At 70.5% G+C, this 57,671-nt stretch carries 44 protein-coding genes and 2 pseudogenes (2 of these 46 running past the window's edge); 22 read left to right on the top strand and 24 right to left on the bottom strand.

Annotated elements, in window-relative coordinates; translation table 11 throughout:
- Positions 1–157: the 3' portion of a 30S ribosomal protein S20 gene (rpsT, locus tag WME89_RS50890; RefSeq protein ID WP_437656014.1), read on the top strand. It extends 131 nt beyond the left edge of the window; 157 of the gene's 288 nt are visible here — the last part of the coding sequence; the start codon falls outside the window, past its left edge; the stop codon is at positions 155–157.
- 283 nt (positions 158–440) lie between these two features.
- Here rpsT and polA read toward each other — a convergent pair whose 3' ends face one another.
- From polA to WME89_RS50855, 7 genes are all read right to left on the bottom strand, one after another.
- A complete protein-coding gene (gene polA, locus WME89_RS50885) occupies positions 441–3,143 on the bottom strand; it encodes a DNA polymerase I (RefSeq protein ID WP_438006724.1) in 2,703 nt (900 codons plus the stop codon).
- A 32-nt stretch (positions 3,144–3,175) separates the two neighbouring features.
- On the bottom strand, positions 3,176–4,501 hold the full coding sequence (locus WME89_RS50880) for a carboxypeptidase regulatory-like domain-containing protein (RefSeq protein WP_438006723.1): 1,326 nt from the start codon (positions 4,499–4,501) through the stop codon (positions 3,176–3,178).
- Positions 4,502–4,517: 16 nt separating this feature from the next.
- A complete protein-coding gene (locus tag WME89_RS50875; RefSeq protein WP_438006722.1) occupies positions 4,518–4,712 on the bottom strand; it encodes a hypothetical protein in 195 nt (64 codons plus the stop codon).
- An 87-nt stretch (positions 4,713–4,799) separates the two neighbouring features.
- Entirely contained in the window at positions 4,800–6,734 is a 1,935-nt protein-coding gene (locus WME89_RS50870) for a S8 family peptidase (RefSeq protein ID WP_438006721.1), read from the bottom strand.
- 438 nt (positions 6,735–7,172) lie between these two features.
- Positions 7,173–8,708 (bottom strand): aminopeptidase P family protein, encoded by a 1,536-nt coding sequence (locus tag WME89_RS50865; protein WP_438006720.1) that lies wholly within the window; start codon positions 8,706–8,708, stop codon positions 7,173–7,175.
- A gap of 94 nt (positions 8,709–8,802) precedes the next feature.
- On the bottom strand, positions 8,803–9,543 hold the full coding sequence (locus WME89_RS50860) for an SDR family oxidoreductase (RefSeq protein WP_438006719.1): 741 nt from the start codon (positions 9,541–9,543) through the stop codon (positions 8,803–8,805).
- Between the two features lie 170 nt (positions 9,544–9,713).
- A complete protein-coding gene (locus tag WME89_RS50855; RefSeq protein WP_438012073.1) occupies positions 9,714–10,454 on the bottom strand; it encodes an HdeD family acid-resistance protein in 741 nt (246 codons plus the stop codon).
- A gap of 344 nt (positions 10,455–10,798) precedes the next feature.
- Between WME89_RS50855 and WME89_RS50850 the strand changes: the two genes are divergently transcribed.
- A complete protein-coding gene (locus WME89_RS50850; RefSeq protein ID WP_438006718.1) occupies positions 10,799–11,659 on the top strand; it encodes a hypothetical protein in 861 nt (286 codons plus the stop codon).
- Positions 11,660–11,684: 25 nt separating this feature from the next.
- On the opposite strand, the gene WME89_RS50845 is transcribed toward WME89_RS50850, so the two are convergent.
- Positions 11,685–12,230: an HdeD family acid-resistance protein gene (locus WME89_RS50845; protein ID WP_438006717.1), complete on the bottom strand. Its 546-nt coding sequence runs from the start codon at positions 12,228–12,230 to the stop codon at positions 11,685–11,687.
- A 565-nt stretch (positions 12,231–12,795) separates the two neighbouring features.
- On the opposite strand from WME89_RS50845, the gene trpS reads away from it, so the two are divergent.
- The gene (trpS, locus tag WME89_RS50840) at positions 12,796–13,848 is read left to right on the top strand and encodes a tryptophan--tRNA ligase (RefSeq protein ID WP_438006716.1); all 1,053 of its coding nucleotides are present in this window, start codon (positions 12,796–12,798) and stop codon (positions 13,846–13,848) included.
- 91 nt (positions 13,849–13,939) lie between these two features.
- On the opposite strand, the gene WME89_RS50835 is transcribed toward trpS, so the two are convergent.
- Entirely contained in the window at positions 13,940–15,280 is a 1,341-nt protein-coding gene (locus WME89_RS50835; protein WP_438006715.1) for an FG-GAP repeat domain-containing protein, read from the bottom strand.
- Between the two features lie 661 nt (positions 15,281–15,941).
- On the opposite strand from WME89_RS50835, the gene WME89_RS50830 reads away from it, so the two are divergent.
- A complete protein-coding gene (locus WME89_RS50830; protein ID WP_438006714.1) occupies positions 15,942–16,616 on the top strand; it encodes a glutathione S-transferase family protein in 675 nt (224 codons plus the stop codon).
- Positions 16,617–16,830: 214 nt separating this feature from the next.
- On the opposite strand, the gene WME89_RS50825 is transcribed toward WME89_RS50830, so the two are convergent.
- From WME89_RS50825 to WME89_RS50815, 3 genes are all read right to left on the bottom strand, one after another.
- Positions 16,831–17,118, bottom strand: coding sequence for a hypothetical protein (locus WME89_RS50825; RefSeq protein WP_438006713.1), 288 nt, complete (start codon positions 17,116–17,118; stop codon positions 16,831–16,833).
- Between the two features lie 237 nt (positions 17,119–17,355).
- On the bottom strand, positions 17,356–18,705 hold the full coding sequence (locus WME89_RS50820; protein WP_438006712.1) for a DUF1552 domain-containing protein: 1,350 nt from the start codon (positions 18,703–18,705) through the stop codon (positions 17,356–17,358).
- Between the two features lie 43 nt (positions 18,706–18,748).
- Entirely contained in the window at positions 18,749–20,431 is a 1,683-nt protein-coding gene (locus WME89_RS50815) for a DUF1592 domain-containing protein (RefSeq protein ID WP_438006711.1), read from the bottom strand.
- A gap of 782 nt (positions 20,432–21,213) precedes the next feature.
- On the opposite strand from WME89_RS50815, the gene WME89_RS50810 reads away from it, so the two are divergent.
- The 5 genes from WME89_RS50810 (at position 21,214) to WME89_RS50790 (ending at position 26,720) form a co-directional block, all read left to right on the top strand.
- Positions 21,214–24,705, top strand: a complete 3,492-nt coding sequence (locus tag WME89_RS50810) for a Kelch repeat-containing protein (protein ID WP_438006710.1) — start codon at positions 21,214–21,216, stop codon at positions 24,703–24,705.
- 41 nt (positions 24,706–24,746) lie between these two features.
- Positions 24,747–25,103: a hypothetical protein gene (locus WME89_RS50805; RefSeq protein ID WP_438006709.1), complete on the top strand. Its 357-nt coding sequence runs from the start codon at positions 24,747–24,749 to the stop codon at positions 25,101–25,103.
- A 241-nt stretch (positions 25,104–25,344) separates the two neighbouring features.
- A complete protein-coding gene (locus WME89_RS50800; protein WP_437628172.1) occupies positions 25,345–25,509 on the top strand; it encodes a ribbon-helix-helix protein, CopG family in 165 nt (54 codons plus the stop codon).
- A complete protein-coding gene (locus WME89_RS50795) occupies positions 25,499–25,870 on the top strand; it encodes a VOC family protein (RefSeq protein WP_438006708.1) in 372 nt (123 codons plus the stop codon). The genes WME89_RS50800 and WME89_RS50795 overlap by 11 nt, the downstream gene beginning before the upstream one ends.
- Positions 25,863–26,720, top strand: coding sequence for a class I SAM-dependent methyltransferase (locus tag WME89_RS50790; RefSeq protein WP_438006707.1), 858 nt, complete (start codon positions 25,863–25,865; stop codon positions 26,718–26,720). The genes WME89_RS50795 and WME89_RS50790 overlap by 8 nt, the downstream gene beginning before the upstream one ends.
- 288 nt (positions 26,721–27,008) lie before the next feature.
- On the opposite strand, the gene WME89_RS50785 is transcribed toward WME89_RS50790, so the two are convergent.
- The 3 genes from WME89_RS50785 to WME89_RS50775 form a co-directional block, all read right to left on the bottom strand.
- A complete protein-coding gene (locus WME89_RS50785; protein WP_438006706.1) occupies positions 27,009–27,491 on the bottom strand; it encodes a DUF6896 domain-containing protein in 483 nt (160 codons plus the stop codon).
- Between the two features lie 657 nt (positions 27,492–28,148).
- Entirely contained in the window at positions 28,149–28,301 is a 153-nt protein-coding gene (locus tag WME89_RS50780) for a hypothetical protein (protein ID WP_438006705.1), read from the bottom strand.
- 76 nt (positions 28,302–28,377) lie between these two features.
- Complete coding sequence (locus tag WME89_RS50775) at positions 28,378–28,812, bottom strand: hypothetical protein (RefSeq protein WP_438006704.1); 435 nt, start codon at positions 28,810–28,812, stop codon at positions 28,378–28,380.
- 61 nt (positions 28,813–28,873) lie between these two features.
- Between WME89_RS50775 and WME89_RS50770 the strand changes: the two are divergent.
- A pseudogene (locus WME89_RS50770) lies at positions 28,874–29,410 on the top strand (transposase); the annotation flags it as partial.
- Between the two features lie 148 nt (positions 29,411–29,558).
- On the opposite strand, the gene WME89_RS50765 reads toward WME89_RS50770, so the two are convergent.
- Together WME89_RS50765 and istA are read right to left on the bottom strand one after the other, a co-directional pair.
- Entirely contained in the window at positions 29,559–30,320 is a 762-nt protein-coding gene (locus tag WME89_RS50765) for an ATP-binding protein (RefSeq protein WP_438003039.1), read from the bottom strand.
- The gene (istA, locus tag WME89_RS50760) at positions 30,317–31,804 is read right to left on the bottom strand and encodes an IS21 family transposase (protein WP_438003040.1); all 1,488 of its coding nucleotides are present in this window, start codon (positions 31,802–31,804) and stop codon (positions 30,317–30,319) included. Before istA ends, WME89_RS50765 begins: the two co-directional genes overlap by 4 nt.
- 51 nt (positions 31,805–31,855) lie before the next feature.
- On the opposite strand from istA, the gene WME89_RS50755 reads away from it, so the two are divergent.
- Together WME89_RS50755 and WME89_RS50750 are read left to right on the top strand one after the other, a co-directional pair.
- A complete protein-coding gene (locus WME89_RS50755; RefSeq protein WP_438003041.1) occupies positions 31,856–32,320 on the top strand; it encodes a hypothetical protein in 465 nt (154 codons plus the stop codon).
- A gap of 206 nt (positions 32,321–32,526) precedes the next feature.
- Positions 32,527–32,694 (top strand): annotated as a pseudogene (locus WME89_RS50750) (IS1380 family transposase); the annotation flags it as partial.
- A gap of 211 nt (positions 32,695–32,905) precedes the next feature.
- On the opposite strand, the gene WME89_RS50745 reads toward WME89_RS50750, so the two are convergent.
- The 5 genes from WME89_RS50745 to WME89_RS50725 form a co-directional block, all read right to left on the bottom strand.
- Entirely contained in the window at positions 32,906–33,295 is a 390-nt protein-coding gene (locus WME89_RS50745) for a DUF5958 family protein (protein ID WP_438006703.1), read from the bottom strand.
- A 19-nt stretch (positions 33,296–33,314) separates the two neighbouring features.
- Positions 33,315–34,616, bottom strand: a complete 1,302-nt coding sequence (locus WME89_RS50740; protein ID WP_438006702.1) for an RHS repeat-associated core domain-containing protein — start codon at positions 34,614–34,616, stop codon at positions 33,315–33,317.
- A gap of 73 nt (positions 34,617–34,689) precedes the next feature.
- Positions 34,690–35,097 carry a hypothetical protein gene (locus tag WME89_RS50735; protein ID WP_438006701.1) on the bottom strand — a complete coding sequence of 136 codons (408 nt, stop codon included), beginning with the start codon at positions 35,095–35,097 and terminating at the stop codon, positions 34,690–34,692.
- 13 nt (positions 35,098–35,110) lie between these two features.
- A complete protein-coding gene (locus WME89_RS50730) occupies positions 35,111–41,551 on the bottom strand; it encodes an FG-GAP-like repeat-containing protein (protein WP_438006700.1) in 6,441 nt (2,146 codons plus the stop codon).
- Positions 41,552–42,138: 587 nt separating this feature from the next.
- Positions 42,139–42,576, bottom strand: coding sequence for a hypothetical protein (locus tag WME89_RS50725; RefSeq protein ID WP_438006699.1), 438 nt, complete (start codon positions 42,574–42,576; stop codon positions 42,139–42,141).
- 89 nt (positions 42,577–42,665) lie between these two features.
- On the opposite strand from WME89_RS50725, the gene WME89_RS50720 reads away from it, so the two are divergent.
- The 6 genes from WME89_RS50720 (at position 42,666) to WME89_RS50695 (ending at position 48,891) form a co-directional block, all read left to right on the top strand.
- Entirely contained in the window at positions 42,666–43,349 is a 684-nt protein-coding gene (locus WME89_RS50720) for a hypothetical protein (RefSeq protein ID WP_438006698.1), read from the top strand.
- A 413-nt stretch (positions 43,350–43,762) separates the two neighbouring features.
- Positions 43,763–44,797 (top strand): ABC transporter ATP-binding protein, encoded by a 1,035-nt coding sequence (locus tag WME89_RS50715; protein WP_438012072.1) that lies wholly within the window; start codon positions 43,763–43,765, stop codon positions 44,795–44,797.
- On the top strand, positions 44,794–45,855 hold the full coding sequence (locus WME89_RS50710; protein WP_438006697.1) for an ABC transporter ATP-binding protein: 1,062 nt from the start codon (positions 44,794–44,796) through the stop codon (positions 45,853–45,855). The genes WME89_RS50715 and WME89_RS50710 overlap by 4 nt, the downstream gene beginning before the upstream one ends.
- Positions 45,856–46,073: 218 nt before the next feature.
- The gene (locus WME89_RS50705; protein ID WP_438006696.1) at positions 46,074–46,838 is read left to right on the top strand and encodes a hypothetical protein; all 765 of its coding nucleotides are present in this window, start codon (positions 46,074–46,076) and stop codon (positions 46,836–46,838) included.
- A gap of 348 nt (positions 46,839–47,186) precedes the next feature.
- Positions 47,187–47,813 (top strand): hypothetical protein, encoded by a 627-nt coding sequence (locus WME89_RS50700; RefSeq protein ID WP_438006695.1) that lies wholly within the window; start codon positions 47,187–47,189, stop codon positions 47,811–47,813.
- 100 nt (positions 47,814–47,913) lie between these two features.
- Entirely contained in the window at positions 47,914–48,891 is a 978-nt protein-coding gene (locus tag WME89_RS50695) for an NADPH:quinone oxidoreductase family protein (protein WP_438006694.1), read from the top strand.
- 57 nt (positions 48,892–48,948) lie between these two features.
- Here the strand turns inward: WME89_RS50695 and WME89_RS50690 are convergent, their stop codons facing one another.
- Positions 48,949–51,150, bottom strand: coding sequence for a glycoside hydrolase family 3 protein (locus tag WME89_RS50690; RefSeq protein ID WP_438006693.1), 2,202 nt, complete (start codon positions 51,148–51,150; stop codon positions 48,949–48,951).
- Positions 51,151–52,012: 862 nt separating this feature from the next.
- Between WME89_RS50690 and WME89_RS50685 the strand changes: the two genes are divergently transcribed.
- From WME89_RS50685 to WME89_RS50670, 4 genes are all read left to right on the top strand, one after another.
- The gene (locus tag WME89_RS50685) at positions 52,013–52,753 is read left to right on the top strand and encodes an OBAP family protein (RefSeq protein WP_437667704.1); all 741 of its coding nucleotides are present in this window, start codon (positions 52,013–52,015) and stop codon (positions 52,751–52,753) included.
- 182 nt (positions 52,754–52,935) lie between these two features.
- Positions 52,936–54,243 carry a hypothetical protein gene (locus WME89_RS50680; protein ID WP_438006692.1) on the top strand — a complete coding sequence of 436 codons (1,308 nt, stop codon included), beginning with the start codon at positions 52,936–52,938 and terminating at the stop codon, positions 54,241–54,243.
- A 295-nt stretch (positions 54,244–54,538) separates the two neighbouring features.
- Positions 54,539–55,840: a sensor histidine kinase gene (locus WME89_RS50675; protein WP_438006691.1), complete on the top strand. Its 1,302-nt coding sequence runs from the start codon at positions 54,539–54,541 to the stop codon at positions 55,838–55,840.
- The gene (locus WME89_RS50670) at positions 55,812–56,165 is read left to right on the top strand and encodes a response regulator (protein WP_437306247.1); all 354 of its coding nucleotides are present in this window, start codon (positions 55,812–55,814) and stop codon (positions 56,163–56,165) included. The genes WME89_RS50675 and WME89_RS50670 overlap by 29 nt, the downstream gene beginning before the upstream one ends.
- A gap of 57 nt (positions 56,166–56,222) precedes the next feature.
- Here the strand turns inward: WME89_RS50670 and WME89_RS50665 are convergent, their stop codons facing one another.
- A protein-coding gene (locus WME89_RS50665) for an acylase (protein WP_438006690.1) crosses the window boundary here: on the bottom strand, positions 56,223–57,671 show its 3' portion. Its footprint extends 975 nt past the window's final position; the window shows 1,449 of its 2,424 coding nt (coding positions 976–2,424); its start codon lies off the right edge, out of view; its stop codon occupies positions 56,223–56,225.

Here is a 57,671-nt window from a genome sequence, read left to right as displayed (position 1 = left end):
GGAGTCCACGGGCCTGGTCACCACCGCGGTGAGCGCGCTCGACCGCGCCGCGTCGAAGGGGACGATCCCCGCCAAGCGCGCGTCGCGTGTGAAGAGCCGCCTGGCCCTCGCCCTTCACAAGGCGAGCGTCGCCGCCAAGACCGCCGCCGCGAGCTGAGCAACATCTTTCCGCACGTACGTCCCGCTCACCGCAAGGTGAAGCGGGCGTCGTCGTTTTGTCTCCTCGCAACACCGTGGGCCCCGTTGCCGCAGACCCCCACTGCCGTTCCGTCGCGGCCACGGAGAGCGTGGCTCGGCCCCTCTCCAACCTACGACGCCAGCGGCGGGCACCCGCACAGGAGACGGGTCCAGATCGGCGTTTTCGGCGCGGAGGCGTGCTCCAGCACGCCGAGCACCGAAAACACCGAGATGGGCCCGTCTCCGAAGCGGGTGTCCGCCCCTCAGTGGGCGTCGGCCCAGGTCGGTCCGTGGCCGATGTCGACGACGAGCGGCACGTCGAGCGGGAAGACCGACTCCATGGCCTGCCGTACCTTGGCCTTCGCCTCGTCCACCGCGCCGGCCGGCACCTCGAACGCGAGCTCGTCGTGCACCGTGAGCACCATGCGCGCGCCGGGGACGACGGGGCGCGGGACGCGGACCATCGCGAGCTTCAGGAGGTCCGCCGCGGTCCCCTGGATCGGGGTGTTCTGCGCGATGCGCTCGGCCTGGGCGCGGCGCATGCGGTCGCTGCTGCGCAGATCCGGGAGCAGGCGGCGCCGGCCGAGCAGCGTGCGCACCGACTCGGAGCGCTTCGCGTCGGCCATCGTCTGCTCCATGAACTCGTGCACGCCGCGGTAGCGCGCGAAATAGGCGTCGATGAAGCGCGCCGCCTCCGCGCGCGAGATGTCGAGGCGCTTGGCCAGCGCCGACTCGCCCATCCCGTAGATCACGCCGAAGTTGATGGTCTTGCTCCGGCGGCGCATCTCGTCGGTGACCCCCGCCTCGTCCACCCCGAAGATCTCCATGGCCGTGCGCACGTGCACGTCCTGCCCGGTGCGGAAGGCGTCGACGAGCACCGGGTCCTTCGACAGGTGCGCGAGCACGCGCAGCTCGATCTGGGAGTAGTCGGCGCTCACGATCACGCTCCCGGGCGGCGCGACGAACGCGCGCCGGATCATCCGGCCGAGCTCCGTGCGGATCGGGATGTTCTGCAGGTTCGGGTCCTGGGACGAGAGCCTCCCGGTCGCGGCCACGGCCTGGCCCCAGCGCGTGTGGATGCGGCCCGTGCCCGGATGCACGAGGCGCGGCAGCGCGTCGACGTACGTGCCCTTGAGCTTGGCGATCATGCGGTGCTCGAGCACGACGCCAGGGAACGGGTGGTCCTCCGAGAGCGTCTCGAGCACGTCGGCGTCGGTCGAGCGGCCGGTCTTGGTCTTGCGCTGCGAGCGCAGCCCGAGCTCGTCGAACAGCACCGCCTCGAGCTGCTTCGGCGACGCGAGGTTGATGTCGTGCCCCACCAGCTCGCGCGCCTTCTCCTCCAGCGCCGCGAGCTCGGTCGTCATCTGGGCGCCGAGCTGCCCGAGCGCCTGCGGGTCGACCAGGACGCCCGTGAGCTCCATCTCGGCGAGCACCGCGGAGAGGGGCAGCTCGATCTGCACGAGCAGGTCCTCGAGCCGCTCGGCGCGGAGCCGCGGGCGCAGCCGGTCGGTCAGCGAGAGCGCGACGTCGGCGAACGCCGCCCCGAAGCTCGAGGCCTCGCCGAGCTCGATCTCGTCGAGCGCGCGCTGCGCCTGGCCGCGGCGCTTCGGGGCCACCTCCTCGATGGTCTGCATCTTGGCACCGAGCTCGCGCTCGGCGAGCTCGTGGAGCTGGTTCTTCGCCTCGGGATCGAGCAGGTAGCTCGCGAGCATCGTGTCGAAGGCGACGCCCACGATCCCGATGCGGTGCCGCAGGAGGATCACCTCGCAGAACTTGACGTCGTGGCCGACCTTCGGGAGCTCGGGGTCGGCGAGCAGCGGGCCGAGCACCGCGTCGACGTCGCTCATCGAGAGCTGCGCCGGCGCTCCGAGGTAGCGGTGGCCGAGCGGGACGTAGACGGCCTGCCCCGGCTCGCAGGCGAGCGCGATGCCGCAGACGTGGGCGCTCATGGGTTCGCGGGTCGTCGCGTGCACGTCGAATGCGAGGCGCCCGGCCGCGCGCGCCGACCTGGCGAAGGCCTCGAGCTCCTCGCGCGTCGCGATGACCCGGTAGGTCGCCGCGCGCGCGGCGGGCTCCGGCGCGCGGACGGCCTTCAGGAAGCGCGAGAAGCCGAGCTCCGTGAAGAGCTCCCGGAGCCTGCCCGTGTCCGCGCCGCCGTAGCGCAGCGTCTCCAGGTCGAGCGAGACAGGCGCGCTGCCGTCGAGCGTCACGAGCTTCTGCGACAGGAGCGCGTCGGCCTCGTGCTGCTTGAGCGACTCTCGGATGCGCTGCTTCTTCACCTCGTCGAGGCGGGCGTAGAGCGACGCGAGCGAGCCGAACTGCGCGAGCAGCTCGGCGGCCGTCTTCAGGCCGACGCCGGGCACGCCGGGGACGTTGTCCGAGCTGTCGCCGACGAGCGCGAGCAGGTCGCGCACCTGCTCCGGCGGCACGCCGAACTTCGCGACCACCTCGGGGTGCCCGTAGACCTTGTCGCGCATCGCGTCCCAGAGCATCACCCGGTCGTTGTCGACGAGCTGCATGAGATCCTTGTCGCTCGACGCGATGACGACGCGCAGCCCCCGCTCCTTGGCCCGCTCGACGGCGACGGCGATGAGATCGTCCGCCTCTAGCCCTTCGTGGATGAAGATCGGGATGCGGTACGCCTCGACGATCTCCCGGCACCGGTTCATCTGCACCCCGAGGTCGGGCGGCGGCGGCGGCCGGTGCGCCTTGTAGCGCGGGTCGAGATCGTCGCGGAACGTCTTGCCCGCGGAGTCCATCGCCACGCCGAGGTACGCGGGCTTCCGCTCGTCCACGAGCTTCGTGAGCATCGCAACGGTGCCGAACGTCGCATGAGTCGGCTCGCCGCTCGGGCTCGAGAGCGGGCTGATCGCGTGGTAGGCGCGGAAGACGTAGCCCGAGAGATCGATCAAGTAGAGGACGTCCGGAGCTCCGGCCGGGGGAAGCGCGGTGGGGCGCGTCGACATGACGGACCTCTAGCACCTCGGCGCGCGGCCGGTCAGTGAACCACGACGTCGCGCCGCATTGTCACCTCGAGGACGCGGCCCCCCCGGTCGACGCCGACGGAGACGCGCGTCCCCGCCGGGCCGCGGAGCCGCTGGATGCAGTCGGCGAGCGGGAGATCCGTGGCCGTCTCGCCGTCGATCCGGACGATGACGTCGCCCTGCGCGAGCCCGGCGAGCGCCGCGGGCCCGCCCTCGATGACGTCCGCGATCGTCACGCCGCTCGACGAGACCGCGAGCATCGCGCCGATGCCCGTGAGCTCCTCGCGCGAGCCGCCGTCGCCGAGCAGGCGGAGCTCGATGTCGGCGCGCACGGAGCCCGCGCCGCGCGCGTCGAGGCCGGGCACGATCTTGCTCATGTACTGGTCGTGCCGCACGCGCACCGAGAACGGGCCGCTCGCCGGCACCCCCTGGAGCTGGTAGTCGCCGTTCGAGTCGGTGAGCGCGAGCGAGATCGCGTTCGCGCCGGACGAGGTCGCGGAGTCGAGCTCGACCTGGGCCTCGACGACCGGCGCGCGCGACTCGGCGTCGACGACCCTGCCTCGCAGGGTCGCGCCCTGCGGCAGCACGATGCGCACGCGGCGGGCAGCGCTGCCCGCCTCGACGTCGACGGGCGCGCTCCGCGTGGGCGGGCGGCCGGGCGCGCTCACCGTCAGCACGTAGCGCCCCGGCGCGAGGTCGTTCCATTGAAACGCGCCGCTCGGGTCCGACACCCTGCGCGCGCGGCCGTTCACGCTCCCGTGCGCGCCGGAGCCGGACGGCAGGAACGACTCGATCGCCAGGAGGTACTCCTCGACGGGCCTGCCCGACTGATCCACGACCTCGCCCACGATCGAGCCCCCGGCGATGAGGTGGAGGATGTTGTCGCGGCCGGCGGCGACGCGCGCGGGCTCGGTGTCGCCGAACGGAGGGTGCGTCGCGACCGCGGTGCAGCCGTCGGCCTCGGGCGGCAGCTCGAAGCGCCCCTCGGCGTCGGCGACCGCCGACAGGCTCGGCTCATCGGTGCACCTGACCGTCGCGCCGGCGCCGGGGCGGCCCTCTGGATCGAAGACCACGCCGCGGACCGGCCCCGCGCGCGCGGCCGTGGTCTCGCGCGGCGGCGGGGGCGCCGGCGGCTCAACCTCGACCTCGCGCGGGGCCGTGTTCTCGGGCTGAGGCGGGGCGAGCCGCGCCGGGGCGGGCTCCTGCCGCGCCGGCATCACGGGGGCGGGGCGCGGCAGGAGGAGCCAGAAGAGGAGCGGCACGACCAGGAGCGCCACGGAGAGCAGGGCCGCCGAGAGCCAGGCCCTTCGTTGCGCGCCTGCCGTCCGGCCCTCCGCCATGCCGTCCTCCGCCGGCTCAGCGGCCGGCGTCCGCCTGGTCTGCCGAGCCCTCAGGGGTCGCGCTCGTGTCTGCCGGCCCGCCAGGCGACGCCTCGTCGGTGGGGCCGAGCGCGGGGCCCTGGGGCTCCGCGGGCCACGGCGTCTCGCTGGAGGAGCCGCCGCAGGCCCCGAGGAGCAGCGTGAAGGGTAGAAGCAAGGTGCCGGGCCGCATGACCGGCATCCTAGCTCGTTTTGGAGGGGAGGTCTCGAGGACCGGGCTCGTCGCCCGGTCGCGGAGCGATCGCGGGAGCGCGCCGGATCAGCGCGTGGAGAGGTTCGTCCGGGCGATCCAGAGGCAGGCGGCGGCGTTGACCGCGCACCAGACGACGAGCGCCAGCTGGCCGAGGGGGCCGGCCACCTCGCCGAGCGTGACGACCGACGTGAGGTAGGCCGCGGTGCCGACGGAGAAGCCCGCGATCGCCGGCCGGAGCTTCTTCACCCCGAAGAAGAGCGAGGTGAGGCCGAGCGGGACGAGCGCGTTGGCGAGCGGCAGCCAGCGGTGGACCGACGCGCCGACCAGCAGGTCGAGGTCGGCGATCGGCCGGGCCAGCACGTCGACGGCGAGATCCACGCGCGACAGGAGCCACGGCGCGAAGAAGAACAGCCCCGGCCCGGCCGCGAGAGCCGGGAGGAGGAAGCTCGCCCGCCACGGGCTCGTGGCGGTCGCGTCCTTCTTGCGGGCGCGGCGGCCGACCCAGGTCGCGAGCAGGAGCAGGGCGACCAGCCGCACGATGATGTGGCTCTGCGTCACGCGCGCGACCGAGCTCGCGGCGTCGAGCACGCCCGCCCCGTAGAGGAGCCTGCCGCTGTCGGAGTCGTCGACCACGCGCGCGCCGGCGCGGATCGCGTCCTCGACCGCGCGCGGGTCCGACACGCCTAGGCCCACGAGCAGCGCCGCCGCGCCGGCCACGTGGGGCGCGGCCATCGAGGTGCCGTTGTACGCCGGGTAGGGGGCGTCGCAGTCGCCGCGCCCGCGGTTGCAGATGGTCTGCTGCGTGACGTTCACGCCGGGCGCCGAGACGTCGACGCCCTGGCCGCGCGACGAGAACCTCGCGATCTTGTCGTTCGCGTCGGTGGCGCTCACGCCGATGACGCCGTCGGACGCGCCGGGGAACTGCACGCGCCCGCCGGTGTTGCCGGCCGCCGCGACGACGACCGCGCCGCGCGAGATCGCGTAGTCGATCGCGCTCTGGAGGACCTTGGAGTTGCGCGGGCCGCCGAGGCTCAGGTTGATGACGTGGGCGCCGTGCTCGGCGGCCCACCGGATGCCGTCGGCCACGTCGGCGGTCGTGCCCCAGCCGCTCTCGTTCAGCACCTTCACCGGCATGAGCCGCGCGTGGAAAGCGAGCCCTGCGGCGCCGATGCCGTTGTTGGTCGACTGCGCGATCGTGCCGGCGACGTGCGTGCCGTGGCCCTGGTCGTCGTTCGCGTGGTTCGTCTTGGTGACGAAGTTCCACCCCTCGACGCACTCGGTCGAGGCGAGGTCTGGCGCCTTGACGAAGGGCCCGTGCGTCTCGCACGCGATGCCCGTGTCGACCACGGCGACGGTGACCCCGCGGCCCGTGGCGAAGTCCCATGCCCGCTCGGCGCCGACGCGCGCCATGTGCCACTGGTCCTTCAACAGCGGGTCGTTGGCGACGAAGAACGCGCGCACCCTGGCGAGCGGCTCGGCCGCCTCCACGCGCGGGTCCTGCGCGAGCCGCTGGAGCGTCGCGCTGACCGGGCCGTCCACGGTGGCGATGTGGATCCGGGTCTTGGCGGCGAGCGCGGTCGGCATGAGGTGCAGCGAGAAATCCCGCACGAGCCCCGCGAGCGCGCCGTCGTCGACGTCGTCGCGCGCGTCGACGACGATCTGCCCGGGGATGTCGTAGCTGGACTCTTCGAGCTCGGAGGCCAGGCCATAGAGCGGCTCGCCCGCCGTCGCGACCGGCTCGTTCAGGCCGTCGAAGCTGCCCATCGACGAAGCGATGTCCGCCGGCAGCGCCGGGTTGACGTAGCCAGGAAGGCGAGGCTCGAGCATCCCTGGCGAGCGCGCCGCGAGCGCTCCCCGGGCCTCCTGGGCGTCCGTCCCGTCGGCCCTGGCCGCCCCGGACATGGCGACGACCGCGGCCGCGGCGAGCAACGACGTCGCGAGCGCGCGCCCGGTTGGATGAAAGGCGGTCCCTGACCCACGCTGAAGGCGAGACTTGTGCATAGCGGCTCCTCATCGGCAGAGTAGCGCCGCTGCCCCCAGGCAGCCATCGCTCCGGGCGCCGCCATGACCGCTCGCCGCTCGCGTCCGCGCGCCCGCCGGCCGCGACAGAGCCCGCAGCCCCCCTCAGGCACGCCCCGAGCCGCCGCGTCCCCCGCCCAACCCGACGAGCCCGGCCGTCCTCACCGCCTCCCCGTTGCGCTCCAGGAAAGAGCCGCCGGCGGAGGGGGAGCCGCGCGCGGGGGCGGCGGGGGTGGGCCCCACAAACCCGAGCGCCGGCCCGCATCGCAGCGGGTCGCCCCCAGCCCACCCCACCCGTTCATCAGGCAATAGCCACCAAAAGGCGCGAGTTTGTGGGGGGACCCCCGCCGCCCCCGCGCGCGGCTCCCCCTCCGCCGGCGGCTCTCCCTGCGATCGTGAGCTCCCCGCCCCTGGCTCAGGTCACTGGGGCGCGCCCCAGAGTCCGGCCATCCACGCTTCCACGTCGCTCGCGGTCCGCGGGATATCGTCCGAGAGGTTCCGGTACCCCGTCTCCGTGACGAGGATATCGTCCTCGATGCGCACGCCGATGCCCCGGTAGCGAGCCGGGACCGTCTCGTCGTCGAGCTGGAAGTAGAGCCCGGGCTCGACCGTGAGCACCATGCCCGGCTTGAGCTTGCCGAACTTGTAGACCTGCTGCCGCGCCTGCGCGCAGTCGTGCACGTCGAGGCCCAGCATGTGGCTCACGTTGTGGAGCGAGTACCGGCGGTAGAACTGCTTGTCTTCCTTGAGCGCCTCGTCGGCGGAGACCTGGAGGATGCCGAGCCGCTCGAGCCCCCGGGCGAGCACCCGCATCGCGGCCCGGTTCGGCTCCATGAAGTCGTTCCCCGGCTTCACCTCGGCGATCGCCGCCTCCTGCGCCGCCAGCACGAGCTCGTAGATGTCGCGCTGCTCCGGGGAGAACTTCCCGTTGATCGGCAAGGTCCGGGTGATGTCGGCGGTGTACAGCGCGTTGCCCTCGACGCCCGCGTCGAGCAGGAGCAGCTTGCCCGGCTCGAGCGCTCCGTCGTTCCTCGTCCAGTGCAGGATGCAGGCGTGGTGGCCCGACGCGGCGATGGTGCCATACCCGACGTCATTGCCCTCGACCCGGGCGCGCAGGTTGAAGATGCCCTCGACCTCTCGCTCGCTCCGGCCGCCGGGGAGCGCGCGGATCACGTCCTCGAAGCCGCGCTTCGTCGACGCGACGACCGCCGCGAGCTCCTCGACCTCGAGGGCGTCCTTGAGGAGGCGCATCTCCGAGAGCGCCTCGCCGAGCTGCTTGTCGCGATCGTGCTGGGCGAGGAGCTTGTCGACGCGCTTGGAGATGCCGCGGAGCACCCGGTGGGGGCGCGTCACCGTGCCGACAAGGCCGCTCAGGTACGCGTCGAGCTCGGGGAGCCCGCGGCACTCGTCGACGCCGAAGCGCGCGCGGCTCTGCTCGACGCCGAGGCGGGGGCCGACCCAGAGCTCTCCCTTCGCGCGATCGGTGAAGAACGTCTTGTCGCTGCGGCCGGGGTTCGGCTCGACGAAGAGGATGTCCCGGTGCCCGCCGCCCTCCTGCGGCTGCAGGACGAGCACGCAGTCGGGCTCGAGGTTGCCCGTCAGGTAGAAGAAGTCCGAGCCGGGACGAAAGCGGTAGTGCGTGTCGTTGGACCGCACCTTCTCGTGCCCCGTGGGGATGATGAGCGTCTCCGCCGGGAAGAGCTTCGAGAGGGCGCGGCGGCGGGCGGCGAACACCTCCGCATGCGCGATCGGCTCGGGGAGCTCGCGGGGCGCAGGCGCCCACCGGTCCAGCATGAACGCGACCAGCGCTTCCGGCAGCGTCGAGTCGTGGCTCGCCGGCTTGGCCTCCCCGGCGACCGCAGCCGCGGGCGCCTCGGCCGGGCCGCTGCCGGTGGGCGCGCTGTGGGCGGGGTCGGCCTGGAGGGGGGCGGCGCTGGTCTCGGGCGTGTGGCTCATGGGACTCAAACTATGGGTCGATCGGGCGCGGTCGTTCAAGCCAAAGCGCGCGCCCGACCCGCCGCGCGGAACCCTACGTACGGCGGCCGGCGCGTCACGCGACCGAGGCGCCGCCGTCGATCGCGAGGATCTGGCCGGTGATGAAGTCGTTCTCGGCGAGGAATACCACCGCACGCGCGATGTCCTCGGCCTCGCCGAGGCGCTGGAGCGGGATGCGCTCGCGGAGGCGGGCGAGCGTGGCCTCGTCGTAGGAAGAGGGAGGGAGGACCGTCCCGGGCGCGACGCCGTTGACGCGCACGTCGGGGGCGAGCCCGACGGCGAGGCCTCGAACCAGGTGCGCCAGCGCGGCCTTCGAGACGGAGTAGGGGATGTAGTTCTTCCAGGGGCGCTCGGCGCTCACGCAGACGATCGCGACGACGCTGCCGCGGCACGCGCGAAGCGCCGGAGCGAGCTCGAGCGTGAGCAGGTACGGCGCGGTCGCGTTGAGCTCCATGGCGCGACCCCAGGCGTCGGCGGACAGCTCGGCCGGCGGGACCCGCTCGAAGTTCGCCGCGTTGTGGACCAGCAGGTCGAGCCGGCCAGACGACCACTCGAGCGCCGCGCGGGCAAGGCGGGCGAGCGCCTCGCGGTCGTGCAGATCTGCCTGGAGCGCGACGGCGCGCCGCCCGAGCGAGCGCGCCTCGTCGACGACGGCGACCGCGCCGGCGCCGCTCGTGGCGTAGTGGACGGCCAGGTCGGCGCCGGCGGCCGCGAGCGCGCGGGCAGTCGCGGCGCCGAGGCGGGTGCCGGCGCCGGTCACGAGGGCGACACGGCCGGTCAGGGGAGCGTGGGGCATGGGGGGTTGTGTAGCCGATGCGGGGCCCCGCGCGTCGAGGCGACAGCATCGACACTGGCCAGGGCGGTGATCGGACCGGCCCGAGCGGCGAGGACCACGGCGCGGTCTCCTCGCGAGCTCCGCGTGGGGGGCCTCCCCCGCCCGCCTCGCGGGCTCCCGCGGCTCGGTGCTCAGATGCGCGCGCCCGCCACGGGTCGGGATCGCGCGCCGATCCCGATCAGCAGCATCGACGAGCCGCCGAGGAGGAGGTCGACGCCGACGAGCAACCCGATCGCCCACGCGGCGGTGCTCGGCCAGCCCGACCAGATCAGGACTCCGAGCGCCAGCGAGACGAGCCCATCGAACAGGAGCCAGCCCCACGCCGGCATATCGCGGTGCTGGAGGGCACGAATGGTCCTGAGGAGGCCGTCAGAGACGAAGAACGCCGCGAGGATCAGCGTCAGCGTCGCCTTGCCCGTCACGGGGAAGAGGATGATCAGGGCGCCCGCAGCGATCTGGACCAAGGCGCTCACGAACGACCAGGCGGAGCCGGCCCACCTCCGGTTCAGGGCGGCGTGGACGCCCTGGAAGAGGCCGCTGGCGGCCAGCAGGCATCCGATGACCACCGCCGAGACCAGCGAGGCGATCGCGGGCATGAGCATCGCCATGGCGCCAAGCATCATGAGGGCGATGCCGAGCCCCACGAACGAGCCGCGGTTCTCCTGCACGGTATCCGCGTCGACCAGCGCCAATCCGAAGCTCGTCGTGCGGTGGGAACCCTGCAAATGATCAGCCATGTGCGTACCCTCCTCTGCTGGACCGGAGTCCTCACCGGGACCGGGATAGAGGCCAGCATCTGACCAGCGTGCCTGCTCGCTGCCATGAGCGTCTCGTTCGCTCCCCGGGGAGCGGCGCGGCAGCGGGCGGGCCACGGCGAACAAGGTGCCGCCCTGGAGGGACGTCAAGTTGCTCGCCCCCTCACGCCCACAAGATGGTGAATGCCATGCAACGGGCTGGCGGTTCGAGAGGAACAGCCCAGCGCTGACGGAAACAAGCAAGCAGGGAGAGCCACCGAGGAGCAACCGAGCGCCGCGACGCGACGTCCACGATCGGCTGGCCAGGGAGGCGCGCCTCGACGCGGCCGTGATCGGCGTCCCGGTCCATGACGGCGTCGTCACGCCGAGCAACCGCGTGGAAGCCTGTGCCGAGAAGGGCGCGGCACCGCCGTTTTTTTCTCCAGCGACGCGCGCCGTGGCACGCTGCGCCCGCTTTGCCGATGCCCCCGACACGCCGAAGCTCCGCCCAGGAGCGCTCCAGGGAGCTGACATGGCGCCTGTGCGCCCTCGCCGCCGCGCTGCTGTGCGCTGCGGGATGCAAGGAGAAGCTCGACTCCATCGACCTGCCGGGCCTCGAGCTGCCCGGCCTCGATGGACCTGACACCGGCGCCGCCCCGCGCGCCCTCGCCAGCGCTGCCCCGCGCGCCCTCGCCAGCGCTGCCCCGCGCGCCCTCGCCAGCGCTGCCCCGCGCGCCCTCGCCAGCGCTGCCCCCCGCGCCGCGCCGTCGCTCGAGTGCGACGAGCTGCCGTCAGAGGAGGAGGAGCGGCGCGCGAAGCTGCCGCCCCTGACGGCGCTCGGGAAGGCCGTGCCCGCGGAGCCATGGGAGCCGCCGCCGTACGAGGTGCTGCCCGGCGTGACGCTCCCCGCGAAGATCGCCGCGAAGCTGGAGCAGATCGACCGGGGCTACGCGCGGCGCACGCGCGAGCACCTCGTGATCACGAGCGGGACGCGCGACGCGAACCGCCAGGCGAGGGCCATGTTCACGAAGCTCAGGCTCGGAGAGGATCTCCTCCAGCTCTACCGGCACAAGGCGGCGGTCCAGGAGATCAAGAAGGCTTACCAGGCGAGCTCCAGGAAGCCGCCGGAGCAGGTGGTGGCGGCCATGGAGGCGGTCATCCAGGACCAGATCGACCGCGGGATCTACGTCTCGGCGCACCTGCGCAGGGGCGCCGTGGACGTGCGCAACAGGACCATGTCGTCGAAGGAACGGCGCGCGTTCCTCGAGAGCGCCGCGGAGATCGAGGGCGTCCTGGTCATCGAGGAGACGACGCCGCCGCACTACCACCTTCAGATCGACTGATCGGCGCGCCCCGCTCGGCCACGCCTCAAGGGGCGCGCAGGGGCGCGGCGGCGGCCGACAGGCGCCGGAGGCGCAGCGAGAGCCCGAGGAGCAGGGCGCCCACCGCGATCGCGAGCGCCCCGATGAGCCAGCTCAGCGCCAGCACGCCGGCCGCCGGCAGCGCGACCATGAGGACGCCGAAGAGGACCGAGGTGACGCCGCTCAGCCCGAGGTAGAGCTCATTGGCGATCACGTGCCGGAGCCGCACCGCGCTGACGATCCTGAAGATGCCCATCACGACGGCCCACGCAGCGACGACGCTGTAGAGCGTGAGCGCGGTGAGGATGGGTCGCCAGAACGTCAGCACGGCGATGGCGACGCCGAAGATGCCCTCGACAACGGAATAGACGCCGCCGCGCCCGCCGAGCGCCGACGCGAAGGCGGCGCAGCCGTCGAGCAGCGCCCAGACGCCAAACAGCAGGACGACCGTGGCGAGCGACGGGAGCGGCCACAGGAAGAACAAGGTCCCGAGGACGATCCCGACAAGGCCCCTCACGGCCAGCACCCACCAGTAACGACCCAGCAACTCCATGTCCCCCTCCTTCCGCCGCTCACAGCGAACGGCCGCGCGCCGCCCGAGAACGCCGCGCGTCCCCTGGCGCGGAGCGCTGTGCCGCTCTTGCCCGCACGGCGCCACGGTGCCCGGGCTGGATGCACGTCCCCTGCCCGGACACGGCGGGCGAGCTGCTCAGCGGCTCCGGGCGGGCCCATCGGCGCGTCGGCGACCCGGCGCGTCGGCGACCCGGCGCGTCGGCGACCGAGCGCGGGCCACGCCCGGCACCTGCCTCGTCGATCCGGAGTGGGCGCTCGAGGCGCGCAAGGGCGAGCCGCTCGAGCCGTTCGGCCTGGAGCACATCCACCAGCGCTATTGACTCGCCTCGATTCTCGATCTCCCTGCACGCCGGCGAACGCCTTCGTCCCCCGCCGAGCGCCGGCGCCTTCACGACGGGCCCGCGCGCGGCGCGAAGAGCCCGCGGCTCTCGACGGCGCAGCGCGCGCGGCTCTTGACGGAAACAAGCGCCAGGTCGGCTCGATGGACGGGCTTGTTGCCAGCCGCCGCAGCTCGCCTTATAAACAATCGATCACGGGGCACACGAATGTCAAAGAAAGTCATCTTCTCAGGGATTCAACCTTCAGGGCGCCTCATGCTCGGCAACTACCTTGGTGCCCTGAAGAACTGGGTGAAGCTGCAGGACGACTACGACTGCCTGTATTGCCTGGTCGACATGCACGCGATCACCGTGCCTCAGGACCCGAAGGAGCTGCGCAGCCGCACGTACGAGGGCCTGGCGGTGTACCTCGCGGCCGGGCTCGATCCGACCAAGAACATCATCTTCGCCCAGTCGCACGTGCCGGCTCACGCGGAGCTCGGCTGGCTTTTGACCTGCAACGCGTACATGGGCGAGCTCTCGCGCATGACGCAGTTCAAGGACAAGAGCGCCAAGCAGCAGCAGGTCGGCGTGGGGCTCTTCTCGTACCCCGTGCTCATGGCCGCCGACATCTTGCTCTACCAGGCCGATCTCGTGCCCGTGGGCCAGGACCAGAAGCAGCACCTCGAGCTCACGCGCGACATCGCGATGCGCGTGAACAACACCTATGGCGACGCCGAGACCGCCAAGGACGGGACCGTCACGGTGAAGAACCCGATCTTCCGCGTGCCCGAGCCTTACATTCCGCCTGTCGGCGCCAAGATCATGAGCCTGCAGAACCCGACGGCCAAGATGTCGAAGTCGGACGCCGACCCGAACGCCACCGTCTTCCTCGACGAGAGCGACGATGTGATCCGCAAGAAGATCAAGCGCGCCGTGACCGACTCGGGGAGCGAGATCGTCTTTGCTCCCGAGCGCGAAGAGAAGGCCGGCGTGACGAACCTCATCTCGATCCAGGCCGCCATCACCGGCAAGGACCCGGGCGCGATCGTCGAGAGCTACACGGGCAAGCAGTACGGGCACCTCAAGGTGGAGACGGCCGAGATCGTCGTCGAGCTCCTGCGCCCGCTGCGCGAGAAGTACCAGGCCTTGCTGCAGGACAAGGGCGAGCTCGACCGCATCCTGGCGCGAGGCGCCGAGCGCGCGGCAGCGCGCGCCGAGCCCACGCTCCGGCGGATGTACGAGGCCGTGGGGTTCCTGACGCGGGCCTCCATCCGCTGAACCAGGGCCCGCCGCGCCAGGGGCCAGCTCGCCCCGGGGAGGGCGAGCTCAGGAAGGGTTAGCCAGGGGGGCGCGCTGCGCGCAGGTGCGCTCAGGGCGACGTCGCGCAGCCGCGGCCGCGGAAGACGACGAGGCCGTCGAGCTGGACGCCCACCGCGTCAGGGCACCCGTTGCAGTCGAAGTCGGTGATGCCGAGACCGAACCCGTCGATGTCCTGGAAGGTGCCGGGGAACGGCGCCGGCCGGCCATCGAACGTGCCCTCCTGGGTCTGGACGAACAGCCACATCTCGGCGGTGTTCCGGCTGACCGCGACGAGATCGCTCCGCCCGTCGAGGTTCATGTCGGCGATCTGCAGGCCCCCGGAGACGAAACCCTGGTGGTCCTCGATGGTGAGGAGCAGCTGCGGCGCCGCCAGGCTTCCAAGCCCGTCTTGCAGCAGGATCCACACCCGCATCGGGCCGTCGGTGTACTCGTGCGTGATCGCGGCGACGTCCTGGAGCCCGTCGTTGTTCACGTCGCCCACCGCGAGGGACACGAACGAGACACCGGAGCTCGGCGGCGCTGTCTCGAAGAAGATCTGGGGCCCGCTCGTGTCGAACCCGCGCGTGCCGTCGTGCGGGAAGACGGCGACGCCTGCGACCGCGCCAACCATCGCGATCACCGCGTCGGGGAGCCCGTCCCCTGTCACGTCGGCCGTGGCGACGCCGGACAGGAAAACGCCGGCCGGCAGATCGTGGGTCAGCTCGAAGCCGCCCTGGCCGTCGCCCAGGTAGACGAGCAGCTTGCTGTTGTAGCCGAGCCCCACGATGTCGAGATGGCCGTCGCCGTCGTGGTCCACGGCGCTCGGGGAGAACGTGGCCGGCCCGGCGATGGGCCGGGGGGGCTCGAAGTCGCCGCCGCCCTGGTTGCGGAGGAAGACGAGCCCTTCCTGCTGAGCAACGACGATGTCGAGCGCGCCGTCGCGATCCGCGTCGAGCAGCAGCGAGCCCTCGACGGAGTTGGCGGGGGTGGAAGGAGTGTGGATGACCTGCCCGTTCAGCTCTCGCACCCGGGGATGGGTATGCAGATAGAGCTCCGCGCGGTCGGTGCTCACGAAGTCGAAGCGCCTGTCGCCGTCGATGTCGCCCAGAGAGAGGTGCCCCATGTAGACGCCCGGCGGATCGGCGGGGTACACGATGCCAGGCTTGAGGTAGTAGCCGCTGCCGTCGCTCGGCTCGTCGCCAGCGTACGGGCCCGAGCACCGATCGTCCGCGCCGCTGCCGCTCGACGCGCTGACGACGCTCTGGGTGCCTCCCGGGCGGACGAGGGGCCTGTCCGCCGAGCCGACGCCAGCCGCAGCGTCGTCCCGCGGCGAACCGGCCGGGTCGCCTTGCGCGGCGGGATCAGGAACGACAACCGAGCTATCGCACCCCGAGCCGAGGCCGATAACCAAGCAACAAGCCAGAAGTGACCGTCCGCTGCTGTGTCGCGCGATGTTCATAAGCTACCTCCGAAGGATGAGTGCGGCCCAGGAACCTGAGCGGTCCCGGGACGCGCCCGCCCCGCGCCCTCGGCGGGGGTGGGCCGACGATGAGGTGCAATGAGCGCGCCGCGCATTCATCCCGGAGAACGAGCCGCGGCGCGCCCTCCGGGATGGCGACCGGGACCGCCTCGGGAGGTCGGGATCGAGGTGCCGCTGCCCCGGAGCCGGTCGTGCCGCTCGTGGCCGAAGGAGCGCTGCCGCCGCCGCTGCTGGCACCGCTGCTGGCCTGGCACCGCCGCTGCCGCCGGCACGGTCGGTGGCACCGCCGCCGCTGCTGGCACCACCGCCGCTGCCGCCGGCACGGCGCTCACCGGTGTCCGGTGCGCACGCGCCGTCCCGGCCCACGCCGCTCGCCGAGGGCTGCCCGGGGACATGAGGCCACGCGTTGGCGATGCCCTGATCGTGGCCAGGCGCGACAATCAGACGACCGCCGGCGACCAGCGCGCGGCCGTCGTCGAGATGCGCCGACGCCTGCTCGCGGGCGGTCGCCGTCGCTGGGCAGGCCGGGCCTCGCCCTGGCGCCCACAGCGGATCGCCGATACGGTCCCCCCCGGGGAAGGAGAGAGACGAGATGGCAAGGATCAAGATCACCGCGTTTGGCTGGGTACCCCCTTTTGCCCAGGGGCTGGTGCGCGACGTCCGCGTGCGCTGGGCGCTCGAGGAGGCGGGCCTCGCCTACGAGGCGCTGCTGATCTGGCCCGAGGATCAGGAGTCCGAGCGCTACCGTGACCTTCAGCCTTTCGGGCAGGTGCCCGCCTACGAGGAGGACGGCCTCTTGCTGTTCGAGTCCGGTGCCATCGTGCTGCATATCGCCCAGCGCTCCGACGCGCTCATGCCGTCCGAGCCTGGCGCCCGCGCGCGCGTGACGTCGTGGATGTTCGCGGCGCTGAACTCGGTCGAGCCGTCGATCCAGCAGCTCGCCGCGATCGATCTGTTCTACGCCAAGGAGGAATGGGCGAAGCTGCGCCGGCCGTCGGCGGTCGACGCGGTGAAGGCGCGGCTGGCGAAGCTGTCGAGCTGTCTGGGAGGCCGCGACTACCTCGAGGGCCGCTTCACCGCGGCGGACGTGCTCATGTCAATGGTGCTGCGCATCCTGCGCCATACAGAGCTCGTCGAGGAGATGCCGGTGCTCGCGGCCTACTGCGAGCGGTGCGAGGCGCGGCCCGCCTACCAGAGAGCGATGGCTGATCACATGGCCCCCTTCGCCAGGAGCAAGGGACAGGACGCCCCGACCGACCGGAGGTGAAGCGGCGAGCAGGCTCGCTGGCCGCGTCAGGTCACGGAGGAGGCGGCCGGCATGAAGGAGCCCGACCGGGAGGTCGATATCACCACGGAGACGGGGGACTCGCAGAGATCTCCTGCATTACCCCGGTCTCCGTGCTGCGCGCCCCCTCCGGCGCGGGCTCCTCGCGGCGGGTGCGCGCGACGCACCGTGGGATGTTCAGCGGCGCGGCCCTCGATCAGTTGACGAGGAAACAGCCGATGTTCCGAGCGACGCTGTGACACGACGGCATGGTCACGTCGCCGGGAAGTCCGGTGCGATCGCGGCGGCACTTCCCCCCGGGGAGGATCGTCAGGATCGCGTCGGCCCGCGGCCCCGGCGGGCCCGACATCGTGCAGGATACCGTGTAGACAGGCGTCGCCTCGCCGGGCGACGCGTCGTCCGCGAACACGGGGCCCGCCAGGAAGCCGAGCGCCCCCAGGAACGCGAAGCCGAGGCCAAGGTGGATCTTGCGAAGAGTGCTCATGATGGTACCTCCCCCTTCGAGCGAGGCGCAGCGCGCACGGTGCAGCGATGACGTCCCGTCATCCCGTCGGAGGTGCAAGCGAGATGCCTCGGACACCAGTCCGGCGCTGCACAACCCGCGCCCCCCGGCTCCAGGCGCCAGCTCTGCCAGGGACCTCGGGCGCCGGCCATCTTGCCTGTTCGTCCCGCGGTCAGCCTCTCCGAGGAGTTCCCTGCTTGCGCCGTTCTCCTGGCGACGCTACAGGCCGGCGATGGGCCCGCTCGCGGGATCGCCGTACTTGTCCAGCTCGACGCCGAAGTAGTTGATGATCGAGCAGTGCAGCCCGCCGGTCGGGACGTTGCTCGCCTGGACGACGCGGCCTGTCTCGAACCCCCCCATGTGTCCGGCGAGCATGATGGGCATGTTCTTCCGGCCGTGGGAGTCGCCGTCGCCGTTCTCGGACGTGTAGAGCACGAGCGACTCGTCGAGGAGGTTGCCTGTCGCCGTCGAGGCGGCCTTCATCGCGTTGAGCAGGTAGGCGAAGCGGCGCACCTTGAACCGCGAGGTCTGGACGACGCGGGCGTTGGCGATGCGGCTCGCCTCCGCCTGCGGCAGCCCGTCGAGATCCGTCGCGCGGTCGCGGTCGCCGAGCTTGTGCGAGATGAAGTGATCGCTCCATGTCCCCACGCCGTCCGGCAGATCGTAGCCGGCGAAGTCGAGGCCCCAGCTGTTCGAGTACTGCAGGACGAGCACCCGCGTCAGGTCGCAGGTGAGCGCCAGCAGCCCGAGATCGATCATCTGCTTGAACTTGCCGTGCAGGTCCTGGACCCGCTCGGGCTTGCCGGGCGCGGTGCAGCCCGACGCGGTCGTCGACTGGATCTGCTTCTCCAGCTCGAACACCGACTCGAGGTGCTGCTCCACGCGCGCCCGGTCCGCCGCGCCGAGGCGCTGGTTCAGGCGCCTCGCGTCCTCTGTCACCCAGTCGAGGACGCTGGCGCGGCGCCGCCGGATGCTGTCCATCTCCTCGCTCGGGTTGCCCAGGTTGCTGAAGAGCGTGTCGAACACCTTGGCCGGGTCGCGGAAGGCGTCCTCGACCTCGCCGCCGTCCCGGAACGAGATGAAGCCCTGCGTGACGGCCCCATCGTCGGTGGGCGACAGGTTGAGGCTGCGGTAGGGAGTCCCGGCCGCGATGTGGTCGGCCAGGTACTGGTCGAGCGTGGCCTTCTTCGGCACGGCCTGTCCGCCGCCGTCGGTGTGGGCGCAGAGCGCCATGGCCGGGCTGTGGATGTCCGAGCAGATCACCTGGTGGTCGATGCCCGACACCATCGTGACGTCGCGCCAGATGGCGTCTCCCGCTGGCCACTCGCGCTCGGCGGCGAAGCCCTTCATGTCCACGAGGCACGGCGTCAGCCCGTCGGCCGAGAGCGGCCCCGCCGCGCGCGGGTGCCACGCGCCCGGGTCCGTGCCATTCGGGACGAAGAACGCCACGAAGCGCTTCGGGGCGTCCTCTGGCGCGGCGCTGGCGCGCCTCGGCCGCATCGCGTCGAGGAACGGCAAGGCGACCGCGACGCCGGCCCCGCGGAGCAGAGCTCTTCTCGAGATCTTCACTGGCGACACTCCTCTTCCGTCCGTCGGACGCTGTGCGAGCCCATCACTCTGGCACCCTCCGCAGCCGGAACGCCGGCGATTGCACGATGGCGGTCAGGAAGGAACGGAACCTGTTGCCGCCCTGCGCGAAGCCCTCCGCGGCGGCGTCGATGGCGCAGCGGTCCTCGGCCGCCGGCTCGCGTCCCTGGGTATAGATGAACAGCTTCTCCGCGACGCACGCGGCCAGCTCGGGGCTCTTCCGGAGCTCCGCCGCCAGGCCGGCGAGCGAGTCGAACGACTCGTTGGCTGCGCCCTCGAGGCGCGGCTCCAGCCCGAACTCGTCGATACCGATGCTCCCGTCGTATTTCCCCTGCTTGTCGTACTGGGCGAAGCCGACGCCGATGGGGTCGATGCGCGCGTGGCAGCCGGCGCACCCTTCCTGGGTGTTGCGCTTCTCGATCACCTCGACGTAGCTCAGCCCGGAGAGCTCGCTCTCCAGCTGCTCGAGGAGCCCCGCGGGGATGTAGATCTTCTCGCAGAGGAAGGCCGCGCGGACCCACTGGCCGCGCACGGCGATCAGGTCGCCGTCGTTCTTGGCGCTGATGAGGCTCGCGTGCGTGAGCAGCCCCGTGTTCGCCCGGTGGTGGCCGGCCGGGAACTCCACGCGCGTCACGCCGTCTCCCTGGGCCTCCAGGCCGTAGAACTTCGCGAGCTCCGGGGTGAGGTACGTGTGGTTGGCGGTGAGCGCGTCGAAGAAGTCGACGCCGGGGGTGAAGGCGTGCTCGCCGAGGACGCGCTCGCTCTCGGCGATCATGTCGGCGAGCAGGGCGGGAGTCCACGACGGGTCCGGGTTCACGGGCGGGCGGAGCTGCTCGAAGGTCAGCCACTGCTTGAAGAAGGCGTTGAAGAAGAGCTGCGTCCGCTCGTCTTCCACCATCTCCTGCGCGACAGCGAGCAGGCCCTCGGAGCTATCGAGCTCGCCGGCCTCCGCCCGCGCGAGCAGCTCCTCGCTCGGGGTCCGGCCCCACAGCGTGAACGAGAGCCGCGAGGCGAGCTCGAGCGGCGTGAGGGGCGACGTCTCCTCCCCTCCCGCGCCGACCTCGACCCTGAACAGGAAGCTCGGCGAGGTGAGCAGCGCCTCGATGACGAAGCGGAACGCGTCCTCCTTGTCCTGCGCGACCTCGCTCGCACGCGCGACCATGTCGCTCGCCTCCTCGGCCGACAGCGGGCGCCGATACGCCAGCTTGCCGAAGCGGTGGACGAAGCGCTCGAGGCAATCGGCGGCGTCCGGCGCGCAGCCGAGCACCGAGGTCCGGCGCGCCTCGTCGGCCATGAGCTCCTGGCCGAGCGCCTCCGCTGTCGCGAGGTAGGCGCGCAGGTGCTGGTCCGACACGTTCTGGAGGGTGGAGATCGTCCGGAAGCCGCCCTGGCCCGTGTCTTCCGGGATGCTGTCCACGACGGGCGGCTCGGCGAGCTGGAACAGGTCCTGGAGGGTGAGCTGGTACTCGAGCCTGGACAGGCGGCGCAGGACGCTCGGGCTCGTCCGGGCGACGCTGCAGTCTTGCGCGGCCGGCTCCCCCGTGATCGGGTCGATCGGCGGCGCGTCGCTGCCGGCCTCATCGCCGAGCTGCCCGGTGCAGGCTGCCGCCGTCAGACAGGAGAGCGCCAGGGCGGACATGCCCGCCGCGAGGGAACGACGGAGGGACGGGACCGGTCGATCGGTGTCGGGCGGCATTGTCTTGCTCATGGGTGACCAGCCATTCAGGTGGAGTGCACCTGGCGCATGCCGAGCCATTCCGGTGATGCGCCGTGTCGTGGTCTGAGGCGCACTTTTGAAGCAAGGCGGTACGCGCGCGCCCCGGCGTCAACTCGGGAGAAGAGTCTATCCCATATTCCCGGCGAGCGCTTTTGTGATCGTCGCTGGCCGCGCCTTCACCCCGGGGCCGCATTTTACACTCGCACTCCCCTGGAGCGACCCGCGCGCGGCGGCGCGTGAGGGGCCCGGCTCCCCAGGCGGCGCTTCCGGGGGCGGCATCACCGAGCAGCCTCGCGGGTCTTGCGCCATCCAGTCGACGTGAGATCACGATGCCTGTTCAGCGCGCTTGTGTTCACTGGGGGGTTGTTGCGCCATCCACGCGCGTGAGATCACGACACCTGTTCGACGTGCTTGTGTTCATTGGGAGTGGGGCTGTTGCGCCGTCCAGTCGACGTGAGATCACAATGCGTATCCGGAGCGCTCGTGATCTTGGTTGTGCCCTGGACCGACCTCGAAGCGGCCGAGTCGAGCGCGGCGTGCCGAGTCGAGCGCGGCGAGCAGGCGAGAGCGGGCAGCTCCGGACGCGGCGGCGGGCGAGAGCACCCGCCGCGCGACGGGGCGCCCACCGCGCAGCATCCCGGCATGATGCTCCTGAATTTCGGGAAGGCGAGCCGCATCCCAGGGGAGCTCGTGCGAGCAGGACGGCTCGCACGAGGGGCTCGCGCGACATGCGCGGGAGATTCTCGGGACGGCCGGGCGGGGAAAGTTAGAGTATGGGATCGAGGTTGCATCCAGGGGCTGAGTGGCGCTTCGCGCGGTGGGTGGCGCTGCTCTTGATGATCCAGCTGACGTGCGGGCTCGGGTGCGCGGCGCCCTCGGACGGGGCGCTCGACGTCGAGGCGCTGGAGGCGCAGTTCGAGGAGCCCGCCCGCGCCGTGCTCCGCGGCGGCGATGCGCTGCTGCCCGCCGCGGGCGGCTTCGCGCTCGCGCCGCGCCCGTCGCGAGGCGGCGCGGCGGTCGCGTTCCCCTCCGACGGGAGCGGCGCCGTGCGGTTCGACCTGCCGGATGGGCTCGGCATCCAGGTGCGCGAGCGCGGCCTTCAGGGTGAAGTCCAGAGGGCCGGCGCTGCCCTCGCGTACACGCGCGCCGGCGGCTTCGCGCTCTGGACGGCGCAGCGGCACGGCGCGGAAGAGTGGCTCTGGTTCCCCGAGGGGGCGCCGGCCGCGGGGCCCATTGCGTCATGGCAGGTCGAGGGGGCGCGCCTCCGCCGCCGCGGCGCGAACGTGGAGGTCCTCGACGCGGCAGGGGAGCCGCGGATCATCGTGTCGGCCCCCGAGGCCTATGCCTCGCCGCTCCGGCGCATCCCGACGCGCCTGGAGGTGCAAGGCGATGAGATCTCGCTCTGGGTCGAGGAGACGGGCTCGCCGCTCCTCGTGGACCCGTCATGGACCGTCACGGCCCCCTCCGGGGCGACGCTCCGCAGCCAGCACACCACGACCTCGCTGCCCGACGGCAGGGTGCTCATCGCGGGCGGGGGCAGGGCGCGCACCTACTTCGCCAGCGCGGCCATCTATGATCCCGCGCTCGATGCATGGTTGCCCGCTGCTCCGATGAGCGAGGCGCGGTCGGAGCACACGGCGACCTTGCTCGCCGACGGCAGGGTGCTCGTGGCGGGCGGCGCCACGGGCGGCCCCGCGTGGGCCTCCACCGCGGAGCTCTACGATCCCACGACCGACGCGTGGACCCCCGCCGCGGCAATGACGTCGGCGCGCTCGGCACACACCGCGACCGAGCTCGTCGACGGGCGGGTGCTCGTCGTCGGGGGCGCTCTGGCTGGCGCCGCCGAGATCTACGATCCCGTGTCGGACACCTGGTCGCTGACGCCCGCGACGCCAACCGTGCGCAGGGAGCACGCGGCGACGCGCTTGCAGGACGGCCGCGTGCTGGTCGCGGGGGGCAGGGTCATCGAGGCTGGCGTTCTGTCCAGCGTCGAGATCTACGACCCCACGACGGGCGCGTGGACCTCGGGGCCGGACATGCTCCGCGGAAGGTGGATGCCCACGGCGACCTTGCTGGAGGACGGCGACGTGCTGGTGACCGGCTACGACCGGGACTCCCAGGCCGAGACCTACGATCCCGAAGCCAACGCCTGGACGCTCGCGAGCAACAAGATGAGCTTTCGGAGCGGCTCGCACACGGCGACGCGGCTGTGCGATGGGCGGGTCTTCGTCTCTGGCAACCAGCCACCCGACCTTTACGATCCGAGCACGCGGACGTTCTCGACGGCGCCCAGGAGCGAAGTGAGCCGCGGCAGCGCCACGGCGACGCTGCTCCCGGATGGACGGGTCCTCCTCGTCGGCGGGACTTCAAGCGCGCCGGGCGCCGAGATCTATGACCCCTCGGTGCCGCCCTCAGGAAAGCAGCTCGGCCCTATGAACGCCAATCGGAACTACGCGAAGGTTGTGGAGCTGGCGAACGGGAAGATCCTTGTCGCGGGCGGCAACGGCAGCACGAAGGTCACCGAGCTCTACGACCCATCGAGCATGACGTTTTCCCTGGCGGCGCCCTTGAGCTTCGAGCGGGTGCTCCCCGACGTGACGCGCCTCCCGGACGGCAGGGTGCTGGTCAGCGGGGGCCTCATGTCCGACGCGGCAGTGGACCTGCCCAATGAGATCTACGATCCGACAACGGGTGTCTGGACGCTGACCGCATCAGACGACGTGCGGCGATACAGCCACACGGCGACCTCGCTCGGGAGCGGCGAGGTGCTCATCGCGGGAGGAGTGGAGATCACTGACGTATATTCCCCGTTCTTCCTTGACAGGACCGACGCGACTGCGCTGTACCGTCCGGCCGACGACACATGGATCGCCGTCGAGCCCATGAACGTCAGGCGGGGAGAGCACGCGGCGACCCTGCTAAACGATGGCAGAGTGCTGGTCGTCGGCGGGACCCAGGGCTACGACGATTTCGAATTCTCGACCGTGGAACCGCTCGCCAGCGCCGAGATCTTCGATCCCGCGACCGGGAGCTGGTCTCTGGTGGCGCCCATGGGGACAACTCGGGGCCACCCCACGGCGACGCTGCTCCCGGACGGTCGCGTGCTCGTCGCCGAGACAACGGCAGAGGTCTACGACCCGGCGGCGAACGTCTGGACATCCACAGGGCCCATGAAAGCGACGGCCAGCTACAGCTACGCCGCCGTGCTGTTGGCGACAGGCGAGGTGCTCTTCATCGGAGGGACGACGGCGCAGATTTACAACCCCTCGACGAACGCCTGGACACCTGCCCCGTCGACCTTGCTCTATCACGGCACGTCCGGGGCCGTGCTCCTGCCGAGCGACCAGGTCCTCATCCTCGGCTCCAACAGGGACGCGGAGCTGTACGATCCTCGATGGCACGGCCCCGGGGACAACGGCTGCAGCACGGGCGCTGGCGGAGACGGCGGCGCTGGCGGGGCTGACTCCGGTGCAGGCGGCGCTGGCGGCGCTGGCGGGAGTGAGCCCGGAACTGGCGGCGGCGGCGGCGCGTCCGCTGCTGGCGGCGGTGAGCCCGGAACTGGCGGCGGCGGCGGCGCGTCCGCTGCTGGCGGCGGTGAGCCCGGAACTGGCGGCGTTGGCGGCGGTGCGTCCGCTGCTGGCGGCGTCGGCGGGGGTGCCAGCAACGGCTCCGGTACTGGCGGCATTGGCGGCGCTGGTGGCGGTGAGTCCGGCACTGGCGGCGCTGGTAGCAGTGAGTCCGGTACTGGCGGCGTTGGCGGCGTTGGCGGCGAAGACGCTGGTGCGGGAGGCATTGGCGGCGCTGGCGGCGGCGCCGGCGGCGCCGGAGCCGAGGGCGGCAACTCGGCGAGCGGCCCCTCGACGAGCACCGCCGCCCGCGCTGGCGGCTCGGGCACGGCTACCGCATCCAGCGGCGCTGGCGGCTCGGGCACGGCTACCGCATCCAGCGGCGCTGGCGGCGCTGGCGGCTCGGGGACGGCTACCGCATCCAGCGGCGCTGGCGGCTCGGGGACGGCTACCGCATCCAGCGGCGCTGACGGCTCGGGCACGGCTACCGCATCCAGCGGCGCTGCAGGGGCTGGCGGCGATGGAAGCCCGGGGCCGACGAGCACGTCGAGCGGCCCCGGCGCGGGCGAGCCGGCGGACACCGGCTGCTCCATGGGGCCAGGGCCGACCGGCAGCGGCGCGAGCGCATTCTACGTCGCCACGGCCGGGGCCGCTCTCCGGCGGAGGCTCCGCCGCTCCAGGGCGGCAATCCCGCGGTGAATTCTGATCCCCGGGCGCTCCCGCTGAACTAGACTCCCGGGATGCAGCTGCGGATCGAAGGGGACCGACTGACCCTCACCCTTCAGGGCGCCGAGCGGCTCTGGGCCGTGAAGCTCGCGCCCATCGAGGTGCCCCGCGCGCACGTGGTGCGGGCGGAGGCGGCGCTTCCGCCCTCCACCTGGAAGCAGATCCGCGCGCCCGGGACGTCCCTGCCCGGGCTGATCAAGGCGGGGACGTACTATACCGATCGCGGCAAGGAGTTCTGGTACACACTGCAGGGCCGCAGGGACAATCCGTTGACCATCGAGCTGAAGGGCGAGTCGTATCGGCGGCTCGTCCTCACCCCCGAGGGTCCCCCCGGCTGGGCAGAGCGAATCAACGCCTGGGTCAGCGGCTGAGTCGTCCGGCCGGAGAGCTGCTCCGGCGCCCCGCCCCGCCGCTCCTGACGACGAGTGCATCTCCGATTTCGGCCAGGGTGACGACCTCACCCCCGCCGGTCCCCCTCCCACCTTCGCCGACCTGGGCAACCGGCTCTGGCCCTGCACCACCGCCGGACGCGCCACCGTACCGCGCTGGTACGGCGGGTCTCGCGAGTGGATCTTGACGCTAGGATGCTAGCAAGCTAGTGTCCCTTGCGTGGTGGACGCCGTGAAGCAGTTCAACGTGTATCTGCCGATCGAGCTGATTCGCGAGGTCAAGCATCATGCCGTCGAGACGGAGCAGTCGCTGTCGGCGATCGTGGCCGCCGCGCTGCGCGCCTACCTCGACGAGCAGCGACGCAAGCGGAGGAAGCATGGCGACTGAAGGCATCGAAGGTCTGCTCGTCGAGACGCACAACTGGGGCAAGACGGTCGCGTTCTGGCAGGGTCTCGGCTTCGAGCTCGAGTTCGAGACCGATCACCACTCGGGCCGCCTGCGCCATCCGCGCGGAGGACCAACCATCTTCGTCGCCGAGCGGCCGCCCGGCCAGGCGCTCAAGCTCGTGCCGGTGGTGTCCGTGACAGACGCCGCGCAGTTCTCGCCGCCGAGCGCCGGGTCGGTCGTCCACCCCTTCGAAGCGCAGCACTGGCAGATGCTCGAGATGCTGCTCGCCGATCCCGATGGTCGGCAGCTCAGCGTTCAAGCACCGCTACCGACGACTGAGGGAAAGGAACGCCATGATTGAAAAAGCGAATGTCGCGGCCGACAGCACGGCGGTGCGCGTGGCCTTGTGGCGGGCTCTGCACGTCCAGGCCGATCCGCCGCCGCACGTGCTCGAAGACGAGGTCGGCCTGAAGCTGGCGGCTCCGGACGACGGATGGCGCAGCCGTCCGGACATGAGCCCGTTCACGCGGCCCTTCCGCGCCGCCATCGTGGCCCGTGCCCGCTTCATCGAAGATCTCGTCGCGGAGCAAGCTGCCCGTGGCGTCGGGCAGTACGTCATCCTCGGCGCGGGCCTGGACACCTTCGCCCAGCGTCGACCGGAGCTCGCCTCCCGTATGCTCGTGTTCGAGGTCGATCAGCCCGGTCCTCAGGCGTGGAAGCGCCAGCGCCTCGTCGAGCTCGGCCTCGGCGTCCCGTCCTTCCTGCGGCTCGTGCCGGTCGATTTCGAGGCGGGCGACGCGTGGTGGGAGCGGCTGGCGGCGTCGGGCTTCGACGCCGGGCGGCCGGCCGTCGTGGCGTCCACCGGCGTTAGCATGTACCTGACCAGGGAAGCGATCGCGACAACGCTGCGCCAGGTCGCGGCGCTCGCGCCGGGCTCCACGCTCGCCATGTCGTTCCTGCTCCCGATCGAGCAGGCGGACCCCGAGATGCGTCCCTGGATCGAGCGAGCGGCGGAGGGGGCGCGAGCGAACGGCACGCCCTTCATCAGCTTCTTCACGCCGACGGAGATGCTCGCGCTGGCCCGCGAAGCCGGCTTTCGAGACGTCCAGCACGTGTCGGCAGCCGCCCTTGGCCAGCGCTACTTCGCGGGCAGGACGGATGGCCTTCGTCCGCCGAACAACTCGGAGGAGCTGCTGGTCGCGACGACGTAGTCGATCGCTGGCGTCGGTCCAGTGCCGCGCGAGGGGCAGCTCGGCCTGCGCTGGCGCTGCCGGGCGCGCCACGCTCGACGTGACGCGCGGGGGACATCACCTCCGCCCGGCACACGGCAGGTCACCCTTGCCGCGCCATGGCCTGCCCGGGGGCATCCGTTGCGGGCATGCCCTTCCTCAACTCCATCGACACCTCCGGCGCTAGTATGGGCTGATACCACCTGCTCTATGCAAGCGCTCATGCCGTGACCGGTGGCATAATCAGCGACGGATCGAACTCGCTCAATTTTAGCCTAAATCCAGAGATTTTCCCCCATCGCTCGGATCGCTCGAAGAGCGCACCAGCTCGAAGATTCGGTACGGGAATCGCCCTTTTGTCGTGATTGCTCGAAGCAGTCCACCTTGGACCATATCATCTATCATCTGGTCCATCTCAAACTTCGTCACATCGTACTCACGATCACCAAAGATCACGACAGACAAACCAAGCGAATCAAGGTACTCAAACAGCCGGCCACCATCCATTCCTTCCGGGTATTCGGCCATCCCAACGTGCGCGTTCACTCTGACACCGCCAAGATCCACGAAGACAACACCAGCTCCGTGCCGTTGACACTTCCATGTCCTGCCGTCCGTAGACAGCGTTCCCTTGGGTGCATCGCGGTACCCTTCGCGATCCTTTGGCGCATACAGTTCCAGGAAATTTCGCACCAGGCGCCCCTGCAATGATGCAAACTGCTCGAGAAGCTGAAGCGCGTCACTTCTAGTCATTTAGAATCCCTTGTCGGTTAGAGTAGACCGCGTGCGGCCGCGGATCGACGTAGTCGTTCCTCTCCCGCTCCTCGCCCCCCACCAGCACCCGCGTCAGGTTCCCCAGCACGTCATGATCGTAACGCACCGTCGGGGTCACGCCGGGCTCAGGCAACGGATCCGACGGCCCGAGCGGGCTCGACGACTACGCGCTCGATCCTCCCCGCATCGTTGAACTTGAATTGGGTGCGCCGCTCCGTCGAGCCCGTCTCCCCGGGCGTGGTCGACGTCACCTTCTCCCATGCCGGCAACGACAGCAGCCACGGCTCCAGCCGGTGCTTATACCCCCTCTCCACCGTCGTGCGCGCCCCGCCCACGGTCTTGATCGTGTCACCCTCCAGGCTACCCCAGTCGTCGGACCGGGTCGAGCCAACGCGCGTCCGCAGCGGCGCCTACAGCGGGCGTCGGTCGATCTCGGTGATGTGCACGTCTCGCCCCAGCTTCCATGCGATCGACACCTCCTCTTCCCATTCCTGGCTCATCCAGTCCTGAGGGGACACCGCGTGCCTCGCCCCGCCATTCAGTTTGCGCGGCTGCCGGCGAACGGATACCGCGTGCCGACGCGCGGGCGCGCCTCCCATGGTCGAACGTCGTCACCGTCTCGCGCGGCACCCGAGGCTACCAGACCCGCAGCTTCCCGAAGCCCTGAAAGCCACGCCCCAGCAGGTCCGAGCGCGGATCCTCGTACGAGAAGTGACGCGCTCGCGGCGTGCTCTTCCCCTCCTGCACGAGGTGCTTGCGCACCACCGGCATGCCGCGACGGTGGCACACCTGGGGATACGCGCAGCTCGCGAGCTCCGGCGTGGCCGTCCACTGCCGCGCGCAGTCTCCGTTCGCAGGTTTATCACTATGGGCAGAGTCGACGAATGAACGCATTATGCTTCAATGTCGTGTACTTAGCACTCAGATCTTCAATCAATCGCTTCAGAAACTGCTTTGTCGACAACCGAAGCTCTCCATGTGGCACGTAGACGGATGTAACCCCATAGGTGGTGCGAATTTCAACGGCTTCTCCATTCAAGATAAAATCAATTCGATGACTCGATTCCGTAAATTCGAAATTCTCGCACACCCCCGGCTGCAGATTTTCAGAAATTTGAAAAACGCATGCCGCAAAGTCGAGCACCGGAATCCACCCCCACCTTGTGCTCATATAATATTCATCCACACGGAACACGATATCGCCAAGAAACAGATCGTAATGAATCTCGCTCTCGTCCACTTCATTCAAATCCATACCTTCCGGAGGCGCATTATTGATTGAATAGTCCAGCGTAATCATATCACCTCAGTAGGGAAATGCCGTCTTGACAACTCCTCCCGGAGTTACAACAACTCGCAACCGTGTCGCTAGGGCAGACGCCATCGTCGGAGCCAAGCTGCGACCGGGCGACACGAGCTTCGCGAAGCTGATGTGCCCTTCGTCGAAGAGTGCATCGACCGGGCGCGCGCCGCAGCGCCGAGCGCGGTCATCTACGTGCGGATCGATGGCGCGGGGGATTGCAGCGCCTTGATGCACGGGCTGGCGCACAATCGATCGGGATGCTGATGGTCGTCCTCGACGGCAGGTGGCTGAGGTCCCCTTCCGGCGCAGCGATTGGCCCGATGGGGTCCGCGTCATCGCCGCACGCACACGCGACCGCGAGAACGGCAAGCAGATCTATCTCTGGGAAGGGCTTGATTACACGGTGCAGGTCTTCTTGACCAACGAGCCGGTCGAAGCGCCGGAGGACGTCGCGGCGCGATATGACCTGCGCGCGGGCATCGAGCCGCTCATCGGCGATCTCAAGCACGGGTGGGGATGCGGTCGCGTGCCGCGCCACAGCTTCAACGCCAATCATGCCGCACTGCTGCTGAAGCTGCTGACCGCTAACCTGATGTAGATGATCTCGTCAACCCGCGGGAATTCGGTGAAGTTCACCGGTGAAACCCGCAGCCGGTGCCGGTGAAGACCACGCCGGATGCCGGTGAAGTTCACCGGTGAAGACCAGGCCGGGTGCCGGTGAAGTTCACCGGTGAAGATGCCGCTCAGTGCTTCTTGGTGCGGCGCTGCTTGGTGCGGGTGGCGTTGAGCTCCTTGGCTTCCTTCAGCCGGTAGCTCTCGGCCTCGATCTCGATCACCTCGGCGCGGTGCACGAGCCGGTCGACGAGCGTGACGACGCACGCGGCGTGCGGGAAGACCTGGCCCCAGTCGGCGAAGGCCTTGTTCGTGCTGAGCAGCAGGGGCTTCTGCGCGTCGTAGCGACGGGTGACGACCTCGAAGAGCAGGTCGGCGTAGCGGCTATCGTAGGAGAGGTATCCTACTTCATCGATGCAGAGAAGAGCGGGGACCGTGTAGCGCCGGAGCCGGCGCGCGAGCGCGGCCGAGGACTCCTGCGCGGCGAGGTCGGCGAGCATGTCGCTCGCGGTCGAGAAGCGGACCGTGTGACCGCGGACGACGGCCTGGTGGGCGAGGTTCTTGAGGATCATGGTCTTGCCGACGCCGTTGGGGCCGACGAGCACCGCGTTGTGGCCGGTGGAGAGGAAGCCCAGGCCGAAGAGGTCGTCGACGGCCTCGCGGTCGATCTTCTTGGGCCAGGACCAGTCGAAGTCGGTCATGGGCTTGAAGGCGGCGACGCGGGAGTTCTTCAGGCGGCGTTCGAGGCTGCGCTTGTGGCGCTCGCGCTCCTCGATGGCGAGCACCTCGCGAAGCCAGGGCTTGTCGGCGAGCTGCTCCCAGCAGGCGAGCAGGCCAAAGAGGCCGAGGCTCTTGAGGCGGTCTTTGGTCTCGGTGGGCGTCAGGTCGGTCATGGCGTCGGGTCCTTCTTCAGCGCGTCGTAGGTGGCGAGGGAATGCGGCGTGACGACGAGGGCGGCGTGCTGGCCGCGGGTGACGGGGATTGAGACAGGAGGCGGCAGGTGGCGCTCGGAGCGGCGGCGGTCGATCACCTGGCGGACGGCACCGATGTGGATGGTGTCGCGCTCAAGCACCTCGACCAGGGCCTCTTCGAGCTCGGCGGCGCCGACGGCATCGAGCAGTCGCAGAAGCCGGGCGATCGCACTGCCGACGTTATCGCCGCGCTCGGCGACGATGCGCAGGAATGCCTGGCTGCTGCGGGCGGCGCGGGCGAGGCGATCGAGGCCGCGGTGCTCGCGAGCGCGGCGCTTCTCGTCGACCAAGCGCTGGATGTGCTCGGGCTGCTCGATCTGCTGGCCGCGATCCCACGAGCGGACGTGGGTCGCGACGATCTGGTTGCCGTCGGCGATGCGTACCTGATCGAGGTCGGCGAGGACGACCAGCGTGCGGCGCGTCCGGTCGTGGGGGACCGAGTAGTCGTTGAGATCGAAGCGCGCGTAGGGGGTCTTTCCGACCTCGACCTCGACGCGCTCGTGGTCCGGAAACGGCGTGTCGGGGTGTTGCAGCAGCACGCTGCGCTCGTCGTCGAAGGCCTGACGCACGGTGCGGGCGCGGTCCTCGACCCAGGAGCGATCGAGCGCCGCGGAGCTGGTCCACTCGGTCGCTTGGCGATTGAGGTCTCCGAGGTCGGCGTAGGACCGGGCCTCAAAGAAGGCCTCGCGGACGTAGCGGATGGCGCGCTCGACCCGGCCTTTCTCGTTGCCCCGGGCGACGGCGACGGGGCGCGGCTCGAAGCGGTAATGCGCCGACAGAGCCAGCAGCGTGGGGTGGAACCGGATCGCGTCGCCGTGGCGCTCGACGACGGCGCTCTTGAGGTTGTCGTAGAGCAGCACGCGCGGGACGCCGCCGAAGTCGGCGAACGCCTCGACGTGCCCGCGCACGAAGAAGGGCATGGCCGCGCCGGGGAAGAAGCGCAGGAAGATCCGCCGCGAGTAACTGAGCACCATGACGAAGGCCCAGAGCGGACGCAGTGCCCGGCCGACAGCCAGCTTGCCGAAGTGCGCCCAGTCGACCTGCGCTTGCTCGCCGGGAAGCGTGCGCAGCCGCTGGAACGCTTCCGCCGGCTTCTTGGGGCGGAGACGGCCGATCACCCGGCGCAGATGATCGGGACCGCCCGGATAGCCGCGCTCCTTCAGCATGACGAAGAGGCGACTGGAGCGCAGCGAGGGATACTTACCGAGCTGCTCGACGATGAAGGGCACGAATGGGTCGACCATGGACGGGCGCGGCGCGACGACCTTCGGATCAACGCCCGCTTGTCCGAGCACGCGCTGCACGGTGGTGTGGTGCAACCCGAGCTGGCCGGCGATGGTGCCGATGGGCCACTTCTCGCCGTGGTAGAGGCGCAGGATCTCCGCCTCCTTCTCTTTGATGATCACCGCCCCCTCCCGTTACGGCGCAGGCCCTCGTGGGACGCGGGGAGCGCGTCGATGAAGAGCTGGCCGCGCGCGTCGCTCGCGCAGGGCCCACGGCGAAAGCCGCGCTCCGCAGAGCGAGCAGCGGCTGACATCTCGGAACCGATCGTCATGGTCGTCCTTTCGGCCGGAGGAGAGCTCCGGCGCGAACTGGGACGTCGACGCGGCCGCGGCTTGCGTCACCCCGTGATGCGTCACTTTCTGCGCGGGGAACTTGTCCCGCTGCCGATCGCGGTAGCGGGCCTGGCGAGCGGCCTGGAGGCGGCGAGCGCGAGGCCGGGTGCGGTAGGCGGCGCCGGCGCGACGGAGCGACTCACGGCGCCGGAGCGGGCGGCAGTCGGGGCAGAGGCGCTGGCCGCGATCGCAGCGACCGCAGAGGCGAAGCTGGACGCGGCAGCCGGAGCAGAGGACGAGGCGATAGACGGACGAAGGCAACAGGCTCCATGCCGCCGTTTTCTGGACCTGGAGCCCGGCTCGTGATGAAGGTGGGGGACTCCGAAGGCGGAGCTCCAGAAGGCTCGAGGGTGGCAGCCCTCGGGCCTTCGATTTTTCGGCGGGGCGCGCTGTCTACGCCGCGAACGCGAGCGCGGCCCAGATCGGCGTGGGTGCCGGCGGTGAACGGTGAACGCCGGCGATCACGTGGCCGCGGTCTTCACCGATCGGACGCGGGACGCGAGGATCACCGACACCTGATGCGCCGCTATGTGCTGGAGCACGTTCCGCACCTGGCGAGCTGGCGAACGCCGTGGCTGCGCCGCGCGCTCATCCTCGTCCCGGGAAGGTTGGCCCGGTCGGGTCGGGGCACGACCCTGCACGTGCCGGAGCGGTCGCAGCTCGCCCGCTGGCTCAATTGAGTCCGGACCAGCCGAAATCATCGCGGGGGTAAGGGGGGCGTGTGCCTTCGTGACGCTCTGGGCGCGCCAATTCGTAATTTATATCGCATTCTTCGGTGGAACGACGCTCACGCGTCGCCGTCAGCCCACTCGTGCCCCGTGGACGCGAAATCTACGTTGAGCCGTTGCTCGCGACACCAGACCCAAATAGATGTTCCACGTCCCAATCTCGTCACTGTTTCGCATGCCACCAGTGCGTGCAGCCATTCCGACACTCTTCATTCCGACGCCGCTCGTCCGCAACCTGAAATAGCGCCAATAACAGCCGAAACGACTTCTCACGCTCCTCGACTGGCAGGTCTATAACTTTGGCCGCTTGAATCTTGAGTCGGCCGTTTCTAAGAACCACGCACGGTGTAAAGCTCGGCTTGAGCTTCGCCCGAGCGATAGCGGCATCCACGTCGCTCTCGCGAGCTCCAGCCTGCGCAGCAAAGAGCCAAAGATTGCTCAGAACATCTCGCTGCTCGCCCGACGCAAGCTGAATAAACCAACGACGCCCCTCGTCTTCGGACACGAGCCCTTGCGCCAATTGGTTCAGAAAAACACCTTGCTCAGTCCTCATCACGCACCTCGTTTACCTACTATCGCGACTTCGGATTGAAAACAATAAACGGCCGCGTCGGGTCCAGCGGATTGTAATTCGGGGCACGTGGGTTAAAATCTTGCCAGATATCTATTCCGGTGCCGTTCTCACCACCCGCTAGCCCACGCGGAATCGATCTGGCCGCGGAATGCCGCTTGGCACTATTTCCAGAGAGAATATAATCCCAATCGGACATGGTGCCGGCTTTGCCTGAGGCGCGACTTCCAATGACTACGATCCGTTGGCCGGTCCGATCTGCTGCATTCTGAAGCCGTTGGACCGCAGCACGGCCAAGCACCGTTTCAGCTTGCACGCCGCCGCTAGCTTCCCCACCCGCCCGCGGCCCCGCCCCCAGCCCCGCGCCGAAGCTGGCCCCCGCAGAGGCCGCCATCACGATCCCATCGACGATCCTCCCCGGGTCGTTCTGGCTCAGCCCCTCCAGCACCCAGACCTCCCCGAGCATCGCCGGCACTGCCTTCAGCGTGAAGCTCGCCGCGTTCGCCGCCGCCGCCTGGGTCGACGTCATCCCCAGCGCGCCGCCGAACATCGACAGCTCCTCGATGGCCAGCAGCGCGTACCCGCCCGACCAGACCAGCAGCGCCGCGCTCGCGCCCAGCATCGCCCACTGGGTCACGCGGAACGTGTCCCGCTGCAGCCCCTCGTAGTACAGCCGATCCTGCCGCGCCCGCTCGTTCAACAGCTGCACGAGCAAGCTGCCGTCGTGCGGCCCGGCCCCGCCGCCCTGGAACCCGTCCGCGTCCGACCTCACGACCGGCGGAGGTGCAGACGGACCTGTCTTGTAGCCGTCAGTTGCCCCCGGCGGTGGGGTGTAAGGATTCCCATCATCCCCGTCTCCGCTGCCCCCGGATATGATGGTCACTCCCCCGCCGCCCTCGCCCCACGGCGGCTGCGGCGGCGTCCACGGCGCGCACGTCGTGCAGTCCGGCCCCGTCGGCTCGTAGCCCGTCGGATCCACCAGGTTCAGCGGATCGTTGAGCACGTAGCTGTACCGGTTGTAGCTCTGCCCGAACAGCGGCGCCGACACCACCGGATCGGGCGTCAGCACCCGCTTCAGCTTCGGGTCGTATATCCTCCCCTTCAGGTTGATCAGCCCGAGCTCGTCATCGTGCTCGTGCCCTGTCAGTCCCAGCCGCAGCTCCCCCACCGGACCATCCGCGGGTGCCCCCGCGCGCTCGATCCGCCTCCCGAACGGCTCGCAATAAGCGTACGCCGACCTGGCCGCGCTCCCGTCCGCGTTCGACGTTCGAGCATGCTCGCGGTCTCCGCTACGACACAGCACACTTGATTATAGGCACCACGCATTCGAACATGTATTTAAATACACCTACAATATCAACAAACAAAACACACCCTCATTCATTCGCATGACTACGAATCCGTAGGCCAACTTCGTCCAGGAACAATGAGAGCTCATCTTGTTCAACTTCAAATGGACTAAGCAGCACAGCCACGGCATCCCGCTTCTGAGCTTCCGACCACTTCTCCCACACGCCACGCCAATATGAGGAGGCAAAATCACGTGCGGCGGCCCACTCTGGCCTGCTTGGCACAAGTCGCGACCATGAGCTCCATCGCTCAGCGGCGCTATTACCTTCCCGTCGAACTTCCTCTGCGACGACGGAGTCTCTGATCCTGATAGCCAATGCGGCCAATATCGAACTCCCAGGAACGTCCAGATCATCTGGATTAGGATGAAACTTTGCCTCAACTATAGCACGGAGCAGCGCCAATGCCTCTGGATGCGACTTGATTTCAATCATCGAACATTCATGCTCATCGGTACGGGTTTGGGCCTGAGAACAGCACATCAACATGGCGACCGAATCGCACTGTTCCTCTATAAATTAGCTCACCGGGCTTGCCGGGCAAGAAATTTATTCCTTGCCTCGGCGAGAATTCAATGACGTATGCTCCACGATCGACATGGGTCAGTGCTCCGATGAAGAGCTCATTGAGCGCTTGCTCTGGGCTTAGCATCTTCTGAGTGACGAATACTTGGCCTCGTGAGTTGGGCCGAAGCATTCCTGATTCCATAATTGCCTCATATCCAGATTTGTCCGTATAATGGCGCAGAATCTGGGTAGAGCCGCTAGCGCCCGTACTCCCACCCGCCCTCGGCCCCGCCCCCAGCCCCTCGCCGAAGCTGGCCCCCGCGGACGCCGCCATCACGATCCCATCGGCGATCCTCCCCGGGTCGTTCTGGCTCAGCCCCTCCAGCACCCAGACCTCCCCGAGCATCGCCGGCACCGCCTTCAGCGTGAAGCTCGCCGCGTTCGCCGCCGCCGCCTGGGTCGACGTCACACCGATCGCGCTGCCGCACAGCGACAGCTCCTCGATCGCCAGCAGCGCGTACCCGCCCGACCAGACCAGCAGCGCCGCGCTCGCGCCCAGCATCGCCCACTGGGTCACGCGGAACGTGTCCCGCTGCAGCCCCTCGTAGTACAGCCGATCCTGCCGCGCCCGCTCGTTCAACAGCTGCACGAGCAAGCTGCCGTCGTGCGGCCCGGCCCCCTGGAACCCGTCCGCGTCCGACCTGACGATCGGCGGAGGTGCAGGCGGACCTGTCTTGTGGCCGTCAGTTGCCCCCGGCGGTGGGGTGTAAGGATTCCCATCATCCCCATCTCCGCTGCCCCCCGAGATGATGGTCACTCCACCGCCGCCCTCACCCCACGGCGGCTGCGGCGGCGTCCACGGCGCGCACGTCGTGCAATCCGGCCCCGTCGGCTCGTAGCCCGTCGGATCCGCCAGGTTCAGCGGATCGTTCAGCACGTAGCTATACCGGTTGTAGCTCTGCCCGAACAGCGGCGCCGACACCACCGGGTCGGGCGTCAGCACCCGCTTCAGCTTCGGATCGTACATCCGTCCCTTCAGGTTGATCAGCCCGAGCTCGTCATCGTGCTCGTGCCCGGTCAGCCCCAGCCGCAGCTCCCCCACCGGCCCATCCACCGGCGCCCCCGTGCGCTCGATCCGCCGGCCGAACGGCTCGTAGTACGCGTACCCCGACTTGGCAGCGCTCCCGTCCGCGTTCGTCACCAGCGTCACGCTCCCCTGCGCGTCCTGGTGCAGGTACTGCACCCGCCGCTCTGCGCTCCCCTCCTCCACCACCACCTGCGCCACCATCAGCCCATCGCTCCCCGGCACGAGGAACACGTGCTTCGTCCCCTCCGCCCCCTGCCGCCGCTCGTACAGGCCGCCCAGCGTCACCGTCGTCCCCGCCGGCCCCTGCTTGCGCACCCGCGCGCCCGCCGCATCGTAGTCGAAGAGCGTCACGCCCGCCGCCGTGATGACCTCGCGAGGCAGGTCGAAATTCGTGTAGTGAACCTCCCGCTCGGGGTCCTGCTCCAGCCTGCCGCGCGCGTCGTAGAAGAAGCCACCCTTGAGGCTCGACGACACCGCGTGCGGCCGCGGATCGAGGTAGTCGTTCCTCTCCCGCTCCTCGCCCCCCACCAGCACCCGCGTCAGGTTCCCGAGCAGGTCATACCGGTACTCCGTCTCTTGCTCCACGTCGCCGGCCTTCAAGGTCCACACGCGCAGCCGGTGCAGCGTGTCGTAGACGTAGCTCTCGCTCCTGTCGCCCGCCGGCTCGAAGCGGCGCTTCACCCGGCCGTCCGGGTAGTACTCGTATCGGAGCGATGACAGCACGTCCTCGCCCAGCCGCTGCTCCACCGTGTCCAGCCGGCCAGTCACCGGATCATAGGAGCGCGTCATCCACACGCCGCTCCCGTACTTGGCCGCGGACAGCGCCCCGTCGTCGTTGCGCGCGGTCACCATCCACAGCGGCTCTCCCGCCGACGCCGGATCCGCCGTCACATCCGAGATGCGCTCGAGATAGCCCCGGCTGTCGTAGGTGTGCTTCACCGTGAACCTCGGCGCCCCCGGCACCTCGGGATACGCCATCGTCTCCAGCCGGCCCTGCGGATCATAGGTCGTGCGCATCTTGAACGCATCGCCACCGACCAGCCACGTCAGGGACTCCAGCCGCCCGTGCTCATCGTACCCGTAGCCAGTCGTGGTCTCGTCCGGGCTCGTCGTGGTCGCGAGTCGCCCGATCCCATGCGCCTCCGTGTCCCACGTGTACTCCGTCGTTCCATCGACGTCTGTCGCCCATCTGACCCGCCCGATGACGTCATGCTGGTAGATCGCCTCCTCTCCGCCCTCCACCTTCCGGTACAGATCCCCGAGACCGTTGTAATCGAAGCGCGTCGTGCCCTTGTCCGGGTCGACGAGCCGCGTGCGGCGTCCCAGCACGTCATAACCGAGCACCGTCACGTTCTCCTCGGGGTCGATGATCTTCTCGACCTGATCGAAGGGACCATACTCGTAGCGTGTCGTGAGCTCGGTCGCGCGGCGATAGATGAACCGGTCGGACGTTGTCGAGAGCTCCGTGACGCCCAGATACGACGTGCTCTGCACCACGCGGCCGTCGAGATCCCGCACGAGCTTCGTGTGGCTGCCCCTCGGGTCCGAGATCTCGGTCTCGAAGAACGAATGTGTATGGCGCGTGATCGCCCCGTCAGGGCCCGCCACCCTCAGCAGTCGCCCGAGGCTGTCGTACACCTGCTTGGTCCACCGCGCGTCCGCGAGCCGCCGCGCTGGCCGGCTCTGCGCGATGACGCGGCCGAAGACATCGTATGTCGTCTCGCTCATCAGCGTGGCGCCGTCGTGGCCGACATGGCCGACGTGCAACGGCCGGCCGACGACGTCGAAGTCGACGAACCCGCTCGCCCCGGTCGCGTCCGACGCGCGCACCGTGACCCCGCTCAACCCCTGCTCGTAGCTCAATGTCTGCTCGCCGGCGCCGTCCGACCGCCGGCTCACCAGCCTGCCGAGGTCGTCGTGCACACGGCTCGTCTGCACGCCGTTCGCGTCCATCTCCGCCATGACCACGCCGTACCCGGCGTGCACCGCGAACCACTGCGCGTGCCCGAGGTCGTTCCAGATCAAGCTCGGCGCCGTGTGCCCCGGCGTCCCGTCGTACTCGATATGTACGCGCCGCGCCGGCAGGCCCAGCGCCGTCTGGGTCACGCGCCGCAGCAGCCCCTCGGCGTCGTAGTCGTAGCGCACCGTCGAGGTCACGCCGGGCTCAGGCACCGGATCCGACGGCCCGAGCGGATCGAGCGGCTCGACCACAACACGCTCGATCCTCCCCGCATCGTTGAACTTGAAGTGCGTGCGCCGCTGCGTCGAGTCCGCCTCCCCCGGCGTCGTCGACGTCACCTTCTCCCACACCGGCAACGATAGCAGCCACGGCTCCAGCCGGTGCTCGTATTCCCGCTCTACCGTCGTCCGCACCCCGCCCACGGTCTCGGTCGTCTCGCTCTCCAGGCTACCCCAGTCGTCGAACCGGGTCGAGCCGAGCCGCGTCCGCAGCGGCGCCTGCACCGGGCCATCGATCTCGCCGATGTGCACGCCTGACCCCTTCCATTCGATCGACACCTCCTCTTCCCATTCCTCGCTCATCCAGCCCTGAGGGAACACCGCGTGCGTCGCCCCACCGTTCAGCGCGCGCGACTCGTACTGCATCGTCTTGCGCACGACCCGCGCCACCGCCCTGCCCGGCTTGTCGAGCGGTCCGCTGGACTTGTCCTCGAGCACCGGCGTCGCGACAGTCACGGTCGCGGGACGGCCGGCGAACGGATACCGCGTGCCCACGCGCGTCTCATGGTCGAACGTCGTGACCGTCTCGCGCGGCACCTGCGGCTCCCAGACCCGCACCTTCCCGAACCCCAGGAAGCCCCGCCCCCGCAGGTCCGAGCGCGGATCCTCGTACGAGAAGTGACGCGATCGCGGCGAGCTCTGCCCCTCGTACACGAGGTGCCTGTGCACCACCGGGATGCCGCGACGGTGGCACACCTGGGGGTACGCGCAGCCCGCGACCTCCGGCGTGTCCGTCCACCGCCGCTCGTAGCCGATCGTCTCCCGCGTCCAGTTGTCGTCATCCAGGACCATCTCCACCACGTCGATGACCGTGCTCTGCTGGACGAGCACGCTTAGGCTCCCCACCTTGGTGCCCGAGTCGCACGCGGACGTCGGGCCCTCGAGCGCGCTCGAGCATCGCTCGGCGAGGTACATGAGGTCGAGCAGCCCGTCGCCGTTGAAGTCGCCGTGCCGCACGGCGGTGATGCGCCCCAGAGGGGCCGCGATCCCCGAGGTCCTCCAGCCCTCGTCCCAGCGCAGCTGGGGCATCGCATGCAGCCGGGCGATCTTGATACCCGGTGGATCGTCGCCGATGACGATGAAGTCATCACGCCCGTCCCCGTCGACGTCAGCCGTCTGTAGCGTGCCCGGATGCCTGGCCACCTCAGGCCCGTAGTACCCGTACTGCGAGACGAATCCTTTTCCCGAGTTCCAGGCTAGCCGGAGAGCGGTGCTGTTGTTCCCCGACAGAAGCACGGCCTGAACGTGATCCCGAAGGCCATCTCCGTTCAGGTCTGCCATCTGCGAGTCGATGGTCCCGTATTCGTCGTCTACAGGAATGTCCGCGGCGCCGAAGCCGCCCGCGTCGTCCGGGTAATAGGCCCTGGCAGCGCCCCTCTGCCATAGACCTGCACGCCCGTCGCCCTGCACGTCGAGCGCAACGGACGCGAACTCGAGCGCGTCGGCCGCGACGACAGGGATCCCGGTGTCTTCCGCGGAATCGAAGTCGCCGCTCGGCAGGTTGCGCCGCATCACGAACTTCGGCTCATAGATGCCGTCCACCACGTTGTCGAGCAGCTTCACCAGATCGGCAAGCCCATCGCCGTCCACGTCAGCGAAGTGGAACGGCTCCACACCGGCCGCGGTCGAGCTGAGGTCGGGCGACATCGGCACGGCGGTCCCGGTCGGCTCGAACGCGGTGCCCGTCCAGGCGTACATCTCAAACTGTTCTGTGCGACGGTTCCAGGTGAAGAGCTCGCTCCGACCGTCTCCGGCGGCATCGATGGCCTTCGCGTGCTTCAGCTGCGCGCCTTCGAGGGCCGGCGAGCTCTCGGCACCCCCGGTGAGAGCCACCTTGGAGCCCAGCGTCGCTTTCGAGGGCAAGCTGCGCAAGAGGAGGTACGGCGCCTCAGGAGCGTCGGTCTCCAGCAGCACCTCGTCCTTGCCGTCGCCGTCCACGTCCAGTACGACGGGGTGCTTGGCGCCCGTGAACCAAGGGTGCTCATCGATTGCAGACTCCTTGAACCAGTCGCCCTGACGGGAAGACCACCTGAACCGCCGCGCCCGGAAGCAGCCGCCGAGCCCGCCGCAGCGCTTCACCTGCACGAGCCGCGGGCGTCCCGTGTCGAAGCTCTTGAATGGGCCCTCCTCGTAGTCGAGCTCGTAACGCCACAGCAGCCCTTGGTCGCTCGGGTTCGGTCCATAGACGGCGATCCATTGCAAGAGCTGGCTTCGCCATCGAGGAATGCCGGCCGTGTAGAGCGTCGTCCGACCGAACCGGCCGCTGCTCCGCTTCCCTTCGCCGTAGCCGAATGTGCCGTAACCGAACTCGATGCGATGGCCCAGATACTCGATCCTGTCGATCAGGTGCTCGGTCTCGCCCTCGCTCGCCTCCTCTGGCGCGAAGTCCGCATAAATATAGGAGATCGTGTTTCCGGACCGATCCTGCTCCTTCGTCATCCGGAAATCGAGCGGTCCGACCCGCTCGTAATCACGGATGCGCCCGTCCTTTAGCCACGCCCGGAAGCGCTCCGGCTGCGGACTGCCATAAGAGATCACCCGGGTGAAGCTCTCTTCCTCGGTCCGATACTCGCTGCCGTCCGCCCCGTACGCGCCGAGCACGCTGACGAGCCGCTGGCCGTCGAGGCAGAAGACGTCGGTCTCGTCGTTGTCGATCCCGTCGACCACCCCGTCGATGGCGAGCGTCTTGTGGCAGCGCACGATCGACGAGAGGCCGCTGAGCGAGAACCCCACCCCCATCAGGCCATCGCCGGCGCGGCTCGAGTACGTGATGGCGAGGCTCGGCTCGATGCCCCGCCCGGGCGGCACGTCGATCGGCAGCCGGTAGGTGTACGCCCCGTCCGGCGTGACGTGCCCCGACCCCGGCAGGTAGCCGGCCTTCGCGCCGGCGACGATCGGGGTCTCGGGCAGCGTGAACGCCTCCGGCTGCTCGGGAGGCGTCTCCTGGTCGAACGCTTGCTGTACCCGACCGAGCTGGCGCACGTCATCGCCGGCGCACGAAACCATCGCGAGTACCGAAAGCAAGGCGAGCTGCGCCCATGCAAAGAAGAGCTTCATCTGGGACTCCGTTGCCGCTGTCCTGGGGTCGACGACCCCGGCTCCGGTTGCGCAGCCGCCGTCAGCAGGCATCGGGCCAAGAGGCCCCAGGGTCGCACACGTCTCGCCGAAGAGCAGCGCTGCCCGCTGTTCACAGCGGCACGCGGGATGGTGAGGGCTACCGAACTCGGCTCCTCGGCAAGGTCACGACGTGCAAGGGGTTGCGTAAAGACGCACACGTTCGCGGAGCTGCGCCATGACGTGCGCGCCGTCGCTTTGGGCTGAACACCGTCACCGGGGCAGTTCGACAGCCTCCACGCATCGTTCCGGGCCTCACGTCACGCTGGCTCTCCGCGCGCCACCGTTCCCGGTCCTCACAGCAAGCTGAGGACCGTTCTGGCCCCACGACAGCTCGTGTCCTGCGTGGCGCGGTCTGGCTCGCCGATGAATCACGCTCATGCCGGCCCCGATCTGGCCGGAGCTGCGCGTCTCACCACGCCCCGCGCGCAACAGCTGCGCCATGAAGTGCCATCGCGCCTCGCCAGAGATGCGCCGCCCTGTGCCGAAGCCGGGAGCGGGCGGCTGCGCCGAGGAAGCCTTCCCGCCGCTCAGGGCGGCGAGCTGCTCGCCGCCGGGACCGCCGCCTTCTGCCCTGAGCCAGAGCGCGCGCCGCCCTTGATGCGGGCCTCCGTCACGACCTCGTCCCACTGCGCGTCGTAGCCCTCGAAGTGGACGCGGTACGAGCCGGGCGCGACGACGCTGGTGATGACGGCGGGCTTGTAGGAGCCCTTCCACTCGACCTCGATGCGGTCGCCGACCTTCCGCGCGGCGGCGCCGCCGGAGGCGCGCTGCTCCTCCTCGCGCAGGCGCCGGGCGCTCCCCTCGTGCAGGCACTGCTCGCGGTGGCAGGCGAGGCCGGAGGCGCAGTCGTCGTCAGCGCGGCACGGCGAGCCGAGCGGGGCCTTCTTCCCACAAGCCGCCAGCGCCACGGGCAGCGCGGCCACGATCACGAGCGCTCTCAGGACGGTGAAGAGTCGAATGCGCACGGCGCGCCATCCCAGCAGAGTGGCAGCAGCCCGACAACAGGGATCGCGATATGCCCGCCACGCCCCCCTCTGCTATGGTCGCCCCCGCTGTGCGACTGCTCGCCGCCCTCGCGCCCGTGGCCCTGCTCGTCGCGGCGCCGCTGCTCCCGGGCTGCGGCGGCGCCCCCGCGGCGGACGCGGGCGTGTGCGCGGGCGCCGGCGTCTGCGGCGCCCGCCACTGTGTCGCGGGGCGCTGCCGGCCGGCGAGCGCCCTCCCGTCGCCCATCGACGCGCGCCGGGTGCTGCTCGCGCCCGCGGACGTGGCCGTGCTCGCGGAGGACGGCGACGCCACGCCCGGCGTCCCCGACGCTGTCGCGCTCGGGCGCGCCGCGACCGGCGACGTCGTGCTGCTGCTCCGGTTCGCGCCGACCTTCGGCGTCGACGCCGACATCGCGAGCGCCTTCGTCGTCCTCGAGCCGACCCCCCTGGCGCCGCCCGCCGAGGGCGCGCTCACGCTCGAGGTGGCGCGCATCCTCGAGCCGTGGCGCTCCGAGACGGCGACGTGGGGCCGGCAGCCCCGCCTGTCGATCCCGGAGCCCGCCGCCGTCGTGCGGCGCCGCCCCACGACGCCGCTGCGGATCGACGTCACCGCGCTGGTGCGCGGCTGGGCCAGGCGGCGCCTGGACGACCACGGCATCGCCATCCTCGCGCCGGGCAGCGACGCCGTCGGGGCGGCGTACTCGATGGGGCTCTCCCAGGGCACCGGCCCGCTGCTCGAGGTCTACGTACGGTGAGCACCGGCAAGGACGACGAGGACGACGACCTCGGCGGGCGGCCCTCTCTCCCCCTGCCCCTCATCCGCCACGACGCCGGCCGGGTCAGGCCCACCACGCCGAGCGATCCGCCGCTGCCGAGCGACTCGACATCGCCCAGCGCCCCGCCGGTGCCGAGCGCCCCGACATCGCCCAGCGCCCCGATGTCCGCACGCGGCGCCCCGATGTCCGCGCGCGGCGCTCCCATGTCCGCGCGCGGCGCCCCCATGTCCGCGCGCGGCGCTCCCATGTCCGCGCGCGGCACCCGCGCCGATGACGACGAGCCCGCCGTCACGCAGCGCTCGGTGCCGAGCGGGCGCCCCTTCCCGCTCCTCCGCACCACCGCGCCGCCCCCGTCGACCGAGGCAGCCCCGCCCGCCGAGGCGCTGCTCAAGGTGAGCGACCTCCGCGTCTCGTTCACCGCCGACGGCCGCGTCACCCGCGTCCTCGACAGCGTCTCGTTCACCGTCCCGCGCGGGCGCACCGTGGCGCTCGTCGGCGAGTCGGGCTGCGGCAAGACGGTCACCGCGCTCAGCATCCTGCGGCTCCTGCCGGCGCCCTACGCCTCCATCGACGGCGGCTCGATCGAGCTCGAGGGCAAGGACCTCCTCGCGCTGGGCGAGCGCGAGATGCGCGCGGTGCGCGGCGGGAAGATCGCGATGATCTTCCAGGAGCCGATGACCTCGCTGAACCCCGTGTACACGGTCGGCGCCCAGATCGCCGAGGCGATCCGGCTGCACCTGCCCATGTCGCGCGGCGACGCCCGGCTCTACGCGGTGAGCCTCCTGCGCAAGGTCGGCTTCCCCGAGCCCGAGGTGCGCGCGAACAGCTACCCGCACGAGCTGTCCGGCGGCATGCGCCAGCGCGTCATGATCGCCATGGCCCTCGCGCCCGGCCCCTCGCTGCTCATCGCCGACGAGCCGACCACCGCGCTCGACATGACCACCCAGGCGCAGATCCTCGACCTGCTCGAGCGGCTCAAGGCGGAGACGTCGATGAGCCTCCTGCTCATCGCGCACGACATCGCCGTGGTCGGCGAGCTCGCCGACGACATCGTCGTCCTCTACGCCGGCGTCGTCGTGGAGCAAGGGCCGGCGCGCGACGTGCTCGCCGCGCCGTCGCACCCGTACACGCGCTCGCTCCTGCGGAGCATCCCGGCGCGCGGGTTCCGCCCGCCCCGCGTGCGCGGCGAGCGCTCGCTGCGCCTGCCGACCATCCCCGGCGGCCTGCCCGATCTGCGCGACCCGCCGCGCGGCTGCCGCTTCCAGGACCGCTGCGAGGCGGTGTTCGACCGCTGCCGCGCCGAGCCGCCGGAGCTCTATTCCGCCCCGCCCGCCCCCGCCCCCGCCCCGCCCGGCGCGGGGCACCACGCGGCGCGCTGCTTCCTGCTCGCGGGCCAGGGCCGCCCCGGAGAGGAGGGCGCGGCGTGACGCGCGACAGCGACTACCCGCTGCCCGCCCAGGGCGACGAGGCCGGCGCCGCCGAGGCGCGCGCCGAGAGCGCGCGGGGCGAGCGCCCGCTCGTCCAGGCCGAGCGGCTCTCGAAGCTGTATCCGGTGCGGCGCGGCCCCTTCGCGAAGCCGTCGTTCGTGCAGGCCGTCGACGGGGTGACCTTCCACGTGCACCGCGGCGAGACGCTCGGCCTCGTCGGCGAGTCCGGCTCCGGCAAGAGCACCCTCGGGCGCCTCGCGATCCGGCTCGTCGAGCCCACCGTGGGCCGCGTCTTCTTCGACGGCGAGGACCTCACCGACATGTCCGGCCGCGCGCTCCGGGCCATGCGCCGGCGGATGCAGATCGTCTTCCAGGACCCGTACGGCTCGCTCAACCCGCGCATGACCCTGCGCGAGATCGTCGGCGAGGGCCTCGTGATCCACCGCCTCGCGCGGAGCCGCGACGAGGAGACCGCGCTGGTCGAGGGCGTGCTCCAGAAGGTCGGGCTGCGGCCGGACATGATGGAGCGCTTCCCCCACGAGCTCTCCGGCGGGCAGCGCCAGCGGGTCGCGATCGCCCGGGCGCTCGCGGTGCGCCCGGACTTCATCGTCTGCGACGAGCCGGTGAGCGCGCTCGATCTCTCGGTCCAGGCGCAGATCGTGAACCTCCTGGAGGATCTCCAGGACGAGCTCGGGCTGAGCCTCCTGTTCATCTCGCACGACCTCCGGGTGGTCGAGCACGTGAGCCACCGCGTCGCGGTGATGTACCTCGGCCGGATCGTGGAGATCGGCCCGGCGAAGGGCGTGACCGAGCGGCGGCACCACCCGTACACGCGCGCGCTCTTCGAGGCGACGCCGTCGGTCGAGCGCGGCGGCAAGGCGCGGCGCCTGCTGCCGGGCGCGCCGGCGAGCGCGATCAACCCGCCCGAGGGCTGCGTCTTCCACCCGCGCTGCCGGAAGGCCGAGGAGGGCAAGTGCGACGTCGAGATCCCGCCGCTCGAGGAGCTCGTCCCCGGGAGCGGCCACCGCGTGGCGTGCTGGTACCCGGAAGTCGAGTGAGCGAGCGCGACCCCGATCGGGATCCGTCGCCTGCCCGCGTCGGCCCATGCTGGCACATCCTCCGGCGTGATGTGCCACGCGCTGGCCCGGCTCCTGCCTCGATCCGCGCGTTTGTCGCGAGGCACCTCTCTTGCTGTCGGCCCTCATCCGCCGCGCGCGAGGAGCGCAGGCGAACGCGGAGAGGTGATGAGATGACGAGCAACATGCTTCGAGCCCTGATGGCAGCCCTGCTTTCCAGTGCGTGCCTGATGGGGTGCACCAAGGGCGACAACGACGGCGTTGGCGGCAGCGGCGGCACCGGCGGCGACGACTCCGGCACCGGCGGCGACGACTCCGGCGCCGGCGGCGACGACTCCGGCGCCGGCGGCGACGACTCCGGCACCGGCGGCGACGACTCCGGCACCGGCGGCGACGACTCCGGCACCGGCGGCGACGACAGCGGCGCCGGCGGCTGCGCCGAGGGCAGCGGCGGAGGCTGCGGCGAACCGCCGGACGAGCCGTGCGAGGTGCGCGACGTCGAGGGCACGATCCCCGGCGTGAAGATAACGATCGAGTCGAGCCGGTGCGTCTACCACGAGGGGGAGCCGGCGGAGTTCGTCTACACGGTCACGACCGACTCGAGCGTCCCCCCGATCGACCTCGCGGCCTCCACCGGCTGCGGGCGCTGCGTCGAGCCGACGAGCGATCCGCTCTCGTTCGTCTCCTACAAGATCAGCGGCTCCTCGTCCCAGGGAGAGCCGCAGAGCTACTGCCTGTGCGACGTGGGCTGCTGCCCTCCCGACGAGTCAGCGACCGTGCAGGTCGACGCGACGACGGTGACGCAGTCGATCCTCTGGTCGGGGCGGCAGTGGAACGGGCCGTCCGACACCAGCAATCCGGAGGGCGACTTCTTCGCGCCGGGGAGCTACGAAGTCGAGGTGACGTTCGACGGCAAGGAGCAGGGCGTCGTCACGGCGAAGCTGGGGATCGAGATCTACCCCTGAGGCGTCCCCTCAAGTTCTTCGAATAATTCACAGGGAGGCGGGGAGACGGGGAGGGAAATCTTCAAATACTCCCTGTCTCCCTGCCTCCCTGTTCAATTTCCCCGCTGAAAACGGCTGCAACATCAGGGGATTCGTCGGGATCTACCCCTGAAGCACGGCCGAGGCGAAACCCGCAAGCAGCCAGCGGCCCAGGGTGGCACAATCGATGGCCCAGGGTGGCGGGAGCCGCGGCCTGTACTGCCGAGCCCGTGCGCTCTTCGCGGGACATCTCCCTTGCTGCCGATCGCGCGCCGCCGCAGAAAGGCGGGGTGGCGCGCGGAACGGAGAGGTGAGGGAATGGCGAACGAGATGCTTCGAGCTCTGGCGATAGCGTTGCTGTCCGGTGTGTGCGCGATGGGGTGCGGCGGCAAGGAGGGCGGCGGGAGCGGTGGTGGCGGCGATGGCAGCACCAGCAGCGGCGGCGACCGCGGGGTGCCGCCCGGGGCCGAGCCGTGCGCGGTGCGCGACGTGGAGGGCACGATCCCGGGCGTGACGATATCGATCGAGTCGAGCCGGTGCGTCTACTGGAGGGGCGAGCCGGCGGAGTTCGTCTATACGGTCACGACCGACTCGAGCGTCCCCCCGCTCGACATCGCGGCCTCCGACGGGTGCGGGCGCTGCGTCGAGCCGAGCGCGGATCCGCGCTCGTTCGTCACGTACCAGATCACCGGGCTGTCGACGGCGGGAGATCCACAGCAGTACTGCCTGTGCGACACGGGGTGTTGCGCTCCCAACGAGGCGGCGACCGTGCAGCTCGACGCGACGACGGCGGCGCAGACGATCCGCTGGTCGGGGCGGCAGTGGACCGGGCCGTCGGACACCGACAACCCGGAAGACGAGTTCTTCGCGCCGGGGACCTACGATGTCGAGGTGACGTTCGACGGGCAGGAGCAGGGCTCCGTGACGGCGAAGCTGCCGATCGAGATCGTCCGCTGATCTCGCGCGTCAGCGATCCCGCCAGGGCTTCCCGGCGCGAGGCGGCGCCGTCGCGGCTTGCGCCGGGGTCGCCCGAGCTTTCTGCTAAGGTCCGCCCCCCATGCACGCCTGGCGCGGACACTCCTTCGGCTCCCCCGAGCTCCTGGTCTGGGAAGAGGTGAATGACGCCCCGCTCGCCGAGGGGGAGGTCCGGATCGAGATCGCCGCCGCGGCGATCAACTTCCCCGACGTGCTCTTCACCGCGGGCGCCCATCAGGTCAAGCCGACTCCGCCGTTCACCCCCGGCTTCGAGGTGGCCGGCGTCGTCGTCGAGAGCCGCGAGCCGTCGCTGCCGCCGGGCGTCCGCGTGGCCGCGACGCTCCCCGGCGCGGGCGGGTACGCGACGCGCGTCGTCGCGGGCCGGCGCACGACGTACACGCTCCCCGACGGCATGCCGTTCGAGGACGCCGCGGCGCTGACCATCACGTACCAGACAGGCTATTTCGCGCTGCACCGGCGCGCCGGCCTCAGGCCGGGCGACACGGTGCTCGTGCACGCCGGCGCGGGCGGCGTCGGCAGCGCGGCGATCCAGCTCGCCAAGGCCGCCGGCGCGACCGTCATCGCCACCGCCGGCGGCAAGGAGAAGGCCGCGATCTGCCGCGCCCTCGGGGCGGACCTCGCGATCGACTACCGGAGCGAGGACTTCGTCGCCATCGTCAAGGACCGGACCGCGGGCCGAGGGGCCGATATCGTCTTCGATCCCGTCGGCGGCGACGTCTTCGAGCGGTCCACGCGGTGCATCGCCTTCGAGGGCCGCATCCTGGTGATCGGCTTCGCTTCAGGCCACTTCCCCGCGGCGCGCGCCAACCACGTGCTCGTGAAGAACTATTCGGTGATCGGCTTCTACTGGGGCACATACAGCCGCGCCGAGCCCGCCCTGACGCGGAGCGCGCAGGACGAGCTCTACGCGCTCTACGGCCAGGGCGCGATCAAGCCGCTCGTCTCGGCCGCGCTGCCGATGGCGGACGCCAGGGCCGCCATGACGGCGGTCGCGTCGCGCGCGACGACCGGCAAGGTGGTGCTCACGACGGGGCGATGAGGAGGGGCGCCGCCGCCGCGGCACCTGCGGGCGGCAGCGGCGGCGCGGAGGAGAGGGTCAGTTGCAGGCGGTCCCGGTGGACGTCACGGGCAGCTCGCCGAGCGTGTCCTGGTCCGCCGTGGTCAGGCCGAAGCCATAGGGGAACAGCGCCTCGCCGCCATCGTTGCGGTTGACGCGCTGGCACTCGCTCCCGGGCCACGAGAACGAGAGCTTGCCCTTGAACTCGCTCACGCCGAACAGCACGTCGGCCACGCCGCCGCCCTCCGAGCCGGGGAGCCACGCCGCCACGAACGCGTCGGAGGCGTTCAGCTCCTTGTTCACGTAGAGCGGGCGGCCCGACACGAACACCGTCACGATCGGCAGATCCGGCTTCGCCGTGCGGATGGCCTGGAGCACCTGCAGGTCCTCGGGGTGGAAGAGCGCGTGCTCCAGCGTCTTCGCGTGCGCGATGCTGTCGTCGGGGTCCGTCCCGGGCTGGATATCGCCCTTCATCTCGGCGTAGGGCGTCTCGCCGATCACCACGATCGCCGCGTCGAAGTTCCCCGACGCAGCGGCGGCGCCGTTCGCGCTCAGGGTCGCCTGGCCCCGGCCCGACACGAGCGCCTGGATCCCGGCGAAGATGGACGTGGCGCCCGGGAAATCAGCGTTCGTGTTCTCGGTGCCCTGCCACGTCCGCGACCACCCGCCAGCCTGGTTCGGGATGCTGTCCGCGGACTTGCCGGCGACGAGCACCTTCGCGGCGGGGTCGAGCGGCAGCACCCCGCCCGCGTTCTTGAGCAGCACGAGCGACTTCCGCACCGCCTCGCGCGCGAGCTCCCGGTGCTCCGCGGCCCCGAGCACCGCCTGCTCCCCGGCGAACTCCCGCGTCGACGGGGCGCCCTTGGTCTTGTGCGGGCCGAGCAGCCCGGCGCGCATCTTGACCCGCAGGATCCTCCTCACGGCGTCGTCGACCCGCTCCTTCGTGATCTGGCCCCCGTTCACCTGCGCGAGGGTGTTCGTGTAGAACGCCTTCCAGTCGGTCGGGACCATGATCATGTCCACACCGGCGTTGATCGAGGCGGCGCACGAGTTGTTGGTGCAGCCCGTCACCTGCCCGTGACCGTTCCAGTCGCCGATGACGAAGCCGTCGAAGTGGAACTTCTCCTTCAGCACGCCGGTGAGCAGATCGCCCTTCCCGTGCATCTTGTCGCCGCGCACCCGGTTGTACGACGCCATGACCGTCTGCGCGCCCGCGGGGATGGCGGACATGTAGCCCTGGCCGTGGATCTCGCACAGCTCGGTGTCGGTCGACAGGTTGTTCCCCTGGTCATCGCCCTTGTCGGTGCCGCCGTCGCCGATGAAGTGCTTGGCCGTCGCGATGACGCGCGAGGGCCCGAAGAGATCCGCGCTGCTCGCGGCGCCCTGGATGCCCTCCACGACCCGGCCGGCGTAGGCGTTCACGATCTCCGGATCCTCGGAGTAGCCCTCGTAGGTGCGGCCCCACCGGTCGTCGCGCACGGTGGCGAGCGTCGGGGCGAAGGTCCAGTCGATCCCGGTGGCCGCGACCTCCTTGGCCGTCGCGGCGCCGATGCGCTCGAGCAGCTCGGGGTCGCGCGCGGCGCCCAGGCCGATGTTGTGCGGGAAGAGCGTGGCGCCGCGGACATTGTTGTTCCCGTGCACCGCGTCGATGCCCCAGATGATCGGGATGCCCGCGCGGCCGCCGCTCGTGTCCACCGACGCGTTGTAGAAGGAGTCGGCCATCGCGACCCAATCCGCCGCCGTCGCGTTCTTCTTCGCGCCCGGCCAGGAGCCGCCGCCGTTCAGCACCGAGCCGATGTGGTACTGCTTGACCTCCGCCGGCGTGATGCTGCCGATCTCGGCCTGCACCATCTGGCCGACCTTCTCCTCGGGGGTCATCCGGCCGAGCAGCTCGTCGATGGCCGCCTCGATCGCCGGATCCTGCGCGATCGCGCTGTGCACCTCGGGCCAGCCGGCGTCGCAGGGCAGGAGGCCCGCGCTGTCGCCGGCGCCGCTGCCGCCGGCGCCGCTGCCGCCCTGGCCGCTGCCGCCGGTGCTGTCGCCGGCGCCGGTGCCGCTGCCGCCGGTGCCGCTGCCGCTGCCGCTGCCGCTTCCGCTGCCGCTGACGCTGCCGGCGCCGGTGCCGCTGCCCGACCCCGTCGACGAGCTGGTCGAGTCACCGGAGGTGTCGTCCCCGCAGGCGGCCGGCGCGATGACAACAGCCGCCGCCATGATCCATGTCGAATACCGTGTGAGGCGCATGGGTGCTCCCCTCTTTCGTCAGTGAGATGAAGGATGAAGGATGAAGGATGGACTCTGAGGTGAACCGTGACCGTCAAGCAAAGCGTCGATCGGGATGAGCCCCGCGCCGCCCGCTCGCGAGAGAACCGAGCACGAAGGCCCATGGGAGGCCTCCGACTCTCAGGCCTGGAGGTCACCCCTTGCTCCAGGCCGGTCGCCGCCCTCGCGGCGAGCAGGGAGCTCGCACAGGCAGGATCGCGCACGCGCCCGGCCGGGCAGGAAGAGCCCTGTCGAGCGGCGCGCCCGAGCAAGGCCGAGAGCCGAGCGGGCGCGTGGACGTGCGGAGAACCGAGCTCCACGCGATGGGTGTAAGACAACACAAGAAGAACGGGAACGTTCTAATCCATGAATGGACCCGCACGCAAGCCCCCCTCACGCGAACGCGGGGCCGTCGTCGCTCTCCCCCGGCGCTGGCACTCTGCGTTAACCCGCCGCCGCGCCGCCGCGGGGTGACCTGGAACGCGGGCCAGGCGCGGCCCTCGTGGCGCGCCGCATGACACGGCGCGTCCTGGAACGCCACCCCATAAACCATGGTCCGAGTCGGGCCGCAATACGCAAACTTGATGGCGCAGCGCGATAATCCAACCGTGGCATAACGCCACAACCGATGCAGGAGGCCACGGCCTGCCTCGCGAGCCGACAGGACGCGCGGCTTTTCGGCCGCTGGCAGTGGATTTGCAAAGCGTTGCCCGGAACCGTGGATTTGCAGATCACGTGGACGCGTCGACCGCGTGAACCGCGTGGAAGGCGCAGATCACCGCGACCCATTTCGGGGGAGATGCTGACGATGCCGAGACGCCCTCACCTTGCGATTGCCGTGCTCATGCTTGCGTCCGGGCTCGCCGCGGGATGCGGCCAGGCGGACGCGCCCCCCTCGAATCAGGGCGCCCCGCCGGGGCAGGAGAAGAAGGTCGATACAAAGATCCTCGAGAAGGGCGCAGAGGCGCTCCAGGACCTGAGCCCTGTGCGGGCGATCGACCACTACCTGGACGGATTCCACGTGATGAAGGACAACCCGGACCATCACATGGAAGCCCACCATTACTGCAAAGGGATCAACGAAGAGTTCACGCAGTGTGTGATCTTCGACGGCAACACGAAGGACGCGAACATCATCGGGGTCGAGTACATCATCTCCGAGGGCATGTTCGAGGGCCTGGCCGAGGAAGAGAAGAAGCGCTGGCACCCGCACAATTACGAGATCCTCTCAGGCCAGCTGACGCTGCCTGGCGTCCCGGCGGTGGCCGAGAAGGCGGCGCTCAAGAAGAAGATGAACAGCTACGGCAAGACGTGGCACATCTGGGATACCGGTCACCTGGGACATCCCGCCGCGCACAACCTGCCGGTCGGCGAGCCGCTCCTCGCCTGGTCGTACAACCGCGATGGGGAGATGCCGGCCGCCCTCGTGGAGGCGCGCGACAAGCGCGCCGAGATCAGCACCGCCGAGAAGCGGAAAGAGCGCGCGGATCTCGCCGCGGTCGCGAACCCGCAGCGGGGCGTGGACGATCTCAAGTCCAGGTTTCCGAACGCCACCGGGGCTCCGGAGGGCGTCCGGGCGAAGTGACGCCGCTGCGGGCGCGGCTGACGACGACGGGCGGCTTACCCGAACGATAGCCGGCGGACGAGCTCTGGCGGCGGCCGCCGGGATTCAGCGAAAGCGAAATCCGCCGATGTGGCAATCGTAAAATCTTGCATCCACTGTCGGCGGCATTTACCGGCGCGGTCGCGCCCGCTTATTCTCCGCGCATGCTCTTTATTCCCCGGACTTCGGTCCGTCTCTTCATGACCACCGGCGCGCTGCTCCTCGCGCTCACCGCGTGCGGCGACGACGACTCCGAAACAGGCACAGGCGGCGCAGGCGGTGAGGGAGGCAACACCAGCAGCGGAACAGGGACGGGCGGCGACGGCGGCAGCGGCGGCGCGACTGGCACCGGCGGCGAGGGCGGCGCGACAGGTACCGGCGGCGCGACTGGCACCGGTGGCGAGGGCGGCGCGACTGGCACGGGCGGCGAGGGCGGCGCGACAGGTACCGGCGGCGAGGGCGGCGCGACCGGCGCCGGCGGCGCGACTGGCGCCGGCGGCGAGGGCGGCGCGACCGGCGCCGGCACTGGCGTCGGCGGCGCGGGCGGCGATCCCACCACCACCGCCACCACCGGCGTCGGCGGCACGGGCGGCGATCCCACCACCACCGCCACCACCGGCGTCGGCGGCACGGGCGGCGATCCCACCACCACCGCCACCACCGGCGTCGGCGGCACGGGCGGCGATCCCACCACCGCGACGGCCGTCGCTGTCGGCGCGGGCGGCGCGGGTGGCGAGTCCACCACCGTCGGCGCGGGTGGCGCGGGTGGCGAGTCCACCGCCGTCGCGGTCGGCGCCGGCGGCGCGGGTGGCGAGTCCACCACTGTCGGCGCGGGTGGCGCGGGTGGCGAGTCCACCGCCGTCGCGGTCGGCGCCGGCGGCGCGGGTGGCGCGGGCGGCGAGTCCACCACCGTCGCGGTCGGCGCCGGCGGCGCGGGTGGCGAGTCCACCACCGTCGCGGTCGGCGCCGGCGGCGCGGGTGGCGACGTCACCACCGTCGGCTCGGGTGGCGCGAGCGGCGCGGGCGGCGCGGGCGGCGACGTCACCACCGTCGGCGCGGGTGGCGCGGGTGGCGCGGGTGGCGCGGGCGGCTGGGGCGGCGGCACCGGCGAGGGCGGAGACGGCGGCGGCGACGACGAGCCCACACGGTGGGCTGAAGTCGAGCCGTTCCTGCTGACGAAGTGCGCGCCGTGCCACACCCGCGGGGACGCGTCGTCCAGCGGCTTCGCGATCACCTACGCGTCCTCGCAGATCATCGCAAACTCGACCCCGTGCATCGGCGTGGACGCGGAGGGGCAACCCGTGACGATGACGCAGGGCGAGTGCGCCAAAATTCGCATCCTCAGTGGCTCCATGCCGCGCGGCAAAGGATGCTCCGGCGACCCGTCACGCGACGCCGACAACGCGGCGTGCCTGACGGCCTCGGAGCTCGAGAAGCTCATCGACTGGATCGACGACGGTCAGTTCGATTGACGAGGCCAGGCGCGGCCCCCGCCGCGCCTCACTTCACCTCGGCTGCTCCGAGAGCGCGCCGTCCTCGTAGGCGCGGATGAGCCGCTCCAGGATCTCGATCTCCCGCGCCAGCGCCTGGTCCTCCGGCGTGCCCGCCCGGAAGGCTCGGCGCGAGGTGCGCGACGCGCGACGCGCGGACAGACCCGACGGCTCGCCGCGCGAGCGCGCGGGCCTGCTCCGCCGCGTTTCCCCTTGCGACAGCGCAGCACCCGACTACGCAGTGCACCCGGGGGGTCGTATGCAAGCGTTGAGGCCCATGGACCCCGGCCTGACGCCGGGGCTCGAGGGAGGCGGCTCCGCCAGGGCCGATCGCCTGGCGCGAGGCGCCGGCCCCCTGCTCCAGGGGCAGAACCGGATCCTCCGGATGGTCGCGTCCGGCGAGCCGCTTCCGCGCGTGCTCGACGAGCTCATCCGGTTCATGGAGTCGCAGTCGAACGACGCGCGCTGCTCCGTCCTCCTCGTCGACGGGTCGAGGACCCACCTGCGCTGGGCCGCGGCGCCCAGCCTGCCGGAAGCGTACAACCACGACGTGGACGGGCTGCGCATCGGCGCCGTGAGCGGCTCGTGCGGCACCGCCGTGTTCCGCAAGCAGACCGTCATCGTCTCGGATATCGAGCGCGACCCGCTGTGGGAGCGCGCGCGCGACCTCGCGCTCTCGCACGGCCTCAGGGCGTGCACCTCCGCGCCCATCCTCGACGGCCAGGGCGAGGTCCTGGGCACGTTCGCCTTCTACTACCGCGAGCCGCGCGGGCCGAGCTCGCGCGACCTCGGGCTCATCGAGATCTCCCGCGATCTCGCGGGGATAGCGATCGAGCGCAGCCAGAGCGATGCGCGCGTCGAGGAGGCGCTGCGCGCCCGCGACAACTTCCTCGCCGTGGCGTCCCACGAGCTGAAGACGCCGATCGCGACCCTGCTCCTCCAGATCACCTCGCTGGAGCGGCTCCAGCGCGCGGCGGGGGCGATCCCCATCCGGGAGATCGCGCCCAAGCTGGGCAACCTGGAGCGGCAGGGCAGGAAGCTCCTCAAGCTGGTCGAGCAGCTGCTCGACGCCACGCAGCTCCTCTCCGGCCGGCTCGAGATCGAGCGCGCGCCGATCGACCTCACCCAGACGGTGCGCGAGGTCGTGGACCGGCTCCTCGACGGCGTCGCGGAGGTCGCGCCGGAGGTCGAGATCCACGCGGAGGGCCCGGTGGTCTGCGAGGGCGACGGCTTCCGCATCGAGCAGGTGGTGGTGAACCTGCTGTCGAACGCGTGGAAGTTCGGCCGCGGGGCGCCCGTCGAGATCACCGTCGAGCGGGACGACAGCGCCGCGCGCCTGCTCGTCCGCGACCACGGCATCGGGATCGCCGCGGCGGACCAGGCGCGCATCTTCCAGCAGTTCGAGCGCGCCGTCTCGGTGCGCAACTACGGCGGCCTCGGCCTTGGCCTGTGGCTGACGCGCCAGCTCGTGGAGAGGATGCGGGGCCGCATCTCCGTGCAGAGCGAGCTCGACGCCGGCTCCACCTTCACCGTGGAACTCCCCCTGCCCCATGAGCAAGTCTGTCCTGATCATCGATGACGACGTCGACCTGGCGACGACCCTGGCCGAGACGCTGTGCGAGCTCGGGTACGAAGCGACGCCCTACTTCAGCGGGCGGGAGGCGCTCGACCGCCTGTCGGAGGGCGCGCGGCCGGGCGTGATCCTGCTCGACCTGATGATGCCGAAGATGAACGGCTGGAAGGTGTGCGACGAGCTCAGCGCGGTCCCCGGGCTCGAGGAGATCCCGGTCGTGATCATGACCGCCGCGTCGAACATCAAGCAGCCGATGCCGACGCACGCGCGCGAGGTGATCAGCAAGCCGTTCGAGCTCGACGCGCTCCTGAAGACGATCGACGCCGCGTGAGGCAGGCGCCCGCGCCGGGAGCGGCCCGGCGCGGCCCGGCGCGGTCGCCGGCTCGGCTCAGCGCGGCCCGCTGACCTCTTTCACGACGAGCTCCGGATCGGCGTCGATCGCCTCCTGCGTGAACAGCACGGGCCGCCACGCCTTGCGCGAGAACAGCTCGGTCTGGTCGGCGAAGTAGGGCGACGCGGGGTCCGTCGACTGCGAGTAGCTGAGCAGCGCCTCGGCGCGGGGCCCGCCGCTCGTGTGCTCGACGACCATGATGAAGCTCGAGCCGAAGTTGATCGGGTAGCCCGAGGCGGTGAGCCCCGTCGCCTCGTTGATGAACTCGCCCGCCTCGAGCCGGGGCAAGAGGGTGCTGTTCCGGCCGCCCGGGGAGAAGCCCACGATGTTGGTCAACCCTTCCCGGCCGCTCCCGCCGTGGATGGGCACGATGTCGTCGCCCTTGCGCGTGAACTGCGCGTCGCCGAGCGGCGTGCTCGGGTCGAACCCCGCCTCCGCGAGCGCGAGCGTGGCCTGGGCCAGCGCCACGAGGATCGGGTCCAGGCCCTCGGCCGGGGCCTCGACGAGGCCGCGCGGGGTCTCGAGCGGGTCCTCGGGGTCGAACGGCTGCGCGTAGAGGTGGCCCGCGTCCATCGTGTCGCGGTTCGAGAACCGCCCGAGCAGCTCGCGCCACACGAGCGCGCCGGTGCTCTCCAGGTCCATCCGGCCGTCCCACGACGCGAGCGCGAGGCACGCGTCGGCGACGTCGACCGCCTCGCCCTCGACGTCCACCGGGGCCGCGCCGTCGCAGCGCTCGACGACCTGCGCGAGGAGGCGCTCCGCCGTGATCCCCCGGTTGCTCAGGATGGCCTCCGTGAGCTCCTCGCGCGAGAAGAGGCCGTCCTTGCCGGAGGCGGCGTCCTCGCCCTCCTCGGTGAGCAGGACGAGGTTCATGCGCGTGCGCGCCGAGATGGGAGCGCCCGGCGTGCCGAAGAGCATCGGGTAGCCGGTGAGCGGCTCGGCGGGGTTCGTGAGCCAGGGCGTGTCGTTGGCGTTCATCACGAAGTCGGTCCGCGCGAGGGACGGCACGTCGCCCCACGGCACGAGCCCGCCGGCGCCCTGCGTCTCCGGCCACTCGTCGCGCTCCTTGCTCCCGTCGAGCAGCACGATGCCGGAGCTCGCGAGCACGCCGGTGAGGCCGTCCCGCTGGAGCGCGCTCTTGTAGGCGCTCACCGTCGCGTCGCTGAGGTGCGGCACGCGCGAGCCGTCCATCAGCAACGCCTCGCCGTCGGCGCTGACGGAGGTCGTGAAGACGAAGGGGATCCCGCGGAGCTCCTCGTGCAGGCGCCGGAGCTCGTCGAGGCTCTTCGCGCGGTCCATCCCGAGCCACTGGTCGAGGACGGTCGAGTTGTCCTCGTTGGCGTCCCGCAGGGCGAACGCCTGCTCCGTGGACCAGCCGAGCACCGAGGCCCCGAGCATCGGGCCGTGGTGGCTCCGGTACATCACCCGCGACACCTGCGCGACCGA

Origin of the sequence: Sorangium sp. So ce321, from assembly GCF_051530195.1 — a bacterium.
In the GTDB taxonomy this organism is placed as follows: Bacteria; Myxococcota_A; Polyangia; order Polyangiales; family Polyangiaceae; genus Sorangium.
The sequence above is the reverse complement of the archived record's forward strand: the minus strand, read 5'-3'. Positions and strand labels throughout refer to the sequence as shown.

Excerpts from the sequence above, each read along its gene's own strand:
- polA (WP_438006724.1), bottom strand. The coding sequence starts at position 3,143 with ATGTCGACGCGCCCCACCGCGCTTCCCCCGGCCGGAGCTCCGGACGTC.
- WME89_RS50880 (WP_438006723.1), bottom strand. The coding sequence starts at position 4,501 with ATGGCGGAGGGCCGGACGGCAGGCGCGCAACGAAGGGCCTGGCTCTCG.
- WME89_RS50875 (WP_438006722.1), bottom strand. The coding sequence starts at position 4,712 with ATGCGGCCCGGCACCTTGCTTCTACCCTTCACGCTGCTCCTCGGGGCC.
- WME89_RS50870 (WP_438006721.1), bottom strand. The coding sequence starts at position 6,734 with ATGCACAAGTCTCGCCTTCAGCGTGGGTCAGGGACCGCCTTTCATCCA.
- WME89_RS50865 (WP_438006720.1), bottom strand. The coding sequence starts at position 8,708 with ATGAGCCACACGCCCGAGACCAGCGCCGCCCCCCTCCAGGCCGACCCC.
- WME89_RS50860 (WP_438006719.1), bottom strand. The coding sequence starts at position 9,543 with ATGCCCCACGCTCCCCTGACCGGCCGTGTCGCCCTCGTGACCGGCGCC.
- WME89_RS50850 (WP_438006718.1), top strand. The coding sequence starts at position 10,799 with ATGCCCCCGACACGCCGAAGCTCCGCCCAGGAGCGCTCCAGGGAGCTG.
- WME89_RS50845 (WP_438006717.1), bottom strand. The coding sequence starts at position 12,230 with ATGGAGTTGCTGGGTCGTTACTGGTGGGTGCTGGCCGTGAGGGGCCTT.
- trpS (WP_438006716.1), top strand. The coding sequence starts at position 12,796 with ATGTCAAAGAAAGTCATCTTCTCAGGGATTCAACCTTCAGGGCGCCTC.
- WME89_RS50830 (WP_438006714.1), top strand. The coding sequence starts at position 15,942 with ATGGCAAGGATCAAGATCACCGCGTTTGGCTGGGTACCCCCTTTTGCC.
- WME89_RS50825 (WP_438006713.1), bottom strand. The coding sequence starts at position 17,118 with ATGAGCACTCTTCGCAAGATCCACCTTGGCCTCGGCTTCGCGTTCCTG.
- WME89_RS50815 (WP_438006711.1), bottom strand. The coding sequence starts at position 20,431 with ATGAGCAAGACAATGCCGCCCGACACCGATCGACCGGTCCCGTCCCTC.
- WME89_RS50810 (WP_438006710.1), top strand. The coding sequence starts at position 21,214 with ATGGGATCGAGGTTGCATCCAGGGGCTGAGTGGCGCTTCGCGCGGTGG.
- WME89_RS50805 (WP_438006709.1), top strand. The coding sequence starts at position 24,747 with ATGCAGCTGCGGATCGAAGGGGACCGACTGACCCTCACCCTTCAGGGC.
- WME89_RS50795 (WP_438006708.1), top strand. The coding sequence starts at position 25,499 with ATGGCGACTGAAGGCATCGAAGGTCTGCTCGTCGAGACGCACAACTGG.
- WME89_RS50790 (WP_438006707.1), top strand. The coding sequence starts at position 25,863 with ATGATTGAAAAAGCGAATGTCGCGGCCGACAGCACGGCGGTGCGCGTG.
- WME89_RS50785 (WP_438006706.1), bottom strand. The coding sequence starts at position 27,491 with ATGACTAGAAGTGACGCGCTTCAGCTTCTCGAGCAGTTTGCATCATTG.
- WME89_RS50775 (WP_438006704.1), bottom strand. The coding sequence starts at position 28,812 with ATGATTACGCTGGACTATTCAATCAATAATGCGCCTCCGGAAGGTATG.
- WME89_RS50765 (WP_438003039.1), bottom strand. The coding sequence starts at position 30,320 with ATGACCGACCTGACGCCCACCGAGACCAAAGACCGCCTCAAGAGCCTC.
- WME89_RS50755 (WP_438003041.1), top strand. The coding sequence starts at position 31,856 with ATGAAGAGCTGGCCGCGCGCGTCGCTCGCGCAGGGCCCACGGCGAAAG.
- WME89_RS50745 (WP_438006703.1), bottom strand. The coding sequence starts at position 33,295 with ATGAGGACTGAGCAAGGTGTTTTTCTGAACCAATTGGCGCAAGGGCTC.
- WME89_RS50735 (WP_438006701.1), bottom strand. The coding sequence starts at position 35,097 with ATGATTGAAATCAAGTCGCATCCAGAGGCATTGGCGCTGCTCCGTGCT.
- WME89_RS50730 (WP_438006700.1), bottom strand. The coding sequence starts at position 41,551 with ATGAAGCTCTTCTTTGCATGGGCGCAGCTCGCCTTGCTTTCGGTACTC.
- WME89_RS50705 (WP_438006696.1), top strand. The coding sequence starts at position 46,074 with ATGGCAGCCCTGCTTTCCAGTGCGTGCCTGATGGGGTGCACCAAGGGC.
- WME89_RS50700 (WP_438006695.1), top strand. The coding sequence starts at position 47,187 with ATGCTTCGAGCTCTGGCGATAGCGTTGCTGTCCGGTGTGTGCGCGATG.
- WME89_RS50695 (WP_438006694.1), top strand. The coding sequence starts at position 47,914 with ATGCACGCCTGGCGCGGACACTCCTTCGGCTCCCCCGAGCTCCTGGTC.
- WME89_RS50690 (WP_438006693.1), bottom strand. The coding sequence starts at position 51,150 with ATGCGCCTCACACGGTATTCGACATGGATCATGGCGGCGGCTGTTGTC.
- WME89_RS50685 (WP_437667704.1), top strand. The coding sequence starts at position 52,013 with ATGCTTGCGTCCGGGCTCGCCGCGGGATGCGGCCAGGCGGACGCGCCC.
- WME89_RS50680 (WP_438006692.1), top strand. The coding sequence starts at position 52,936 with ATGCTCTTTATTCCCCGGACTTCGGTCCGTCTCTTCATGACCACCGGC.
- WME89_RS50675 (WP_438006691.1), top strand. The coding sequence starts at position 54,539 with ATGGACCCCGGCCTGACGCCGGGGCTCGAGGGAGGCGGCTCCGCCAGG.
- WME89_RS50670 (WP_437306247.1), top strand. The coding sequence starts at position 55,812 with ATGAGCAAGTCTGTCCTGATCATCGATGACGACGTCGACCTGGCGACG.